Consider the following 57,671-nt stretch of genomic DNA (forward strand, 5'->3'; position numbering starts at 1 on the left):
TCGACGACGACCTCAACCTGCTCGCCTCCTTCAGCGTCGGCCTGCTGGTAAGGCTCCTGGCGATCCGCTTCAGTTGGTCGCTGCCGATGTTTTCCTACGCGCCGGGGCGGTGGGAGCATTGAGGCTCCACCCTCTCTCAGGTCACTCCCGCGAGATGAAATCGAAGCGCGCGCCGGAGGATCTGACCAGACCGGCCATTTCAGCTCCTAGCGGCACGGCCGGCGAGGCTGGGAAGACGCTGATCCCTGGACACAGCCTCAGCACTCGATACCGATCATCCACTGGGTCTTGTCGGCGTTGGCGCGATCGAGGTCAGCACGACGAACGAGCGGGTCGGTGCAACCACGCGGCTTGATGTACCGCTCCGCGACGCGGGCCGCCTCGTCGACGCCCATTCCCTGACGGTCGTCCCGCGTCACGGTGATGTAGAAAGGCTTCTGGAACATCACTATGTAGGCATCCAGCATGTAGCGATGGCCGCCGATATCGAGGTTGGCGTGGTATTCGTCGAAGCGTGTGAAGTGGCGGGTGTCGATGTCACGAGACGAGGCACATCCCTGAGCCAGCAATACGAAGCCCGTCAGGTAAGCCAACGAAGTCATTTTCACGTGTCTCTCCTGATAGAGGCTCCATTCGGACGCGGAGCCCTCCAGTAAAAAGCGCCGGATTGCTCCCGCGGGGGCCCGCTCAGTTACTAGTCGGAAATCAGGCCTTGGCGCGCTCATAGCGCTTCCGGTAGTTCTCGTTCAGCATTTTCTTGCGCAGGCGGATGGACTTCGGAGCCACTTTCACTTGCTCGTCGTCAGCGATGAATTCCAGCACCCGCTTCAGTGTGAAGCGGACCGGCGGAACCAGGGCGGTGAGCCCGAAGCGTGCTGTTGTCGAGCTTGCCCATCACCAGGTCGTTATCACAGCTGTTGAGCCGGCCAACTGACCTTCGTAGATCTCGTCACCTGGGCCAAGGAACAGCTTGCCTGTCGAACTAGCAAACGCTTCAATTGTTCCATCCCTAGGATCTTATATTTTGCGCCAACTAAACTCTCATCTCACGCAGCGAAATCTTAGCATCTGAAAACTGAACAACATCCTCCACAACTGATAGGCAATCATCAGACTCAATTACACTAAGCCCAGAATCCCCAAAATCCAAATACACTCCGACACAACCTTCATCGGCATCACTAATCCTGTACTCATATACCGTCAAAATCTTTGATCCCAGATATTTATCCAACCCAGCCAAGGAATTAATCGGGTACGCGAACTCATCATCAATCTCACACAAACCCACCAATTCTGGATCTGAACCAAGCATTAAAAAATTTGACACACCCTCGCTAATTGTTAGCGACACCCACCCAGAATCAGATAATTTAAAAAACAATACCAAAAATTCACAAACCAGATTTCCGCTCATAAAAAATGAGCGAAATCTGACATCACGCAGCACTTCATTGATCAACACAGCCTCTCGCCCTCCACATTAAAACTTAGAAGATTTTTCTGGAGCCAATGTATCAAACTCGTACTTGCCATCTGACAATACTCGCAGACTTACGGTGTTATCAGTCTTGGAGCTATACACATGAATGAGGTCATAATCCCCCCGCACAGTTGAGCTTGAAATCAGTGGACGCCACAGACGTAATGCGCTTCTGCTCTTCGCTCAGGTGCAATGTGAAGCACGACCACTGAGAGATATTTGCTACGAATAAAACTCAGAGGCAAACAGATAAGCTGATCACTTTTGATTAGCTGTCCCGCGTCAAAGTCAGCAGCGACTGAAAACAACCGGAGCGCGGGGCTATCTCACAGCAGCCTAACAGCCCTTAACAACATGCTTACTTAAACAGTCTCTCACCTCCCAATCCCCTTCACCTACAATAGCCAACAACCCACCAGATCTAGCATCTGGAATACTGGTGCCATATATGAAATAACTAACCACATCATCAACAGGCTCATCATCATGATATGTTGTAGTAATTTTTAATGCTTCCTCAACATGAGAGCATTCACAACACTCATAGAGAATTTCATCAATTTCATCATGCAAGACTTCTGAATAATAACCAACACAAACAAAATTCTTAGCGCCCTTTTCCAGCAACATGTTCACCAATATAGACAGTCCACCATCTTCGGCCGAAACTCTACTCCAAGCGGTGATTAACACCACGTATGGCGTCCACCCAGCCTCTAATTTCTCACCTAAGGACTCGACATCTACCACGAGTAGAGTACGCCCATTCATGCATTTTTCCATTACGAATCAATCTCGCCTCGTTTTATTTTCTCGATATTATTTTTAAATGTATTTATCTCTGTCTCCAGATGCTGAACTCTTCTCTGTTGCTGCATTTTAATTGCCTCTTTGGGCATATTTTCCATACCCGGCCTAACAGTTAGATTATCTTTAAATTCTTGGATTTTCTTCTCATGCTTGGCAATTTGCTTTTCAAGAGATCGTATGGACTTTTGCTGCTGAACAGTTAATTCCCTTATACCTTTTTCAGCTTTTTCTGCTGCTTCCTTAGCTAGGGAATCGCCAAATTTCTTCTCAAGAGCCTCTGCTGCTTCCTTTCCAACTTTATCAGTGACCTTAGCTGCCACCTTCGCTTTGCCAGAGGCATCGGGGAAGCCCAAATCAATAATTAGTGGCAGATTATCAATCACATTTTCTTTAAGATTTTCCGGCAAGAATATTTTATAGCGTAATTCTTGGTCCCTGCGCAGCATATACCCGGCGAACGCAACGGCATCTTTATCTAGAGCCTGCGCAGCTGCTATGTCTTTTCTCCCGATGACCCTCAGTGCCTGAAGCGCTATTTCTGAATCGACAGCCTTAGGGCAAAGTGGATCTTTCTTACAGCGTTCCTTGGCCTCTTCAATCGCCTCACGAGTATTTTCTTCATGAAGTATATAATTGTACTGAGTCGCATTTTTTGCCACCCAGGACCCCGTCTGTAGATCCTTCTCGTCTCCCCCTTGGGCAACAGCTGCCAGCACCCCAACAACCTGTGAGTTCATCACCAGCAGGCTCTGCTTCTGCTCTGAGCCCATCTGCCCATACCAATCCGACAAATGATCGACTAGCGTTTCGTTAACTCCGGCAGCCAAAGCTCCAGTTTTGAAGTCTCCACCAGCCGCCTCGGCAGCCAGGCCACCCATCACAGCATGCAAACCGATCTTTGCGAGGCTCCCATCCTTCAGGTCCCATTTTTCTGGGCTAGTCTGGTCACCAATCCAATTGAATCCTGCAGCAGCAAAGGCGTTAGCAAGACTGCTACGCATGACATCGCTGAGTGAATTATCTCCCCCAAGCGCCCGATCAAGGATGGTTGATGCGCCACCTTGCAGTATCTGGTTTCCAGCAAAACGACCGATACCCTCCAAACTAGAAAGGTCAACAGTGACTTTGCCCGTGAGTGGGTCTGTCTTGGTTTGGAGCACCCCGTCAAATATCCCAGCCGTCAGGCCAGCAGTAACGCCACCGACCACATAGCCGCGAACAGCATCCTTTGATGTAACGTCATTAAAAATTGCGCCAAAATTGCCACGATTGTTAATCGTGCTAGTCGCAGCCTGTGATGCAACAGAACTAACAACCGTATTTGCAGCAGCAGCTTGCCAAGTACCTTGGGCGACACCCACTAAACCTGAGCCTGCGCCCCATGTTAGATAGGTAACAATAATGGCAATTATCATCGCGGCTCCGCCGCCCAAACCCGAATGGCTGTATTTGAAGGAGTCGTGCAACTCCTTCACACGTTGCCAATCAACATCTCCACGCAGCTCCATCTCCTTCAGCCATGCCAGATCGGGATCAGCCTTGACCATCGCATCGATAGCCTGGCTAACCGATTGCTCGCTTACCTCCTTGACGTCGATTTCCAAACCATTCACGGCTTGAATCACGAGGTCGCCCTTGGCTATCAGTTGGCTCTGCTGGACGGCTTCGTCCGTCCGGCCTTTGCCCTCGGCAGAAGTCCAGGCCCAACTGTTCTTGCTCTTCTCGTGGCTCTCCTGGTGCAGGTCCTTCACTGCTTCGAAGGCAATGGCACCGCCACTGTCCAGAGTCAGGTCGCCGCCGCTTTCCAGGCGTGCACGCTGGTAGAGCTGGTCACCGTCACTGACCAGGACGAGGTCGCCACCGGTGACGATGTCGCTGCCAACGTTGCGTACGTCGGTGACTTCATCGCGCTTGCTTTTCTTGCTGCCGAAGCTGCCCTTTTTCTTCTTGTCGTACAGGCTGTAGTCGCTGTCTTCAGCCGCCAGCAGGCTCAGGTCATTACCGGCGTAGAGATAAGCCTCGTTGCTTGCCTCAAGGCGGCTGGCCGTCAGGCTCAGGTCGTGGCCAGCCGTTAGCTTGAGGTCACCTCCCGAAACGATCTCGCTCCCCTGCTGCCGGACGCTGTCGCGCTCGATATCCAGTTGCTTGCGCTTGCGTTTGCTGTGGGATTCGTAATGGCTCTCGTTGGCTGCCGAGGCGATTTCGAGGTCGCGCCCTGCGGCCATGGCGATGTCGCCACCCGCTTCGACGCGGCTGGCGATCACCGTCAGGTCTCGGCCTGCTTCGACCTTGAGTTGACCTCCCACCTGCAAGTCACTGCCGTGTTGGGTGATGGTGGCTTCGCTCCAGCGGGATTTCTTGCCACGGCCTTCGGCACTGTCCACTTCGGTGGCTGAGCCAATGAGCAGGTCACGAGCCGCACTCAGGCTGGCACCGCCCCCAGCACTGATGACACTGCCGATATTGGCCAGGTCGCGACCAGCGGACAGGCTCAGGTTGTTGGCTGCCTCGATGCGGGCAGCGCTGTTCATGACAGTGTCTTGGCGTGCAGATGTGCCGCTCTGGGTCGTCAGGGTGGCCTGGCTGCGCTCGTTGATGATGTCGCCCTTGAGGGCGATGGCACTGACGTCGCGACCCGCGATGACGCCGCCCTGGGCGTTGCGGATGCTGTCGGTCGCCAGCAGGTCGAGGCGGCTTGCCGCTTCCATCAGACCGCTATTGACGATACTGCCAGCGGTGACGGCCAGGTCGTTGTTGGCCCGCAAGGTTCCCTGGTTGACGAGCTCGCCACCGGAAATCAGCGCAACGTCCCGGCCCTGGATCAACGCGCCATTGGGCGCAAGACGCCCCTTGGCCTGGGCCAGGTAAAGCACGGGCACCAGCACCTTCTCGCCATTCACTTCATGCTCTTCAAGCCAGACGATGTCATGGGTCAGTGCCGCCACCTGGGCATCAGTCAAGCCGATACCCAGAGAGAGGTTGAGGGACTGCTTGCTGGCGATGGCGTTGTCCATCAGGTAGCGGAACATCGCTTCATCACTGCCCAGGCCTGCGAGGTAGCGCTGGCCGGTGCGGGCAGTGATGGCTTCACGAACCAGACGCTGTTCGTAGAGGCCGTCCCCCAGTCGCTTCTGGGCTCGGTCGGGGTCATAGCCAAGCAGGCCGAGCAGGTAGTCGGAGCTGAGGAACTGCTTGAGGTTGGTGAGTTCCGGGTTGGTTTCGATCAGGTAGCGGTGCGGCCTGGACTGGGCATCCGCAGTCGGAAGGCCCCGCACACGATCGATCACCTGCTTCTGGGGATCACTGGTGTCGCCTGACGCGCTCGCGATGGCACCGCCCTGGGAGGGACCTCCACTCACGTCGTTGCGCTCGGGGACCACGGCGCCAGGAAACGCACCACTGGCTTCCACGTGGATCGGGTCGGCCTTGGTGCCGTCGACAGCCTGGCGACTACCCGCTTCCAGCTGATCGGTACCTGTCGGCCCGCGCTGAGCGAGTTGCACCTGGCGTGCCTGGGTGTCGGACAGGTCGCGCTCACGCTGGGCGAGGTCGATGCTGCCGCCCGCCATGCTCCAGCTCGGCGGGCCCTGATCAGCCCGGGTCGCATCGGCGTCGCTGGCAGCAGTGCTGCTCAGGCGGAACAGGCCATTCGGCCCGGTGGGAATGCTGAAGCCGGGCAGTGAAAGCGGGTTGACCTGCTTTTGCGCGAGATCAGGCGGGAGTTGCGCGTTGATCAGTACCACATTGCCGCCGGTACTGGCGGCGACCGACGTATCGGAGACCTTGCTGGCACCACCGGAGTAGGCGACGTTACTAAGGCTGAGGCCGTTGCCCAGACTACTGGAGGCCTTGATGGTGACGTTGCCACCGGCCTGGATGATGGCATTGGCCACTACCTTGCCAGAGGTTGGGATCCAGTAGTCCGAGACATGGAACAGGCCGCTCGGGACTGATGCCAACACTTGATCCAGCGTTATTGCACCGGGCTGATACTCCTCATAGGCAGGGTTGTTGTATTGGTTGAAAAGCCCCTGGTTAGTGATGAAGGCGCCGTAGTATGGTCGATGTCGCGTGTACCCTCCCGCCGAGTAGCGGCGCTGCTCACCACCGCCAGCACCGACGTTATTGAAGTCGGCGGTTTCGATATTGATATTGCCCGCTGCAGAAACACTGCTGTGGCGATTGCTGAACATAGAACCCGAGTGGTTGAGATCTCCCCCGGCATTGATGAACGCACTGGCCGAAGACTCACCGGCGACAACAAAATCTTCGTAGTTCTCTACCGCACTGAAGTACCACTCGCACCCCTTGCCCTTGCAGAAATCATCACCAGTAATGGTGATGCTCCCGGAGACCAATCGGCGCTCCACCTTGAACTGATCACGGCGATTCTCGAGAGTATCGACATGCAAGTTCATATCTTTCGAGCTCTCGAGCGTCGCAGAGATGTTCTCCAGCATCGCACTGCGCGCGCCTGCATCATCGGCCGCGATGCTCAATGAACCCAGGCTGTAGATATCGGCAAAGCGGTTCTTCAGGTTGCTGACACGCAACACCATGTCATCACCGCTGAAGATCAGGCCGTGCTCGTTCAACAGGGTCGGTGTCGTCAGCCGCAGTTTCTCTCCACTGCCGAGGGTGCCGAAGTTCTCCAGTTGGCCCGCATTGAGCATCAGCTCACCGGCGGAGGTCAGTACGCCATGATTGGCAAACAAACTCCCGATCTTGACGTTGGCATTGCCACCACTGGTGATGCGACCGGCCGTGGGCAGGGTCAGCTGGGCGACGCCCAGGTCGAGGTCGCCCAAGCTGGTCACACGCCCATTGCCGTCATAGGTCCCGCTGAGCTGGAGGCTGAGCACGCCGTCGCTGGCGATCAAGCCGTCGTTGCTCCAATCGGCACCGGAGCCGGTGAATGAGCTGCTGGCCAGCAACTGGCCGATGGCAGTCTGCTGGAACTGGCCAACATTCACCGTCAGGCGCCCCGCCTGGATGATGCTGCTGTTGATCCAGCTGTCTGCCTCAAGGGTCAGGCCGCCCCGGGTGACGATGCTGCCACCGGCGTTGGCTACGTTGGCCAAGGCGATATCGAATGCGCCGCTGCCAACATGGAGCAGCGCGCCCCCGGCATTCTGGAAGCTGCCCGCCGTCAGGCCGAAGTCGGTATTGGCGGCTTCCAGGGTGCCATTACGGTTGTCCAGGAAGCCTTGCACGCTCAGCTGACTGCGACCCGTGGTCCCCAGGCTGCGGAGCTGCCCACCACGGTTGTCCAGCGAGGCGGCGGCGATGGCCAGGATGCTGTCGCTTTCGATGATGCCCTGCTGGTTGTCCAGGGCACCGGCGAGGCTGAAGTCGACACGCTGGGCGGCGATCTGCCCGGCGTTGCTCAGGTTGTTGCCGGTGACCTTGAGCAGGCCTCGGGCGTAGAGGCCGCCCTGGCTGTTATCGAGGTTTCCGCTGCTGGCGAGTAGTGCATCACCGCCCAGGGCCGAGATGTGCCCGCCCTGGTTGAGGAAGGACGTCGCGCCCAGCTCCAGGGAGCGGCCCTGGATCACGCCAGCCTTGCCGGCGCTGGCCCTGTTGTTGAGCCAGCCGCCAAGGCGGGCCTTCACCCAGCCCTGCACACTGGCGAGGGTGCCGCCACGGTTGTCGAGGTTGCCGGCGCTGATGGCCAGGTTGCCCGCCTGGCTGAGGGTGCGGCCCCCCAGGTTGGCGAAAGTGCCGGTGTCGATGGCCAGGTCGCCCTGGGACTGGATGACACCCAGGCTGTTGCCCAGCTTGGCGGACTTGATCCGGATGCCGGCATCACGGCTGTAGATCAGGCCGTCGTTGTCGTTCTGCAGCGCGCCGCTGGCGGTAAGCAGCAGTGCGCCATTGGCGGCGAGGGTGCCGCGATTGCGGTTGTCCAGGTTACCGGCCAGCAGGGTCAGGAGGCCCTGGCTGGCGATCTGGCCACCTTGGTTGTCGATCCGGGTCGCGCCGTGCACCAGCAGCGGCCCGGCGCTGGCCAGCTTGCCGTTGGCGTTGGTGAAGGAGCCCAGGAGGCTCAGGTCGATGGCGCCATCGCTGGCGATGCTGCCATCGCCGTTGTCGACGTCAATGACACGCAGATCCAGCAGTTGCTGGGCCTGCAGCGAGCCAGCAGCGTTGCTTAGGCTGGCAGTCTGGAGGCTGAGTGCAGCGCCGCTGTCGATCTGCCCACCGGCGCTGTTGTTCAGCTCATTGGCGATGTCCAGCTGCTGGTCGCCGCCACTGGAGAGAATGCCCTTGTCGCTGTTGTCCAGGCGGGTGGCCTTCACGTCCAGCCGCCTCTGGCTGACGAGGGCGCCTTCAGCGCTGTTGAGCAGCTCGCCCGTGAGGCTGACGGCGAGGTCGCCATTGCGACTGGAGAGGGTACCGAGGTTGCGGTTGTCCAGGCTCAGTGCACTGATGCCAAGCCCCTGCCAGCCAGAGAGCAGGCCGCCCTGGTTGTTCAGCCCGGTGCCTGCCAGAGCGAGCTGGCCGCTGCTTATCAGCTTGCCGCCTCGGTTGTCGAGGTTGCGCAGAACCAGGTTGAAGCCCTGGCTGCTGCTGATCTCACCGGCCTGGTTGGCCAGGTCGCGCAGCCGCGAGATGTGCAGCGGCCCCTGGGTGAGAATCAGGCCACCCTGATTGTCCAGGTCGCCGCCATTGAGGTCCAAGCGCAGGCCCACGGCACCGATCAGGCGGCCCTGGCGCTGGATGAGCCGGTCGAGGGCCAGAAGCATCGAGCCCCTGGCGGAGACCTCGCCGTCGTCGCTGGAGTCAAGCGTGCCGGCCTGCAGGTCGAGCGTGCCCTGGCTGTTGATCAGGCCCCGGTCGCGGTTGTCGATGCCCTGGGCCTGGAGTTCGAGGGCAGTGCCGGCCAGCAGGCTGCCGCCGCGGTTGTCGAGATGGCCGGCGTTCAGCGTGAGACGCTGGGCAGCGTTGATCAGGCCCTGGTCGTCATTGACGAGGGCGCCCGTGGTGTCGACGCGGGTATCGCCACGGCTGGTGAGGGTGCCACCGCTGTTGGCCAGGCCGGTGGCCTGGGCATCGAGCCGGGCGCCGGCGACCAGCCCCTTGAAGTTGGCCAGCGCCTGCTCGATGCGCAGGGTCAGGGCCTGGGCACTGAGCAGCTTGCCGCTGGTGTTGTCGAGGCTACGGGCGGCCAGGGTGAAGGCCTCTTGGCTGGATACCTCGCCGCCCTGGTTGTCGAGGTGGCCAAGGTTGTTCAGCAGCAGTTGGCCGGGGGCGTTGATCAGGCCCCGGCGGTTGTCGAGGTCACCACCATTGAGGTCGAGGCGCAGATCGGTGTCGCTGAAGAGCTGGCCGCCCTGTTGTTCCAGGCGACTGACGCTCACGTTGAGCGCCATGTGGCTGCCGATGGCGCCAGCGTTGTTCACCAGCTCCGCCGTGGTCAGGTCCTGCGTTTCGGCGCTGTTCAATTGCCCCTGGCTGTTGTCCAGCCGACCGCTGGCGATCTGCGCCCTGCCCTTGGCGGACAGCATGCCCTGATGGTTGCCAAGGCTGGTACTGGACAGCCACAGGCTGTCATCGGTGAGCAACTGACCCTTGTCGTTGACCACCGCACCACGGCTGTCGATGACCATGGCGCCCGCGCTGGAAAGGCTGCCGCCGCTGTTATCCAGGCTGCCAACCGCGAGGTCCAGACGGCCGTCGCTGTCGATCAGGCCTGCGCTGTTGCTCAACGCATCCCGCAGGACGATGTCGAGGGTTTGCAGGCTGAGCAGGCGACCACCGCTGTTATCCAGGCTGGCACCCGCGAGCACTACCCCGGCATTGCCGGAAATCAGGCCCTTGGTGCGGTTGATCAGGTGCTCGATGGCGAGGACCAGGCCGCTGCCAGCCAACAAGCGGCCGCTGTCGCTGTTGTCGAGGTGGCTGCCGCTGAGCTGGACAGTGCCCTGGCCGGAAATCTCACCACCACGGTTGTCGACCTCGCCCGCCGCGAGGAGCAGGTCCGCGTCAGCGCTGATCAGGCCATTGGCACTGTTGTCGAGTTGGCTGACCTTCAGCTCCAGGTTGCCCCCGGCGAGCAACAACCCGCCACGCTGATCTAGGGTGCCGAGATCAGCCCGGAGACTTTCCCTGCTCGTGATCTCCCCGGCGCGGTTGTCCAGGCTGCCGGCACTCAGGTCCAGCCGCCTGGCGACGATCGCTCCCTTGGCGTTGTCCAGGGCCTGGGCGATACGCAGCAACAGGGTCTGGTTGCTGAGCAGCTGGCCGCCGCCGTTGTCGAGTTGCTGGGCGGCCAGGATGAAGCCTTGATGGCTGGATATCTCGCCGCCGCGGTTGATCACCTGCCCGAGGTTGCGCAGCAGCAATTGCCCGGGGCCGTTGACCAAGCCACCGTCGCTGTTGTCCAGCAGGCCGTGGCGCAAGTCGAGGCTGAGGTCGCTCCGGCTGAAGAGTTCACCGCCGCCCCGCTGGTCCAGCCCGGAGACCCGAGCGGTCAGACGCTGGCCGCTGGCGATGCGACCCTGGTCGCGGTTACTCACCTGGCCGGCGTTCAGTTCCAGGACACCGGAGGCGGTCAACCTTCCGCCCTGGCGGTTGTTCAAAGCGCCCGTTGCCACCTGTGCATCGCCCTTGGCACTGACGGTTCCCGCCGCGCTGTTATCGAGGCTGGCACTGGCCAGGTCCAGGCCGGCGTCGGTGACGATGGAGCCACCCTGGTTGGCCAGTTGGCCGGCACTCGCCAGGCTCAGGTCGCCGGCACTGGAAAGGGCACCGTGTTGATTGTCGATGCGACCGGCCTGGAGCGTCAGGGTGCCGTCGCTGCTGATCAGGCCCTGACGGTTGAGCAGTTCGCCTTGCGCCCCGCCGACCTTGGGCGCGAGGGATATGACCAGTCCCCCAGTGCTGGCCAAGGTGCCATCGCTGTTGTCCAGGCTGCTGCCGCCGAGGGTGACCGCCTCACGGCCGAAGACCAGTCCCTTGGCCTGATTGATCACTCGCTCCACGGCAAGCATCAGGCCGGCACCGGCCAGCAATTTGCCGCCGCTGTTGTCCAGCCACTGACCGGCCAGCTTGACGCCGCTCTGGCTGGACAGCTCGCCGCCCCGGTTGTCGAGGTTGCCGATTTCGAGTTCCAGCGCTTTTGTGCTGCCCACCAGGCCACCCTGGCGATTGTCAAGGGTGCGGGCCTGCAGCCGCAGGTTGCCCTGGCTGACCAGCTCGCCGCCCTGCTGCGCGAGGCTGCCGAGCACTGCGCTCAAGTCGCCCTGGCTGGCAATGCGGCCCCGGGCGTTGTGCACCGCCTCGGCCTCCATCGACAGCGCCCCGCTGGCGGTGATCCGGCCTTGCTGGCTGTTGTCCAGCTGACCCAGCTTGAGCATCAGGGGGCCAGTGGCCGAGAGCGCGCCGGCGCGGTTGTCCAGGTGATTGCCATCGAGCCTGACGCGATCCTGGCCGCTGATTTCACCCCCACGGTTATCCAGGCGGCCGGTCAGGATGGCGAGGCTGCCTTTGGCGAGCAGGCTGCCCTGGCCCTGGTTGTCGAGCAGGTCGCTGACGCGTGCGTTTAGCCCACCGTCCGCCACCAGGGTGCCCCGGCGGTTGTCCAGGCTGGCGGCTTGCAGGTCGAGGTCACGCCGGCTACCGAGGGTTCCGCCCTGGTTGTCCAGCGCCCCCTTCAGGGACAGGGCCAACCCGATGTCCGCCAGCAGGTCGCCACCCTGGTTGTCCAGGCTGGATGCACTGAACCGGGTCGCTCCGCCGCTGGATATCTCGCCGTCACGATTGCTGGCGTGACCGGCGACATGGAGTAGCAGGTCACCGGCGCTGGTAACCAGGCCGTCGTCGTTGCCCAGGGACGCGCTGTGCGCCTCCAGGGCGGCGGCGGAGATCAGCCCCTTGAGATTGTTCAGCGCCTGGTCGACGCGCACGTTCAGGGCCTGGGCGCTGAGTAGCTTGCCGCCGCTGTTGTCGAGGTTGCGGGCGGCCAGGGTGAAGGCCTGGCGGCTGGAGATTTCACCGCCAAGGTTGCTGACGTCGCCCAGGTTGGTCAGCAGCAGTTGGCCCGGCGCGTTGAGCAAGCCGCCGCTGTTGTTCAGGTGGCCGCCACCGAGGTCCAGGCTGAGGTCGCTGTTGCTGAAGAGCCTGCCGCCGCTGCGCTGGTCCAGCGCAGTGACGCTACCCGACAGCTTGCCTTCGCTGGCAATGCGGCCGGCGTCGCGGTTATCCACCGCGCCGGCCTGCAGGTCGAGGGTCGCACCGCTGGTGAGCTGACCACCTCGATTGTCCAAGGCGCCGGATTTCAGTTGCAGCTGCCGGCCAGCACCGAGGCTGCCGCTCTGGTTGTTCACCGCGGCGCTGGCATCCAGTCTCAGCGCCTGTTGGCCGATGATCCTGCCGCTGCGGTTGTCGACGCTGGCGACCTTAAGGTCGGCACGGGTCTGGCTGGACAGTTCACCGCCACGGTTATCCAAATGACCGAGCTTGGCCTCCAGCTTGCCGGCACTGCTCACCAGTCCGGCCTGGCTGTTCCGCAGTTCGTTGGCGGCGAGTGCCAGCCCGCCCTCCGCTAGCACCCGCCCCTGACGGTTGTCCAGCGTGGCGGCAGTCACCCGGGCATTGCCCCGTGCGCTCAGGGTTCCACTCTGGTTATCCAGGGTTTTCTCGGCTTGCAGTCCAAGGCTGCGGCCGGCCACCAGGCTGCCGGTGTTGCGCACGTCGCGTGCTCGCACCGTTACATCGCCGCCCCCTGGGCGCCGGCCGTCGGGGCTGACACCCGCCTCGATGACACCCTGGTTGACGGTGGTTCCACCACTGGCCAACTGGACAGCGTCCTTCGCCGCCAGGCTCTGGCGAACCACCAGATCGCCCTGCGTCTCGAGTGCGGCACTGCCACCCGCATAAGCGGTCGCTGTCAGTTCTGCGCTCTGTGCCTTGACCTGCAGATCACCCTTGGCCGCCGACTGCGCCAGGGTCAGCTTGCCGGCGGTGTCGATGCGGATATCCCCTGCACTCGCGGCCATGTCACCGGCCAGCTTTACGCCAACACCAGCCTCGGTGCCCACCAGGCGGATAGCCCCGGCGTACATCCCTCCGAGTGCGGAGCTGTCGATGGCTAGGCTCGGGCGAGCGCCGTCATCCCCACCACGCGAAGTGGCTGCCAGGTCGTCTGCGCGGACGTCATTGCGACCGGCCACGATCTCCAGACGCTGGGCATGCAGCTCGGCGTTGATCCGGGCGCTGCGGGTGATGAGGTCGAACTGGCCGACATTCGTGGCGTCGAGGCCGGCACCCTCGATGGCAATGTCGCCGCCATCCACACGGAAGCCTTGCAGCCGGTCATTCTCGAACAGCGGCTTGCCAGTGCTGAGGGTGGCGCGCGGCGTGTTGATGAAGCCGCACCCGTCACAGGTGATGCCATGGGGGTTGGCCACTATCACCCGCGCCGAATGCCCCGCTACCTCGGTATACCCCTTCAGTTGGCTGCGATTGGTGCCGGTCACCTCGTTGAGAATGGTGCCCGCCGCACGCCCCTGCAGGTTGGGGTTGCCTACGACTATGCCGCCCAATTGAGTGGCCTGGGTCCTGTCCGTGACGTTGTTGAGGATCAGGCCCTGGGCGCCGACGTTGTAGTCAGTGAACCGGTTATGGGAGAGCCCGCTGCCATCTGGGGTGGCGATGTTCACCAGCGGCACGCCATTGCCGGCCTGGTGAAGGGTGGTGTTGCCCCCCGCCGCCCGATCCACGGCGAGATCGGCCGCGACACTGACGATGGGGTTGAGGAACATCACGCCGATCAGCGCAGTGGCGAGGTTCTGGAAGAAGGGGGTGCGGATATCCATATCGGGCTCCTTGGCGAACGCTTCAGAAGAAGAGATCGAGACGGAAATAGGCCGGACGCTCACGACGCTCGATGGCGTGCGGCCGCTCCAGGGAGTGAGCCAGGGTCAGCGAAGCGGCGAGGTGCGGCCCGCGGGCGCTGAACTCGAAGGCATGGGAAGAAAGGCGGCCGTGCTGGCCGGCGTTGTGCGCATCGCCATGGGCGACCCCCAGGTCGTAGGCGATGGCCAGACCGTACTCCTGCACGAAGGGCCGTATCGGCTCCCACCTTGCCGGCAGCCGCCAACGCAGCTGGTTGCGCCAGTAGGCGCCGGTATCGGCATACAGCGACTGCTCCTTGTAGCCACGCACGGCGCTCAAGCCGCCCAGGCCAAGGCGCTGCGAACTGAAAAGCACATCCTCGCTGCGCTGCCCATGGACGAGGCTGTCGAAGCTGAGGGTCTGCTCTCCGAGAGTGAATGGCTGCAGGTAGCTGGCGGTGAGGCTGTACTTGTTGAAACGGGCGACGGGGTCGTCCTTCCTTGGGCGCCCAGCGCGCTGTGCATCCAGCGCACCGATTCCCCGCTGCCAGCCCGCATCAAGGTTGAAGAAGCCGGTCCCTAGCCTGCGCCCATGGCTGAGGCCGAACTGGAAGTCGCTCAAGCGGTTGCTGGACTCACGGATCAGGCTGTCTTCGACGTAGTTGCGGGTACGCAGGTGGCCCAGGCCGAAGCTGACTCCGGTCCGGCTCAGGCTGTCACGATGGAGGACCCGCTCTGCGCGAAACTGATGGCTCTTGCTCTCGCCATCCAGCGCGAAGGCGAAGCCCAGCCCCTCGTTGCGGGTGCGGTAGTAGCTCTGGCTGTAGCTGTAGGCAAAGGTCCACCAGCCGTAGGGAAGGCTGTAGGAGAGCCCTTGATTGGCCGAATGGCGCCAGTGGTCACTGACGGCGTCTCCGCCCCCACGAAGGCTCAACTGATCGGCCAGCCCCAAGGGGCTGTCCCATTCCAGGCTGCCGCCCCATTGCTGCTCCCCTGTGCTGGCCTGACCATCGTTATGGCGATTCAGGCCAGCACGCCACGGGCTGCCCCGTACACCCGTCAGCAGAACCTTGCTTCCCCCCACGGCCTCACCTGGCAGCAGCTCCAGTTCAGCAGAGCGGGAAGGCAGGCGACCCAACTGGTCAACCGTCTGCTCCAGCTCGCGGAGATTCAGCAGGCCCCCTTCAACGGCTGGCGACACCATGGCCAACTCGCGGGCACTGGCGATGCCTGAACCCTCGAGAGCCTCCAGGCGCCCTTCCACTATCACCACGAGCAGCTCGCCACCGGATAGGTCCTGCTGCGGCAGGTAGGCACGAGAGGTGACATAACCACGATCAAGATAGAAACCGGTGATGGACTGGAGCACGCGGTTCAGGCCCGCATCGCCAAGGCACTGCCCGAGATAGGACGACAGCAGCTCCCCACGCTGTTTCTCGTCAATCAGCTCGGCGCCCTGTAGACGAATCCTGCTGACGTTCACGCAATGCGCATCCTCGTCCTGTCCGGGCTCCAGCTGTTTAGGCTGGAGAGGCAGCTGCTGCAGCTCCTCCAGGCGTTTGCGCTGCTCCTCGATAAGGTGCTGCTGCCGCTCGCGGATCAGATCCCTGTCCCCCGGGAGCGGCGCGGCAGATGCTGCCCCAAGGGGTAGAAGCACCAGTATCAGCAGGGTCAACGAGAACGAACGACACACGGCGAGCAGTCCTTGCAGGGGCCAGATGAACAGGCGCCTATGAGAACAACTCGCCAATGGCAAACCTATCGGCCGGCGCCCAATGAGTGCTGGCGAAACGTCTTAAGCGGCAGGCGAAACAGGGCCAGCTCTGTAGGGACGGCAAGCCAGGAGCGTCACGGAAGAGTGGCCCTGCCCGATCGCAATCGGCTTCAGCCCGCCGCCGGTTTACGCGCCCCCAGCAACGGCAGCAGCAACACAACGGACAACAGCGTGGTGGCCGACAGCGCCAGGAAGAAGCCGTCCCAGCCCCAGGTGTCGGTCACCCTGGCCAGCGGGTAGCCGGACAGCGCGGCGCCCAGATAGCCGAATACACCGACGAAGCCGGTGGCAGCGCCGGCGGACTCCTTGTGCGCGGCCTCGGCCGCCGCCATGCCGATGAGCATCTGCGGGCCGAAGATGAAGAAGCCGATGAAGAAGAAGCAGCCGGCGATCAGCGGGTAGTGATCGATGCGCAACGCCCAGAGCATGCCCACCGAGAGCAGGATGCCCAGGGTGAAGATGATGTTCATCGGCACCCGGTTGCCCTTGAAGAAGCGGTCCGAGCCCCAGCCGGCGACCAGGGTGCCGATGAAGCCGCCGATCTCCAGCCAGAAGATCGCCGAGTTCGCGGTGAGCAGTTCGTAGCCGTGCTGCTCCTGCAGGTAGCGGTTGCCCCAGTCGTTGATGCCGATGCGCACCACATAGACGAACAGGTAGGACGCGGCGAGCAGCCAGATGAAGCGGTTGCTGAACACGTAGCGCTGCAGGATCTGCCACATCGGCAACCGCGCACTGTGCTTTTCCTGCTCCAGTTCCAGCTCGTCCCGCCGCCAGGCACCGATGGTCGGCAGGCCCATCGACACCGGGCGGTCGCGCAGGCGCACACAGAGGAACAGGCCGACCGCGATGCCGATGATGCCCGGCACTATCATCCCGTAGCGCCAGCCGTAGCCCATCGCCAGGGCCCCGGCCAGCAGCGGTATCAGTGCGCCGCCGACGTTGTGCGAGGTGTTGCAGATGGCCCACCAGAAGCCGCGCTCGTTGCGCGAGTACCAGGCCGTCATCAGCTTGGCGCAGGGTGGCCAGCCCCAACCCTGGAAGAAGGCGTTCAGCGTCCACAGCGCGGTGAACGCCAGCAGGCTGCTGCTGAAGCCGAAGAGGATGTTGATGATGCCGGTGATGATCAGCCCCAGGCCCATGAAGTAGCGCGGGTTGGCGAAGTCGCTGAGCATCCCGGAGATGAAGCGCGAGGCGCCGTAGACGATGTAGAACATCGAGAGGATGGCGCCACCGGCGGCCCGCTCCCAGCCCAGGTCGTCGAGCATCGCCGGCATGATCGAGTTGAAGCTGCGGCGGGTGAAATAGAACACGGCATAGCCGGCGTACAGGCCGAGCATGATGTGCATGCGCCAATACCGGTAGGCGGCGTCGATTTCCTCCTGGCTGCGATCTACAGACACTTCCGGCATGGCGCGGAACCAGCCCAGCCACTTGCTCAAGACCATCTCTGCTCTCCCCTTCTGGCGCCGTCGTGGCGCTCTTGTTCTGCTTGCCGGCCGGCCCTTGCCCTCAGGCCAGCCGCTGGATCAGTTCGAGGGCCTCGCGGTGGCGGGCCGGGTCGCCCGCCGCCAGCACCCGGTTGCCACTGGCCAGGGTGATCGGCCGCCCCTCCCAATCGCTGATCACGCCCCCGGCGCCTTCGATGATGGGGCGCATGGCCGCGTAGTCGTAGAGCTGGAGGCCGGCGTCCAGGGCCAGGTCCGTGCGCCCGCAGGCGAGCAGGCCATAGCTGCGGCAGGCACCGCCGTAGACACGCCAGCCGCTGCGCTGGCGAAAGCCCTGCAATACCGGCAGCTCGTCCGGCTGGAAGAAGTCGGGGCTGCTGACCGAGACAAAGGCCTGCGCCAGGTCGGCGCAGGCGCGGGTGCGGCATTCGTGGCGGCCCTGGCGGTTGAACAGCAGGGTGGGCAGGCCCGGGCGCCCGACCCAGTATTCGTCGGTGGCCGGCTGGTCGATCACCCCGAGCACCGGCACGCCCTGATGCAGGAGCGCGATCAGCGTGCCGTACACCGGCATGCCGGCCATGAGGGAAGCCGTGCCATCTATAGGGTCCAGCACCCACAGCCATTCGGCATCCCGCTCGCGGGCACCGAACTCCTCACCCAGCACGCCATGGCCCGGGTAGCGTTGCTGGATGCACTCGCCAAGACGCTGCTCGATCTCCAGGTCCAGCTCGGTCACCAGGGTGCGATCCGGTTTGAACTGCGAGGCCCAGTCATTGCGGGATGCGAGCAGCGCCCGGCTCTCGGCTACCAGGCCCTGCGCGAATACCAGCCACTCATCCAACTGCCCCGGGGAATACACAGCCATCGTCGGCCTCCGTCAGCCCATGCTCGGCAGCCATGAGAGCAGCTCGCCGCAGGAGGGCCTATCGGGCGCGGCCTGGTAAGTGCCGGGGAAACGTCTAAAGCGAGGACGGAAGCGGGCGCAGCCCTGCAAGGCGGTCTGGGTCAGGCAAAGTCAGCGCCCATGAAAAAGCCCCCGCCGGATCACTCCGACGGGGGCTTTTCAGATACTGATCGAAGATCAGACCTTGGCGCGCTCGTAGCGCTTGCGGTCGTTCTCGTTCAGCATTTTCTTGCGCAGGCGGATGGACTTCGGAGTCACTTCCACCAGCTCGTCGTCGGCGATGAATTCCAGCGCCTGCTCCAGGGTGAAGCGGATCGGCGGAACCAGGGCGATGACTTCGTCTTTGCCCGATGCGCGCATGTTGTCCAGCTTCTTGCCCTTGGTGGGGTTGATCACCAGGTCGTTGTCACGGCTGTTGATGCCGGCCAGCTGGCCTTCGTAGATCTCGTCGCCTGGGCCGAGGAACAGCTTGCCGCGGCTTTGCAGGGTTTCCAGCGAGTAGGTCAGGGCGGTGCCGGTGGCCATGGAGACCAGTACGCCGTTCTGACGGTTGCTGACTTCGCCGGCCTTGATCGGGCCGTAGTGGCTGAAGGTCGAGGTCAGGATGCCGGTACCCGAGGTCAGGGTCAGGAAGTTGTTACGGAAGCCGATCAGGCCACGCGCCGGGATGGTGTATTCCAGGCGTACACGGCCCTTGCCGTCGGGGATCATGTTGGTCAGATCGCCCTTGCGCAGGCCCATCTGCTCCATCACCGAGCCCTGGTGCTGCTCTTCGATGTCGATGGTGACGTTCTCGTAGGGCTCCTGCTTGTCGCCGTCCTTCTCGATGATGACCACTTCCGGACGGCCTACGGCCATCTCGAAGCCTTCGCGGCGCATGGTTTCGATCAGTACGGAGAGGTGCAGTTCACCACGGCCGGAGACCTTGAACTTCTCGGCGGATTCGCCCGCTTCGACGCGCAGGGCGACGTTGTGCAGCAGTTCTTTTTCCAGACGGTCCTTGATGTTGCGGCTGGTGACGAACTTGCCTTCTTTACCAGCGAAGGGCGAGTCGTTGACCTGGAAGGTCATGCTCACGGTCGGCTGGTCGACGGTCAGGGGCGGACGGGCTTCGACGTTCTGCGGGTCGCACAGGGTGTCGGAGATGAACAGCTCTTCCATGCCGCTGACGCAGACGATGTCGCCGGCTTCGGCTTCAGCGACTTCGACGCGCTGCAGGCCGGAGTGACCCATGATCTTCAGGACGCGGCCGTTGCGCTTGGTGCCATCGTCGCTGATGGCGACCACCGGGGTGTTGGACTTGATCTTGCCGCGGGCGATACGGCCAATGCCGATCACGCCGAGGAAGCTGTTGTAGTCCAGCTGGGAGATCTGCATCTGGAACGGGCCGTCGACGTCGACGTCCGGAACCGGAACGTGGTCGATGATCGCCTGGAACAGCGCGTCCATGTTGTCGTCCATCTTCTCGTGGTCGAGGCCGGCGATGCCGTTCAGGGCGCTGGCGTAGACGATCGGGAAGTCGAGTTGCTCGTCGGTGGCACCGAGGTTGTCGAACAGGTCGAAGATCTGGTCGATGACCCAATCAGGGCGCGCGCCCGGACGGTCGATCTTGTTGACCACGACGATCGGACGCAGGCCGGCCTTGAACGCCTTCTGGGTCACGAAGCGGGTCTGCGGCATGGGGCCGTCCTGGGCGTCGACCACCAGCAGCACGGAGTCGACCATCGACATCACGCGCTCGACCTCACCGCCGAAGTCGGCGTGGCCGGGGGTGTCGACGATGTTGATGTTGTAGCCGTTCCATTTGATGGCGGTGTTCTTCGCCAGAATGGTAATGCCGCGCTCTTTTTCCTGGTCGTTGGAGTCCATCACGCGCTCGCTTTCCGCTTCTTTGCGGTCGAGGGTGCCGGACAGCTTCAGGAGCTTGTCGACGAGGGTGGTTTTGCCATGGTCGACGTGGGCGATGATGGCGATGTTGCGTAGTTTTTCGATCACTTGTGCATCTCGATCAGAGGATTCGGTTCGCCGCTGAGTCTAGGCGGCCTGTATGAAAAACGTTCGATTCAGCCCGCCCGCTGGTCGGGGGGGCGGTGGCGGATGCTGCCGCCGTACAGCCCGGGCTGTTTAGGCCGGGCGATAAACGCGCACATTGGCATGCCCCTCACTGAGCAGATGGTGAGCATGCAGGCGGCTCATGACGCCTTTATCGCAATAGAGGAGGTACTGGCGATTTTCATCCAGTTCCTTGAAGCGGCTGTTGATCGCGTAGAACGGCATGGCCTGGACTTCGATGCCCGCCAGCTCCAGCGGTTCATCTTCCTGGGCGTCGGGGTGGCGGATGTCGATGACGATCTGCCCCGGCAGGGCCTCGCTCACCTCTTCCACCTTCAGGTCCTGGCCCAGCTCGTCGATCACCCGGTCGATGGGGATCAGGCGCGCGCGCTCGATGGCGCGCTCCAGCACGGCCATGTCGAACTGCGTCTCTTCGTACTCGATGCGGCTCTTCTTGGCGCGGGTGGTCGGGTTCACCGAGATCACGCCGCAGTATTCGGGCATGTGCTTGGCGAACTCGGCGGTGCCGATCTGGTTGGCGGTGTCGATGATGTCCTGCTTGTGGCTGGCGATCAGCGGGCGCAGCACCAGCATGTCGGTGACCGAGTCGATCACCGAGAGGTTCGGCAGAGTCTGGCTGGACACCTGGGAGATGGCCTCACCGGTGACCAGCGCCTCGATGCGCAGCTGCTCGGCCATGCGCGTGGAGACCCGCAGCATCATGCGCTTGAGGATCACGCCCATCTGGCTGTTGTCGACCTTACCGAGGATCTCGGCCACCACTTCCTCGAAGGGCACGCTGATGAACAGCACGCGCTGGGAACGGCCGAACTTCTCCCACAGGTAGTGAGCCACTTCCATCACGCCCAGCTCGTGGGCACGGCCGCCAAGGTTGAAGAAACAGAAGTGCGCCATCAGGCCGCGACGCATCATCTGGTAGGCGGCGACGGTGGAGTCGAAACCGCCGGACATCAGCACCAGGGTCTGCTCCAGCGAGCCCAGCGGGTAACCGCCCAGGCCGTCGTGCTGGTGGTGGATGACGAACAGGCGCTGGTCGCGCACCTCGATGCGCACTTCCACTTCCGGGTTCTTCAGCGAGATACCGGCGGCGTTGCACTCACGGCGCAGGCGGCTGCCGACATGGCTCTCCAGCTCCATCGAGGTGAACGAGTGCTTGCCGGCACGCTTGCAGCGCACGGAGAAGATCTTGCCGGGAATCTGGTCGGCGTAATGCAGCTTGCACTTTTCCAGCACGTCGTCGAAGTCGCCGAGCGGGTACTCGTTGACCTCCAGGAAGTGGGTGATGCCGGGCGTGCAGGTGAGGCGCTCGACCATCTCCGCAAGGAGCTTGGGATCGGTCTGCGTCGTGACCAGTTCCAGGTTGTCCCAGATGCCGCTCACCTCGACTTCCGGGTCGAGATCACGCAAGACCACGCGAATGTTCTTCGCGAGCTGGCGGATGAAATGCTTGCGCACCGGCCGGCTCTTGATGGTGATTTCGGGGAAGACCTTGATGATGAGTTTCATGAAAACAGCACTGGCTGGGACGCTGAAAAAAGAGGGGCGCGGATTATAGCGGAAATTGTTCAAGCTTTGACCAAAATCAATCACACCTCTTCGCGACGCACCAAACGGGTGCAATCTCGACGCACGGAGCACGGAATTGGTGCGCAAAACTGTACACAATCAATCGGCAGCCCCCGGCCCGCGTGAGTTCTAGGGCCTTTGCCCATTCCAGGGCACTGGCACGCAATTTGCTCCCTTGTGAGGCAGGTTGCCCTGGCGGACTATGCCGCCCCGGCTTCACCTTTTTATTGGGGGCTTGCACGACAGCCACCCCCGACCACCTGGAGGACACCATGTCGAAGTCGCTTCAACTGATTAAAGACCATGACGTGAAGTGGGTTGATCTGCGCTTCACCGATACCAAAGGCAAGCAGCACCACGTGACCATGCCGGCACGCGACGCGCTGGACGACGAGTTCTTCGAAGTCGGCAAGATGTTCGACGGCTCGTCCATCCACGGCTGGAAAGGCATCGAAGCCTCCGACATGATCCTGCTGCCGGTCGACAGCACCGCCGTGCTGGACCCCTTCACCGAAGAGCCGACCCTGATCCTGGTCTGCGACATCATCGAGCCGAGCACCATGCAAGGCTACGATCGCGACCCGCGCTCCATCGCCAAGCGCGCCGAGGAATACCTGAAGACCACCGGTATCGGTGACACCGTCTTCGTCGGCCCGGAACCCGAGTTCTTCATCTTCGACGAAGTGAAGTTCAAGTCCGACATCTCCGGCTCCATGTTCAAGATCATCTCCGAGCAAGGCTCGTGGATGACCGACCAGGACGTCGAAGGCGGCAACAAGGGCCACCGCCCGGCCGTCAAAGGCGGTTACTTCCCGGTTCCGCCGTGCGACCACGACCACGAAATCCGTACTGCCATGTGTAACGCCATGGAAGAAATGGGCCTGGTCATCGAAGTTCACCACCACGAAGTGGCGACTGCCGGTCAGAACGAAATCGGCGTGAAGTTCAACACCCTGGTCGCCAAGGCTGACGAAGTTCAGACCCTGAAGTACTGCGTGCACAACGTCGCCGATGCCTACGGCAAGACCGCGACCTTCATGCCGAAGCCCCTGTACGGCGACAACGGCTCGGGCATGCACGTGCACCTGTCGATCGGCAAAGACGGCAAGAACACTTTCGCAGGTGAAGGCTATGCCGGCCTGTCCGATACCGCCCTGTACTTCATCGGCGGCATCATCAAGCACGGTAAGGCCCTGAACGGCTTCACCAACCCGGCCACCAACTCCTACAAGCGTCTGGTTCCCGGCTTCGAAGCCCCGGTAATGCTGGCCTACTCCGCCCGCAACCGTTCCGCCTCGATCCGTATCCCGTACGTGTCCAGCCCGAAAGCCCGCCGCATCGAAGCGCGCTTCCCGGACCCGGCTGCCAACCCCTACCTGGCCTTCGCAGCTCTGCTGATGGCCGGTCTGGACGGTATCCAGAACAAGATCCACCCCGGCGATGCCGCCGACAAGAACCTGTACGACCTGCCGCCGGAAGAGGCGAAAGAGATCCCGCAGGTTTGCGGCAGCCTCAAAGAGGCGCTGGAAGAGCTGGACAAGGGCCGTGCGTTCCTGACCAAGGGCGGCGTGTTCACCGACGACTTCATCGATGCCTACATCGAGCTGAAGAGCGAAGAAGAAATCAAGGTGCGCACCTTCGTGCACCCGCTGGAATACGACCTGTACTACAGCGTCTGATCCAGCTAGCTGCCTGCATAGGCAACGTGCCGCGCAAGCGGCACGAACTGAGAGGCCTCCTTCGGGAGGCCTCTTTTTTTGTGGCATGAATTGCGTGCAACGACGCCCTTGAACCGAGCGATTTTCCGGCTGCGCCGCACAGCCGCATCAGGCCGAACTTGCCAGCTTGGCGCGCGGGTGCAAGGCTTAGCGGCATCATCCAGAGGAGACCGGCCCATGCGCCTCCTGCTCGCCTGCCTGCTGTTGTCGCTGACGCTCCCCGCCACGGCACAGATCTACAAGTACACCGACGCCAACGGCAATACCGTCTTCACCAACCAGCCGCCGGACGGCACCAGGACCGAAGAGGTCAGCCTGCCCACCACCAATACCGTGGAAGCGCAGAAGCCCTCGGCGCCGGCCACCGCTCCGAAAGACCAGGCGGCGGAAGCGGCGTACAAGGAAATCCGCCTGACCGACGTGCCCACCGACGAAGCCCTGCGCGCCAACAACGGCACCTTCTCCGTCGGCGTGCACCTGGTCCCGCGCCTGCGCCAGGGCCATCAGCTGCAGCTGCTGCTGGACGGCAAGCCCGAGGGCCAGAAGGTCAACGTGCCACGCCTGCAGGTGGTCAACGCCGACCGTGGCGAGCACAGCCTCTCGGTCCAGGTGCTCGCCGGTAACCAGGTCGTGCAACAGAGCGAGACCGTCACCTTCACCGTGCAGCGGGTCAACACCAGCAGCCCCGCACTGCGCCCGCCACCTCCGAAACCCACCCCGAAACCCACTCCGAAGCCAGCCAACTGACCCATGCGCACCATCCTGCTCTGCCTGTTGTTCGCCTGCCTGCCGGCGATGGCTCAGGTCTATACCTACATCGACGAGGAAGGTAACCGCGTCTTCACTGATCGGCCCAAACCGGGCAATGCCGAGCGCATCGAACTGGCGCCTTCCAACGGCATGACCGCCCAGCCTGCGGCACCGGCCGTACTGCCGCCGGCCGCCATCCCGCGCGCCATGGGCTACCAGGTACTGCGCATCCTGGTGCCCGAGCCAGACGCCACGGTGCGTGACATGGAGGGCAACCTCATCGTCACCGCCATGAGCGAACCGGGCCTGCGCGATGGCCACAGCTACCGCCTGGTGCTGGACGGCAAGACCCAGGGCGAGCCCGGCCGCAGCCCGGTATTCCCCATCACCAACCTGGATCGCGGCACGCACCAACTGGCGGTGGAGATAGTCGACGGCAAGGGCCGCGTAGTAGAACGCACGCCGAACCAGCCGGTGCACATCCTGCGTACGACCCTGGCGCAGAAGCGCCAGGCCCGTCCCTGCCAGAAGAAGGACTACGGCGTGCGCCCCGAATGCCCGCTCAAGGACAAGCCCAAGGAGCCGGACAAAGGCATCATCGGCATCCTTCCGTTCTTCTGATCCAATGACGCACCGCAATGGTGCGTCACGCTGCACCGATTTCTATACTCTCCCCATTTTGGTTCGCCCGCGCACCGCCGCGCTGCGCTGAAAAGCAGCCGCAAGCGGCTGGCTGCCTGTTTCAGCGCGTCTTTTAAGGGCTTGGTTTGCTTCTTGCATTTCTTGCCCATCGCCGAGATGCCCGACCTATGACCATCAACGACGCCCTGCACCGACTGCTGCTCGACAACCTGACCACCGCGGTGATCCTGCTCAATGCCGACCTGCGGCTGGAGTACATGAACCCGGCGGCGGAAATGCTCCTGGCCGTCAGCGGTCAGCGCAGCCATGGCCAGTTCATCAGCGAGCTGTTCACCGAATCCCCCGAGGCGCTGACCTCGCTGCGCCAGGCAGTGGAAGAGGCGCACCCCTTCACCAAGCGCGAGGCCATGCTCACCTCCCTCGCCGGGCAGACCCTGACGGTGGACTACGCGGTGACGCCCATCCTCAACAAGGGCGCCACCCTGCTGCTGCTGGAAGTGCACCCGCGCGACCGGCTGCTGCGCATCACCAAGGAAGAGGCGCAACTGTCCAAGCAGGAAACCACCAAGCTGCTGGTGCGCGGCCTCGCCCACGAGATCAAGAACCCCCTGGGTGGCATTCGCGGTGCCGCCCAACTGCTGTCCCGGGAATTGCCGGAAGAGCACCTGAAGGACTACACCAACGTCATCATCGAAGAGGCGGACCGCCTGCGGAACCTGGTGGACCGCATGCTCGGCTCCAACAAGCTGCCGTCCCTGGCGATGACCAACGTCCACGAAGTGCTGGAGCGCGTCTGCAGCCTGGTGGAAGCCGAGAGCCAGGGCGGCATCACTCTGGTGCGTGACTATGACCCGAGCATCCCGGATGTGCTCATCGACCGCGAGCAGATGATCCAGGCCGTGCTCAATATCGTGCGCAACGCCATGCAGGCCATCTCCGCCAACAACGACCTGCGCCTCGGGCGCATCACCCTGCGTTCGCGCACCCTGCGCCAGTTCACCATCGGCCACACCCGGCATCGCCTGGTGACCAAGGTCGAGATCATCGACAACGGCCCGGGCATTCCGCCCGAACTGCAGGAAACCATCTTCTATCCAATGGTCAGCGGGCGCCCCGACGGTACCGGGCTCGGGCTGGCCATCGCCCAGAACATCATCAGCCAGCACCAGGGCCTGATCGAGTGTGAGAGCCACCCCGGCCACACCGTCTTCTCGATCTTCCTGCCGCTGGAACAAGGAGCCGCATCCTCATGACTCGTAGTGAAACCGTCTGGATCGTCGATGACGACCGCTCCATCCGCTGGGTCCTGGAAAAAGCTCTGCAACAGGAAGGCATGACCACCCAGAGCTTCGAAAGCGCCGACAGCGTGCTCACCCGCCTGGGTCGCCAGCAGCCCGACGTGATCATCTCCGACATCCGCATGCCCGGCTCCAGCGGCCTGGACCTGCTGGCACGCATCCGCGAGCTGCACCCGCGCCTGCCGGTGATCATCATGACCGCCCATTCCGACCTGGATAGCGCGGTGGCCTCCTACCAGGGCGGTGCCTTCGAGTACCTGCCCAAGCCCTTCGACGTCGACGAGGCGGTGTCCCTGGTCAAGCGCGCCAACCAGCACGCCCAGGAGCAGCAGAGCCTGGAGGCCCCGGTCAGCCAGCCGCCCACCCCCGAGATCATCGGCGAGGCGCCGGCGATGCAGGAGGTGTTCCGCGCCATTGGCCGCCTCAGCCACTCCAATATCACCGTGCTGATCAACGGCGAATCCGGCACCGGCAAGGAGCTGGTGGCCCATGCGCTGCATCGCCACAGCCCCCGCGCCAGCTCGCCCTTCATCGCCCTGAACATGGCGGCGATCCCCAAGGACCTGATGGAATCCGAGCTGTTCGGCCACGAGAAAGGCGCCTTCACCGGCGCGGCCAACCAGCGTCGCGGCCGCTTCGAGCAGGCCGATGGCGGCACCCTGTTCCTCGACGAGATCGGCGACATGCCCGCCGACACCCAGACCCGCCTGCTGCGCGTGCTGGCTGACGGCGAGTTCTACCGCGTGGGCGGCCACACCCCGGTGAAGGTCGACGTGCGCATCATCGCCGCCACCCACCAGAACCTGGAAAACCTGGTACAGGCCGGCAAGTTCCGCGAGGACCTGTTCCACCGTCTCAACGTCATTCGCATTCATATCCCGCGCATGTCGGACCGCCGCGAAGACATCCCCGCGCTGGCCCGCCACTTCCTCGCCCGCGCGGCCCAGGAGCTGGCCGTCGAGCCCAAGCTGCTGAAGAACGAGACCGAGGATTACCTGAAGAACCTGCCCTGGCCGGGCAACGTGCGCCAGCTGGAGAACACCTGCCGCTGGATCACCGTCATGGCCTCGGGCCGTGAAGTCCACGTGGACGACCTGCCGCCGGAGCTGCTGACCCAGCCCCAGGACGCCGCCCCGGTCACCAACTGGGAGCAGGCCCTGCGCCAGTGGGCCGACCAGGCCCTGGCCCGTGGCCAGTCCAGCCTGCTGGACAGCGCAGTGCCCTCCTTCGAGCGGATCATGATCGAGACCGCCCTCAAGCACACCGCCGGCCGCCGTCGCGATGCCGCCGTGCTGCTGGGCTGGGGTCGCAACACCCTGACCCGCAAGATCAAGGAGCTGGGCATGAAGGTGGACGGCGGCGACGAGGACGACGGCGACGACGCCTGATTCTCCCCGCCCCACCCCTTCCCTCTTCCATACGCGGGCCTGCTGGCCCGCGTGACGCATCCGGCGGCACCCCGCCCTCCGCGTTGTAGGAGCGAGTCCGTTCGCGACGGATCGCAGGTCAATCCCAAAGCCCCTCGGAAAGGCCCACCGCGAATGGATTCGCTCCTGCTCCCTCCCTTCCTTCCCCCGCCCTGAACTCCCCGTAGAGCAGCCATCCAGAGGCCTGCGCGCCCTGCACCAGGGCGGGCTGCAGTCGCTAAAAACGATCCCCGCTGGTGCCGCGCACCGCTTCGGCGCATCAAAAACGTGCTCAGAAAATGGCCAGGAATCCGCGAGAAACGGTCTGCAGGCGGACATGTCGAGCAACAACGGAAAAGCGCACGAAACGCTGCAGGCCAGGAATTACGGGAGTTTCAGAGCTGAAGATCGATACGAAGCGAGCCTGAACAGGCATCACGAATAAAAACTGGCACACCCCCTGCATTGGTAGAGACAACCAGTTTCGGGGACCTTGGTACAGGCAGGCCGGGGATCCCTCTTTTATGCAACCCCCTTCGCTGCCAGCATCACCGCGTCGAGCCAGGCTCCGCGAGCGGGCCGCGAAGGGGAACGGTTTTGGGGGCCTTGGTACAGGCAGGCCGGGGAACCCCCTTTCTTACACCGCCGCGCTGTAACGACAGCCAGAGGCCCGGACAGCGAAGCGACAACCCTTTTGGGGACCCAGGTACAGGCAGGCCGGGGATTCCCCTTTCTTCTCCCGCCACGGGCGCTGCGACAACGGCGCCGGGCACGATGCGACGACCCGTTTCGGGGACCTTGGTACAGGCAGGCCGGGGAATCCCCTTTCTTATCCCTCCCGCAGGCTGATCTGCAGCCGCCACTTGCCATCCACCTCGGCACCGCTCCATTCCCCATGCAGGGGGCGGGTGGCCACGAAGTGCAGCAACAGCCCGTTCCGACTCATCTGCAATCGCCAGCTCAACGCCTTGTCCCCCAGCAGCAGGTGGCCTTGCTGCGGCTCGGCGCTGGCATCGAAGAGAAAGGCCAGTGCACCGTCCATATGTTCCGCGTGCTGGCGGGGTTCGTCGTTGAACCACAGCGCCAGGCCGCCCGGCACCTCCTCCACCCGTTCCAGGTGGATCGGCCCTGGTGCGGTCAGGCGGCCGATCATCATGCCCACCAGCAGTCCGAAAATCGCCAATGAGCCCAAAAAGCGCGGCCACATGCGCCGCCTCGGGTCCTCATCGGGAGTAGAATGCCGCCGGTTTTGGCGCTGGGGGCCACGCATGTTTCACGTCATCCTTTTTCAACCGGAAATTCCGCCGAACACCGGCAACATTATCAGGCTGTGCGCCAACTCGGGCTGCCACCTGCACCTGATCGAGCCCCTGGGTTTCGAGCTCGACGACAAGCGCCTGCGCCGCGCCGGGCTGGACTACCACGAGTACGCCACCCTACAGCGCCACACCGACCTGGAAAGCTGCCTGGCGAGCCTGGGGCACCCCCGCGTGTTCGCCTTCACCACCAAGGGCACGCAGCTGTTCCATGAGGTCGCCTTCGAGAAGGGCGACGCCTTCCTCTTCGGCCCTGAAAGCCGCGGCCTACCGGAGGAGGTGCGCAACGCCCTGCCGCCCGAGCAGCGCCTGCTCCTGCCCATGCGCCCCGGCTGCCGCAGCCTGAACCTGTCCAATACGGTGGCGGTGGCGGTCTACGAGGCCTGGCGCCAGCACGGTTTCAGCCTGGACTGAGGGCCATCGCCCGCCCACAAAAAAGCGCCCCGAGAGGCGCTTTTTTTCATCCAACGCGGATCAGGCGTTGGCCGGGGCTTCGCCGGCGGCCTGCAGGCGCGCCATTTCCTGCGCGTACAGGGCGTCGAAGTTCACCGGAGCCAGCATCAGCGCCGGGAAGGAGCCACGTACGACGAGGCTGTCCAGGGTTTCGCGGGCGTAGGGGAACAGGATGTTCGGGCAGAAGGCACCCAGGGTGTGGCTCATGGAAGCCGCATCCAGGCCCTTGATCAGGAAGATGCCGGCCTGCTGCACTTCAGCGATGAAGGCAGTCTCTTCGCCGTTCTTCACGGTCACGGAGAGGGTCAGCACCACTTCGTGGAAATCACCGTCCAGCGACTTCTGGCGGGTGTTCAGGTCCAGCGCCACGCTCGGGGTCCACTCCTGACGGAAGATCTCGGGGCTCTTGGGGGCCTCGAAGGACAGGTCACGCACATAGATACGCTGCAGCGAGAATTGCGGGTTCTGGGCTTCCTGGGAAGCGCCGTTGCTTGCTTGTTCAGTCATGGCAGAGCCTTCTTGTTCGTACGTTTCTCGTGGGGTCACGCCTTGAGCAGAGCATCCAGCTTGCCCGCCCGCTCAAGGGCATAAAGGTCGTCACAGCCGCCCACATGGGTCGAACCGATCCATATCTGCGGCACCGAGGTGCGGCCCGCCCTGCGGGTCATCTCGGCGCGGACGTCGGGCTTGCCATCGACACGGATCTCTTCGTACTGGACGCCCTTGTTGCCGAGCAATTGCTTGGCCCGGATACAGTAAGGGCACCAATCGCTGGAATAGATGACGACAGCAGCCATATTCACTTCACCAACGGCAGGTTTTCGCCGCGCCAGCTGCCGATGCCGCCAGACAGCTTGAGGGCGGTGAAACCGGCTTTTTGCAGGTCACGGCAGACAGTGCCAGCGTGCTGGCCCATGGTGTCGACCACTATGATGGTCTTGTCCTTATGCTTATCCAGCTCCGCAAGGCGAGCAGCCAGCTTTTCGTAGGGGATGTTCAGCGAGTCGACGATACGACCGGCGGCGAAATCCTTGTTGCTGCGCACGTCGAGGACGATGCCCTGGCCACCGTTGACCAGCGCGGTGAGCTCGCGGGTGCTGATGCTGCGGCCACCACGACGCAGTTCGTGGGCGATCAGCAGCACCAGCAGGACGACGAAGGATGCGCTCAGCACATAGTGGTTAGTGGCAAATTCAATCAGGTGGGCGAACATCGACGGGTCCCGGGACGGTAAAATGCCGGCCAGTATACACAGCACCACAGGTCCACCAAACCCCGCACGGCGGTGACGTACAAGGAACTTGTACGTAAAATGCCGCTCCCTTTTTGATCTTCTTGTGCCATGCGAGTCGGACTTATGACAGCCACGCCCAAACCCCTGGTTCTGATCATCCTGGACGGCTTCGGTCACAGCGACAGTCCCGAATACAACGCCATCTACGCCGCCACCAAACCGGTGTACGACCGCCTGCTGGCCACCCAGCCCCACGGCTTGATCTCCGGCAGCGGCATGGACGTGGGCCTGCCCGACGGGCAGATGGGCAACTCCGAGGTCGGCCACATGAACCTCGGCGCCGGCCGCGTGGTGTACCAGGACTTCACCCGCGTCACCAAGGCCATCCGCGATGGCGAGTTCTTCACCAACCCGGTGATCGCCGCAGCCGTGGACAAGGCCGTAGCCGCCGGCAAGGCCGTGCACTTCATGGGCCTGCTCTCCGACGGCGGCGTGCACAGCCACCAGGACCACCTGGTCGCCATGGCCGAACTGGCCGCCCAGCGCGGTGCCGAGAAGATCTACCTGCACGCCTTCCTCGACGGCCGCGACACCCCGCCGAAGAGCGCCGAGCCGTCCATCAAGCTGCTCGACGACGCCTTCGCCCGCCTCGGCAAGGGCCGCATCGCCAGCCTGATCGGCCGCTACTTCGCCATGGACCGCGACAACCGCTGGGACCGCGTCGAAGCCGCCTACAACCTCATCACCGAAGGCCGTGCCGAGTTCACCGCCGCCAGCGCCGCCGAAGGCCTGGCCGCCGCCTACGAGCGTGGTGAGAGCGACGAGTTCGTCAAGGCCACCCGCATCGGCGACGCCGCCCCTGTGGAAGATGGCGACGCGGTGATCTTCATGAACTTCCGCGCCGACCGCGCCCGCGAGCTGTCCCGCGCCTTCGTCGAGCCCGGCTTCAAGGAATTCCCGCGCCAGCGCGAGATCGCCCTCGCCGGCTACGTGATGCTCACCCAGTACGCCGCCAGCATCCCCGCGCCCAGCGCCTACAAGCCCGAATCGCTGAACAACGTGCTGGGCGAATACCTGGCCGCCAACGGCAAGACCCAGCTGCGCATCGCCGAGACCGAGAAGTACGCCCACGTGACCTTCTTCTTCTCCGGCGGCCGCGAAGAGCCCTTCGAAGGCGAAGAACGCATCCTCATCCCGTCGCCCAAGGTCGCCACCTACGACCTGCAACCGGAAATGAGCGCCCCCGAGGTCACCGACCGCATCGTCGACGCCATCGAGAACCTGCGCTACGACGTGATCATCGTGAACTACGCCAACGGCGACATGGTCGGCCACACCGGCGTGTTCGAGGCCGCGGTCAAGGCCGTCGAGTGCCTGGACAGCTGCCTCGGCCGCATCACCACGGCCCTCGATAAGGTCGGCGGTGAAGCGCTGATCACCGCCGACCACGGCAACGTCGAGCAGATGGAAGACGAAATGACCGGCCAGGCGCACACCGCGCACACCTGTGAGCCGGTGCCCTTCATCTATTACGGCAAGCGCCAGGTGAGCCTGCGCGAAGGCGGCGTGCTCGCCGACGTGGCGCCGACCCTGCTGACCCTGATGGGCCTGCCGGTGCCGGCCGAGATGACCGGCAAGACCATCGTCGAGCTGAAATGAGCCGCGCGCCGACCACCGGCGCAGCGGTTTCGTGTCGAACGCCCCAAAGCTCAGGCTTCGGGGCGTTTTTTTTGCCGAGCGCGACGGGCATACTAGGCCGGTCCTCCTCCCTGGTGCCGCACCTCCCCATGTTTCGCGTCCTCGCCCTCTTCCTCCTTGCCTGCCTGCTCACCCCGGCCATCGCCGACGAGCGCGCGCAGACCCAGCAGCAGCTGGATCAGGCCGCCAAGGACGTCGCCGAGCTGAAGAAGCTCCTGCAGCAGCTGCAGCAGGAAAAGAGCAGCGTGCAGCAGGATCTGAAGAAGACCGAGTCCGACATGGGCCAGCTGGAAAAACAGGTCAAGGACCTGCAGCAGGAGCTCGACAAGGGCGAAGGCGAGGTCAAGCGCCTGGACCAGGAGAAAAAAAAACTTCAGGGCGCGCGTCTTGAACAGCAACGGCTGATCGGCATCCAGGCCCGCGCGGCCTACCAGAGCGGCCAGCAGGAATACCTCAAGCTGCTGCTCAACCAGCAGCACCCCGAGAAATTCGCCCGCACCCTCACCTACTACGACTACCTCAGCAAGGCGCGCCTGGAACAGCTCGACGCCTTCAACGAGACCCTGCGCCAGCTGGCCAACGTCGAGCGCGACATGGCCACCCAGCAGGCAGCGCTCATCGAGCAGAAAAGCGCCCTGGATGGCCGTCGCGAGCAGCTCGCCGGCCTGCGCAAGGAGCGCCAGCTGGCCTTGGCCAAGCTCAACAAGGACGTAACCGACCGCGACCAGAAGCTCAAGGCACGCCAGCAGGAGCAGGCCGACCTCGGCAAGGTGCTCAAGACCATCGAGGAAACCCTCGCCCGCCAGGCCCGCGAAGCCGAGGAAGCGCACAAGCGCGAGCTGGCCGAACGGCAGCGCCAGGAAGACGAGCTCAAGCGCTCCCCGGCCGCCGCCAAATCCATCTCTGGGCCCCTGGTTTCAAGCACCGGGGGCAACTACGGCGGCCCTTTCGCCAGCGCCCGGGGCAAGCTGCCCTGGCCGGTCGACGGCCGTCTCGTTGCAAGATTTGGAACTCCTCGCGGCGAAGACGCACGAACTAAGTGGGATGGCGTGCTCATCGGCGCCAGCGCAGGCAGCCAGGTGCGTGCCGTACATGGGGGGCGCGTGGTATTCGCCGACTGGTTGCGCGGAGCCGGGTTGCTGGTCATCCTCGACCACGGCAACGGCTTCCTCAGCCTGTACGGACACAACCAGAGCCTGTTGAAAAATGCCGGCGACATCGTCAAGGCGGGGGAATCCATCGCCACCGTCGGCACCAGTGGCGGGCAGGACACGCCCGCGTTGTATTTCGCCATTCGCCAGCAGGGCCGCCCCAGCGACCCCGCGCAATGGTGCCGAGCGCAAGGATAAGCGCCACTTCATCCAGTAGGAGTTGATTCGCATGTCGCATCTGTCCCGCCTTACCTCCCTGGCCATGGCTCTGGCACTGATCGGTGGCGCCTCGTTCGCCAACGCCGCCCAGGAACCAGCGGCAACGGCACCCGCCCAGGCGCCGATGGCGAACGGCAAGGCACCGCTGCCCCTGGACGAGCTGCGCACCTTCGCCGAGGTGCTGGACCGGATCAAATCCGCCTACGTCGAGCCGGTGGACGACAAGACCCTGCTGGAGAACGCCATCAAGGGCATGCTCAGCAACCTCGACCCGCACTCCGCGTACCTGGAGCCCGAGGCCTTCCAGGAGCTGCAGGAAAGCACCAGCGGCGAGTTCGGCGGCCTCGGCATCGAAGTGGGCACCGAAGACGGTTTCATCAAGGTGGTCTCGCCCATCGACGACACCCCCGCTTCCAAGGCCGGCATCCAGCCGGGCGACCTGATCGTCAAGATCGACGGCCAGCCCACCAAGGGCTTGTCGATGATGGAAGCCGTGGACAAGATGCGCGGCAAGGCCGGCAGCCCCATCGTCCTGACCCTGGTACGCGAGGGCGGCCAGCCCTTCGACGTCGAGCTCAAGCGCGCCGTGATCAAGGTCAAGAGCGTGAAGAGCCAGCTGCTGGACAAGAACTACGGCTACATCCGCATTACCCAGTTCCAGGTCAACACCGGCGAGGAAGTGGGCAAGGCGCTGGCCAAGCTGCGCAAGGAAAACAGCGACAAGAAGCTCGCCGGCCTGGTCCTCGACCTGCGCAACAACCCCGGCGGCGTGCTGCAGTCCGCGGTGGAAGTGGCCGACCACTTCCTCACCAAGGGCCTGATCGTCTACACCAAGGGCCGTATCGCCAACTCCGAGCTGCGCTTCTCCGCCGACCCGGCCGACGCCAGCGAAGGCGTACCGCTGGTGGTGCTGATCAACGGCGGCAGCGCCTCGGCGGCCGAGATCGTCGCCGGCGCCCTGCAGGACCACAAGCGTGGCGTGCTGATGGGCACCGACAGCTTCGGCAAGGGCTCGGTGCAAACCGTGCTGCCGCTGAACAACGACCGCGCCCTGAAGCTCACCACCGCGCTGTACTTCACCCCCAACGGCCGCTCCATCCAGGCCCAGGGCATCGTCCCGGACGTGGAAGTGGCCCGCGCCAAGGTCACCCGCGAGCAGGACAGCGAGAACTTCAAGGAAGCCGACCTCGCCGGCCACCTGGGCAACGGCAACGGCGGTGCGGACAAACCCAGTTCCGGCAAGGCCAAGTCCGCACAGGCCCGCCCGCAGGACGACGACTACCAGCTGAGCCAGGCGCTGAACCTGCTCAAGGGCCTGAACGTCACCCGCGGGGATTGAGGTGAGCCGGGGAGCCTGGCTGCTGACGCTGCTGCTTGGCGCGTCGGCAACCCAGGCCCGCGAACCCCTCCCGCCCCTGCCCCGGCTGCCCCTCTTGGCGCCGGAGCAGGCGGCGCCCGCCCAGCCGCAACCCATCCAGCCCGGCCCTATCAGGCTCGGCCCCGAGCAACCGGCCAGCGCCACGCCCAGCGTCACCACTGCCCCGGTGGCAGTCCCGGCACTCCCGCCCGCCAAGGCCGACAAGCCCGCAACGACCGTTTCCCCTGCCCCGGCAACCCCGCTCGATAGCCGCCAGCACCCTCGCCTTAGCCTGGTGATCGACGACCTCGGCCAAACGCCCGAACGCGATCGCCGCGTGCTCGCCCTGCCCGGCCCGGTGGCCCTGTCGATCATCCCCGACGCGCCCCACGCCACCCAGCTGGCCAATACCGCACACGCCGCCGGCAAGACGGTGATGCTGCACCTGCCCATGGACCCGGCCGGCGGCCCCTTCGCCTGGCACCCGGGCATGCCGGTGGACGAGCTGCAGCGCCGCCTGGACGCCGCCTTGCGCGTGGTGCCCCACGCCCAGGGCCTGAACAACCACATGGGCAGCCGCATGACCGCCCAGCCCCAGGCCATGGCCTGGCTGATGCACCGCCTGCAGGGCGACCACCGCTTCTTCGTCGACAGCCGCACCAGTGCCGCCACCGTTGCCGCCGCCGAAGCGCAGAAGATCGGCCTGGCCAGCCTCTCGCGGGACATTTTCCTCGACGACGACATGCACCCCGATGCCGTCGCCGCCCAGTTCGCGGCAGCCCTGAAGCTCGCTCGCAAGCAGGGCTCGGCGGTGATGATCGGCCACCCGCACCCCGTCACCCTGGCGCTGCTCGAACGCGAGCTGCCGCGCCTGAAGGCACAGGGGTTCGAACTGATCGGGGTGCCGCAGATGATCGCCCTACGCAGCAACCGCGCCATGGCCGCCCACGGCAAGGCCGGGGTCTATCGCTGAGCCGGCGTGCGCCAGCGCATGTTCCCCGGCATCGCGCCTGGGCAAGCCGCCGCCGAGTCTTTAGGCTTCAGCGCTTCTCCCGCAAGGATGCCGTGCCATGCCCCGCCGCGAACCCCTGATCAAGGCCCTCGTCATCCTGGCGTTCGTCACCGCCGCGGTGGTGCCCATCGGCTTCATCTGGATCATCGTCAGCGCCAAGCTGGAACTCGGCGGCGCCAGCCCGGGCGAGGAAGTGCTGGGTACAACCAGCCGCATCGAGCAACGGGCCCGGCAGCAATACTGCACCGGCGTACTGGCGACACCGAAGAACACCTGGCTGGTCGGCCGCATGGATCGCGCCGAGAAGACCGCGGACCAGCCCGGCATCGACCTCGATGCACTGATCCGTGGCAGCGCCGCCGAACAGACTGACGACGAGCCCTCGGGCTTCAGCGGCCTCTTCGGTGGCGGCTTCTCCAGCGACCCGCAAACCAGCTACCTGTCGCGCCTGGACGCCAACGGCGAGTTCGTCCAGGTCGCCAGCCTCGGCGACACCGCCTGCCTGGTGGCGACGCCCGATGGCGCCATCCTGTACCTGCTGACCGGCGTCAACCGCCCCCAGGGCGCGCAGCAGACGGACGTCCAGCAGACGGTGATCCTGCGCAGTGACGACCAGGGCGCCAGCTGGGCGCCCCTCGAACAAGGCTTGCTGGCGGACGCCAACAGCCTGGCCTGGGCGCTCGACCCCTACTTCTTCGATAGCCAGCAGGTCTGGGCCTGGGCCAGCCTGCCGCAGAGCAGCAGCACCTATGGCGAGCCCGAAGACCTGCGCGGCGGCCTCTACTACTCGCCCGACCGGGGCACGACCCGCGAGGCGATCATCGCCAGCGACGACCTGCTGCTCCGCCTCGCGGACATCCGCAGCCGGGCGCCGGACGGCGTCAACTGGGGCGACTACAACGGCGAGTACGGCCGCATCACCAGCCACATCCGCCAATTCGACGACCAGCATGCGGCGATCTGGGTCTCCCAGTCCTTCCTTTATGGCGAGCCTGGCGGCAAGTACCTGACCACGCCGGTATTCGTCACCAGCAAAGCCCGTCTGGTACGGGAAGGCGGCCAGTGGCGGAGGGGTCCGCTGGAGCGGGAGTTCGGCCTGCATCTGGACGAGCTGGTGAGCAACGACGAGAAACGCGTGATCGCGGTGATCCAGCGCGAAGGGGACGAGGCCACCCAGGTTGCCGAGCTGGACCCGCAGACCCTTGCCTGGCAGCCCCATGGCAACCTGCCCAGCCCGTTCTGGCCGCTGCCCTCCGGCACCGGCCTGCGCGGCCTGGAAATCGGCAAGGGGGTGTTGGTGGCCAACGTCGACAGCAGCTACCGCGTCCCCCTCTGGCTCTACCCCACCAGCGACGGCGACCCGGCGACCATCTCCGCCAACGCCGTGTTCTATTCCCGGGACTGGGGCCACAGCTGGAGCCGCCTGGCCATCGAGGGCTACCTCGGCGTGCAGGGGCTGGACCCGCGCACCGACCGGGTGTTCTGGGCCGAAGGCGACTGGTACGACGCCAATCCGGACCCGCGCATCCACAGCTACCGCCTGGACTGACGCGCACGACGGAATCCACGGTTCTGGCTGTGCTAGCTGCTGTGGTTTTAAAGCAAGCGCTCAAGCATGGTCCTTTCCGTGCGCCCAAGGGTTTCTGCCACATCCGCCGCATGGGTTTCGCTTCGCTCTACGCCATCCTACGAAAGTCCGTGCGCACCACGTGGTGATGCGTTGGCGAAGAAAGTTGCAGCAGCCGCCAAACGCCCCTTTCAGAAGGCCGAGCGAATCGTCGTGGAGGGGGATGAGCGACATGGATGTCGCGAGAGCCGCGATGGGCCAGGGATGGCCCTTCGCGGCGTGCCCCTGGAACGATGATGGAGCGAGGGAAGTCTGGCGAAGCCAGACCCGTATGCAGGGGCAAGCCCTTTTGGTTCCTTTTAAGTGGTTCGGCATTCCGACGATTGTTAAAAGGGACTCGCCCGGGTGGGCGAAACCAAAAGCATCATCAGAACTCGGCAATCAGCTGGGCTCAATTGCTCTAACGACACTTAACGCAGGCATAGCCAAATCCGCCGATCGGCCTGTGTCGGAACGTTCATTTCGTGGGAAGGCGGCCCGCGCAGATGGCGAGGCCCGGAGCGTAGCGCTAAGCGCACCAGAACGGTGCAAGCGCTACCCACCCAGCGGGGTGGGTAGCGGCAGGCGGGATTACAGGTAGTTCTTGGTCACTTCTTCGACGAAGCCTTCGGCGCGCATCTGGTCGAGGGCCTTCTGCAGGCGCTCGATCACTTCGTCCGGGGTGTCCTTGTTGAAGGCCAGGTACAGCTCGGCATCGTTGAAGCGCAGCACGGTCTGCAGGCCGGTGACGCCTTCCTGCTTGGCCAGGTAGCGGCCGACCGGGTCGGTGGCGGCCCAGAGGTCGATCTGGCCCTTGATCAGCTTCTTCACGTTTTCCTGGTCACGCAGGGCGTTCTGCGGGGACAGACCCTGGCTTTCCAGGTACTGGCTGACAGCATCGTTCTTGTAGGCACCGATGCGGTATTGGCCGGCGCTCTTCAGGTCCTTGAGGCTGATGTTGTTGCCCGGCGCGGCGAGCAGCACCCAGCCGGTCTTGGCGACGGGGCCGACCCACTTGAACAGCGGCTGGCGTTCGGGAGTGAAGGTGGTGGAGAACAGGCCGTAGTTGGGCTTGTCCAGGGTCAGGCGGTAGAGCCGGTCCCAGGGGAAGCGCAGGGTCAGGGTGTACTGGATGCCCGCACGCTTGAACATCTCGCGGACGATATCGGTGCTGATGCCGTCGATGCCGTCGTCGCGGGCGAAGTTCTTATCGTCCACCGCCATGTTGAAGGGCGGGAAGTTCTCGGTCAGCAGCACGACCTTGTAGTCGGCCGGGAGCTCGGCGCGGGCCCCGAAGGCCAGGAACATCAGGCCCAGGGTCAGGGCGCTTCTCATCAGTTTATGCATTGTCATCCGCTCGCTTGAATTTGTGGTTATGGCTAGCGACTTCCCTGCATGGGCAAGCAAGCCCACGGACGTACGGCACCACTCGTCCTGCCTTCCAATGGCAAGCGACCGGCTCTTGGCCGGTCGCTGGGTGTCACAGGTAGCTGTTGAGGATCTGGTCGACCACGCCCTCGGCGCGCATCTTGTCCAGTGCGTCCTGCAGACGCTTGACCACCTCGTCGGGGGTCTCCTTGTTCAGCGCCAGGAACAGCTCGGCCTTGTTGAAGCGCAGCACGGTCTTCAGGCCGGAAACGCCTTCCTGCTTGGCCAGGTAGCGGCCAGCGGGGTCACCGGTGGCCCAGAGGTCGATCTGGCCCTTCTCCAGCTTCTTGGCGTTTTCCTGGTCGCGCAGGGAGGTAGAAGCCTCGATGCCCTTCTCGGCCAGGGCCTGGGAGATGGCGTCGCCCTTGTAGGCGCCGACCTTGTACTGCTTGGCCTGCTCCAGGCTGGAGAGGCTGATGGTGCTGTCGCCACGGGCGAGCAGGACCCAGTCGTCCGGGCCGATGGGGCCGACCCACTTGAAGGACTGTTCACGCTCGGGCAGGCGGGCGGTGACGAAGATGCCGTAGTCGGGCTTCTCCATCGCCAGCTTGTAGATGCGGTCCCAGGGGAAGCGCAGGGTCAGGTTGTACTTGATGCCCGCGCGCTTGAACATTTCCTTGACCACGTCCACGGCGATGCCGTCGACGTTGTCTTCCTGAGCGAAGTTCTTTCCATTGATCGCCATGTTGTAGGGCGGGAAATTCTCCGTCAGCAGCACCACCGAGTAATTCTCATCCACGTCGGCGCGGGCGAATCCGGCCAGCACCATGAGAGTGCCCGCCAAAGCGAGCAGGAGGCGTTTCGACATATACAACTACCTTGTAAGGAGGGATGGGAAAAACCGCTGAGTCGGTCCCCGTGGGTACAGGGTAACGACGTCAGCCGCCCAGGCTGCGAACCGGATCACGGTTGCAGCCGAAGCTCAATTAAAGGCAAGAATCGTGCTCAGCGCACGACAATGCCGCGACTGGCGAGATAAGCCTTGGCTTCCGGGACGGTGAACTCGCCGAAATGGAAGATGCTCGCCGCCAGCACCGCGTCGGCCTTGCCTTCGAGGATGCCGGCCGCCAGGTGCTCCAGATTGCCCACGCCACCGGAGGCGATCACCGGAATGCCCACGGTTTCGCTGATTGCACGGGTGACGCCGAGGTCATAGCCGCTCTTCACGCCGTCCTGGTCCATGCTGGTGAGCAGAATCTCGCCAGCGCCCAGGTCTTCCATTTTCTTCGACCAGGCCACGGCATCCAGGCCGGTGGGCTTGCGCCCGCCGTGGGTGAAAATTTCCCAGCGCGGCGTTTCCCCAGGCGCGGAAACCTTCTTCGCGTCGATGGCGACCACGATGCACTGGGAGCCGAAGCGCGCGGCGGCTTCGCCGACGAACTCCGGGTTGAACACCGCGGCGGTGTTGATCGAAACCTTGTCCGCACCGGCATTGAGCAGGTTGCGGATGTCCTGCACGGTGCGCACGCCACCGCCCACGGTCAGGGGGATGAACACCTGGCTGGCCATGCGTTCCACCGTGTGCAGGGTGGTGTCACGGCCATCGACGCTGGCGGTGATGTCGAGGAAGGTGATCTCGTCCGCGCCCTGCTCGTCGTAGCGACGGGCAATCTCCACCGGGTCACCGGCGTCGCGGATGTTCTCGAACTTCACGCCCTTCACCACGCGGCCGTTGTCCACGTCGAGGCAGGGGATGATGCGTTTAGCCAGGGCCATGCTTTTTCTCCGAAAAACAGCTGCAGGCTGCAAGCGGCAAGCGGCAAGCTTCAGGAGCGAGCCAGTGCCAGCAGCGCCGTTACTTGTCGCTTATGGCTTGCCGCTTGCCACTGCATCGCAGAAGGCCTGGGCCTCGGCGACGTCCAGGGTGCCTTCGTAGATGGCACGGCCGGTGATGGCGCCGATGATGCCGGGGGCCTTGGCCGCCAGCAGCTTCTCGATGTCACCCAGGTTGTGGATGCCGCCGGAGGCGATCACCGGAATGCGGCTGGCGGCGGCCAGGGCCGCGGTGGCCTCGACGTTGCAGCCCTGCATCATCCCGTCCTTGGCGATGTCGGTGTAGACGATGGCGGAAACGCCGTCGGCTTCGAAGCGACGGGCCAGGTCCACGGCCTGCACGGTGCTGACTTCAGCCCAGCCGTCGGTGGCGACGAAACCGTCCTTGGCGTCCAGGCCGACGATGACCTTGCCCGGGAAGGCCTTGCACGCCTCGGTGACGAACTCCGGCTGCTTCACCGCCTTGGTGCCGATGATCACGTAGCTGACGCCGGCCTTGACGTAGTGCTCGATGGTTTCCAGGGAGCGGATGCCGCCACCGATCTGGATCGGCAGGCCCGGGTAGCGCTTGGCGATGGCGGTGACCACCTCGCCGTTCACCGGCTGGCCTTCGAAGGCGCCATTGAGGTCCACCAGGTGCAGGCGGCGGCAACCGCCGTCCACCCACTTGGCGGCCATGCTCACCGGGTCGTCGGAGAACACCGTGGAATCTTCCATGCGGCCCTGGCGCAGGCGCACGCAGGCGCCGTCCTTCAGATCGATAGCGGGGATAATCAACATGTCTTTTTTCCTAACGTCAAAAAGAGCGACAAGTTGCGAGCCTCAAGCTGCAAGCAGGCGCATTCGTGTCTCTTGCAGCTTGGCTGCCTGTCGCTTTCAGCTACCTTTTTCGAGCGCCCACAAATCGCTCTCGATGCTTTCGAACCTGTCTTTCAGGTGCGCCTGCACATCGAAGATCGCCTTGTTGTAGAAACTCGGGGCGAATTCCCGGGCGAAGAAATCCAGCACTTCCTCGGCCTCGAAAGAACCCAGCTCCAGCTCGAAGCGTTCAGCCATGAACTGCTTGATCGCCAGCACGGCGTCCTGCGTCTGGGCGGCATCGAGTTGCAGCACGGGGGCCTTCTTGGCGCGGCTCATGGCTTACCAGCGCCCATCCCAGGCGGCGAAGTTCTGCAGCAGCTGCAGGCCATTGGTGTGGCTCTTCTCCGGGTGGAACTGCACGGCGAAGCGCGAGCCATCGGCCAGCGCGGCGGCGAAATCCTTGCCGTAGTGGCCGCGACCGGCGACCTGGCGCGGGTTGCCCGCCTCGATGTAATAGCTGTGCACGAAGTAGAAGCGGCCCTGGTCGGGGATGTTGTGCCAGAGCGGGTGGTCGAGGGTGCGGGCCACCTCGTTCCAGCCCATGTGCGGCACCTTCAGCAGCTCGCCGTCTTCCACCATGCCCTTGCCGAAGAAACGCACCTTGCCGGGGAACAGACCGATGCAGTCGACACCGCCGTTCTCCTCGCTGTGCTCCAGCAGCGCCTGCATGCCGACGCAGATGCCGAGGAACGGGCGGTCCTTGCTCACTTCACGCACCAGCTCGTCGAAGCCCAGGCGGCGGATCTCGGCCATGCAGTCACGGATGGCGCCGACACCGGGGAAGACCACGCGGTCGGCCTCACGGATGACGTCGGCGTCGCTGGTAACCATTACCCGGCCGGCGCCGACGTGTTCCAGCGCCTTGGCGACCGAGTGCAGGTTGCCCATGCCGTAATCGATGACAGCAACGGTCTGCATCAGAGCACGCCCTTGGTGGAGGGCATCTGGCCGGCCATGCGCGGGTCGAGCTCAACGGCCATGCGCAGCGCGCGGCCGAAGGCCTTGAACACGGTCTCGATCTGGTGGTGGGTGTTGTGGCCACGCAGGTTATCGATGTGCATGGACACCAGGGCGTGGTTGACGAAGCCCTGGAAGAACTCCTGGAACAGGTCGACGTCGAAGCCACCGACCGTGGCACGGGTGAAGGGCACGTGCATCTGCAGGCCGGGGCGGCCGGAGAAGTCGATCACCACGCGCGACAGCGCTTCGTCCAGCGGCACATAGGAGTGGCCGTAGCGGACGATGCCTTTCTTGTCGCCAATGGCCTGGGTGAAGGCCTGGCCGAGGGTGATACCGACGTCTTCGACGGTGTGGTGGTCGTCGATATGCAGATCACCCTTGCACTCGATGTCCAGGTCGATCAGCCCATGGCGGGCGATCTGGTCGAGCATGTGCTCGAGGAAGGGCACGCCGATATCGAAGCGCGCCTTGCCAGTGCCATCCAGGTTGATCGAGACCTTGATCTGGGTCTCCAGGGTGTTGCGTTCGACGGATGCCTTACGTTCGGCCATCACCAGCTCCGCAAAATCATTGGGCAAAAGGGGCGACATTATAGGCCGAGAATGCGACGGGCTTGAAGCCGATCGGCGGGAGGACTACAGGGGGCCGAAACGCACGGGGCCGACATGAAGTCGGCCCCGGCGATTCACAGGTGTGGCACTCAGCTGAACAGCGCGGCTGTCTTCTGCAGGGTGATCCACACGCCCCAGGCCAGCGGCAGGCCCACGGCCAGCCAGGCCGCGATGACCAGCGGCTTGCTGGACGGGTCGGCCGACCATTCCAGGTCCGCAGCTTCCTTGGCAGCGTCATGGCCGATGGCACGCTCGGCGGCCAGTTCGGCGTCGGTCATGAAGTACTTCGGATCCACCGGGCGCACCAGCATGTTGCAGATGAAGCCCAGCACCAGCAGGCCGGCGAGGATGTACAGGGTGATGTCGTACGCCGCAGCGCGTTCGACGCCGATGCTCAGCTGGTACTCGCGGATGTAGTTCACCAGCACCGGGCCGAGGATGCCGGCGAAAGCCCAGGCGGTCAGCAGGCGACCGTGGATGGCACCGACCATCTGAGTGCCGAACAGGTCTGCCAGGTAGGCCGGCACGGTGGCGAAGCCGCCGCCGTACATGGACAGGATCAGGCAGAAGCAGAACACGAAGAACGCGACGCTGCCCAGGTGGCCGGTCCAGGGCACCAGTGCGTAGAGCACGAAGCCGAGGGCGAAGAACACGAAGTAGGTCGCCTTGCGGCCGATCAGGTCGGAGAAGGACGCCCAGAAGAAGCGGCCACCGATGTTGAACAGGCTCAGCAGGCCGGTGAAGCCCGCCGCGATGGCGGCGATCTGCGCCAGTTGCGCGGCATCCAGCTGGTTGAAGCTCAGGTGGTTGCCGATCAGCTTGCCGGCGAAGACTTCCTGCAGCAGCGGGGACGCCATGCCGATGATGCCGATGCCGGCGGACACGTTGAGGCAGAGCACGGCCCAGACCAGCCAGAACTGCGGGGTCTTCCACGCGGTGTTCACATGGACGTGGCCCTTGGTGATCATCGCGTTGTTGGCTTTCTTCACCGGCGCGGTCCAGCCCTTGGGCTTCCAGCCGGTCGGCGGCACGCGGTAGGCCAGGGCGCCACCGACCATGAAGACGAAGTAGATCGCCGCCATGACCACGAAGCTCTGCCAGACGCCGACGCTATCGGCGGAGGCGAAGTGGCTCATCAGTTCGGCAGCCAGGGGCGCGCCGACCATGGCGCCACCGCCGAAGCCCATGATCGCCATGCCGGTAGCCATGCCGCGCTTGTCCGGGAACCACTTGATCAGGGTCGAGACCGGCGAGATGTAGCCGAGGCCGAGCCCGATACCCCCGATCACGCCCAGGCCCACCCACATCAGCCAGATCTGGTGGATGTAGACGCCGAAGGCGGAAATCAGCAGGCCACCGCACCAGCAGAAGGCCGAAACCAGGCCCGCCTTGCGCGGCCCCGCGTGCTCCAGCCAGCCACCCCAGATGGCGGCCGAGCAGCCGAGGAAGATGAAGAACAGGGTGTAGATCCAGCCGAGCATCGAGATCTGCCAATCGCAATCGCTGGCGAAGACCTGGGCGAAGAAGCCCAGCTCGGGGGCGCAGGCGACCGGCGCGGTGACGCCGATGGCCTTGGACAGGGGCAGCCAGAACACGGAGAAACCGTAGGCCATGCCGATGCACAGGTGGATGGCGAGGGCCGCCGGCGGAACCAGCCAGCGGTTGAAGCCCTGTCGGGCCACCGTCCGTTCCTTCGACAGGAACGCCGGCCGGGCGGCGTTGCCGTCCAGACTCAAGGTACTGCTCATTGATTATTTATCCTTTATAGGTGCACGCAGGTGGGCGGCCCGTACAAAACTGGTTGCTCCCCAAGCACGGGCCACACGCAAAACCGCAAGTCCCACGAGACTGCGGCATTGCGTCGCGTATTATCCCGCCGTCACCGCCCGCGCCTCAATAAGGACACGCATGCCCGTCATCGTCGAAACACCCGACCGAATCAGCGACCAGGACAGGAATGACCTCGCCCGCATCTACGCCGACGCCCCGGAATGGCTGTTCGCACCTTTTGCCGGGACTGAGGACCTGGTCACATCCGCGCTCGCCGAAGGCAGCCTGGTGACCGGCCGCTTCAACGATCGCCTGCTGGGCGCAGCCCTGCTGCAGCGGGGCGAAGGCCACTGGCAGCTGTCCCACCTTTGCGTGCGCGCCATCACCCGCCAGCGCGGCGTAGCCCGCCGCCTGCTCGACGAAACCCAGCGCCTGGCACGCGAAGCCGGCTGCGAACTGCGCCTGGCCGCACCCGCCGGGCACCTGGAAAGCCAGGCCCTGGCCGCCCGCACCCACCTACCGCTCGTCAGTTTCTGAGCCTCAGGCCGTCGCGGCGCCCTGCGCCGTGCGGCCCAGCAGCATCAGCCAGGCCAGGCTGCCCAGGCACAATCCCGCCAGCACCAGCCCCAGCCACCAGAGCCCCGGCGCCAGCCAGGCGCTCCAGCCCAGCGCCAGGCCGGCCATGGCCACCAGGCGCACCGCTTCGACGCGCCAAAGGCTGCCGCGCCCCTCGAACAGCAGCCCCAGGCTGAGGCAGCCGGAAAGGATCGCCACCACCAGCAGCCACGGCTCCCACACCGCCGCGCGACGTACGCAGGCGAGAAAGCCCAGCGCCAGCAGGTTGATCAACAGGAACTGCACGAAGGCATAGGCCACCAGCTGCCGGGGGTAGGCACTCTCGAAACGCTCGTCGGTCATCTTCGGCCAGGGCCGCTCGCGCACATCCGCCGGGCGCCAGCCGGTGGGCATCCACCACAGGCGCAGCTTGTCCCACCAGGAGCGGGTCGCCCGGGCGTCATCCCAGAGCAGCCGCCACCAGCTGAACTGCAGGCGGATCGGGTCGAAGGTGCGCACCGGCGTGGTCACCCCGTAGATCACCGGCTCGCGCTCCTCGGTGAAGGTGCCGAAGAGCTTGTCCCAGATGATGAACACACCGCCGTGGTTGCGATCGATGTAGCAATCGTTCTGGCCGTGATGCACGCGGTGCAGCGAAGGGGTCACCAGCACCTTCTCCAGCCAGCCGAGCTGCCCCACGTGCTGGCTGTGGATCCAGAACTGGTAGGTCAGTTGCACGCCCAGCAGCACCAGGAACAGCGGCAGGGGCAAGCCGAGCAACGCCAACGGCAGGTAGAAGGGCCAGTCGAAGGCGGTCTGGAAGGCGCCCTTGCGCAGCGCGGTGGACAGGTTGAAGTCCTCGCTGGAGTGGTGCGGCTGGTGCGCGCCCCACAGCAGGTTGTAGCGGTGCAGGGTGCGATGGGCCCAGTAGAAGCAGAAATCCACCGCGATGAAGCCACCCAGCCAGACCCAGGGCGAGGCCGCGTCCAGCTCCAGCAGCCGCCCGTGCTCGTAGAGCCAGGCGTACGGCAGCACCAGCAGCAGGCGCAGCGGCCCTTCCAGCAGCACCCGCAGCACGGCGGTGTTGATGCTGGTGGCGGCGTCCGCCAGGCGATAGGTGGAACGGCCGGAATGCCGCTCGTAGGCGAGCTCCAGCAGCATCAGCAGGATGTAGAGCGGGAAGGCCAGCACCGCCACGTTCATGGGCACCTCGTCATTGTCATTGTCGTACCTGTGCCGGCCAGACTAGATCAGCGCCCCACCGCCCTTCCCGACCGCTCGCGCCAAATGCCGGTGCAGCGCGCGCCAGCTTCGCTGGGGCAGGCGGTGAACCGCCGGGCGATTTCATCATCCAAACAGCTGACCTCGCTGGCGCTATACTCGGCGCCCTCACTCCACATGCACCCACCACAAGGACTCGTCCATGAAATCCATCGGCAAAATCCTGGGCCTCCTCCTCCTCGGACTGTTGCTGATCATCGTGGCGCTGGGCTTCGCCCTGACCCACCTGTTCGATCCTAACGACTACAAGGACGAGATCCGCCAGATCGCCCGCGACAAGGCCAACCTGGAGCTCGACCTCAAGGGCGACATCGGCTGGAGCCTGTTCCCCTGGCTGGGCCTGGAGCTGCACGACACCACCCTGGCCAGCGCCGCCACCCCCGACAAGCCCTTCGCCGACCTGCAGATGCTCGGCCTCTCCGTGCGCGTGCTGCCGCTGCTGCGCAAGGAAGTGCAGATGAGCGACATCCGCGTCGAAGGCCTCAACCTCACCCTGGTGCGGGACGAAAAGGGCCACGGCAACTGGGAAGACATCGGCCGCCCGGCACAGACCGCCCAAGCCGCGCCTGCCGACGCCGCCAAGCCCGGCACCCCGGGCGAAACCCCGGCGCAGCAGCCCGACAATGCCCCGGCGCGCCCCATCAAGCTGGATATCGACAGCCTCACGGTGAACAACGCCCGCGTCGACTACACCGACGCCAAGACCGGCAAGCAATACAGCGCCGAAAGCATCGAGCTGACCACCGGCGCCATCCGTGAAGCCGCCAGCATCCCCTTCAAGCTCACCGCCTTCTTCGGCAGCAACCAGCCGCTGATGCGCGCCAAGACCGAGCTGGCCGCCAGCCTGCGCTTCGACCGCGCCCTCAAGCGCTACCAGCTCGAAGACGCCAAGCTCAGCGGCGAAGCCTCGGGCGAGCCGCTCAAGGGCAAGACCCTCACCTTCAACGCCCAGGGCCAGCTGCTGGCCGACCTCGCCGCCAACGTCGCCGAGTGGAACGGCCTGAAGCTCTCCGCCAACCAGTTGCGCGCCCTGGGTGAGCTCAAGGTGCATGACCTGGACAAGACCCCGCGCCTGGAGGGCGGCCTGTCCATCGCCCAGCTCGACCTGCGTGAATTCCTCACCGGGCTCGGCGTCGAACTGCCCGCCATGCAGGACGCCGGCACCCTGAAGAAATTCGAAATGGCCGCCAAGCTGGCCGGCACGCCCACCAGCCTCGCCCTGGAACAGCTCAACCTGAAGCTGGACGACAGCACCTTCAGCGGCCGCATGGCTGTCGCCGACCTCAATAAGCAGGCCCTGCGCGTGCAGCTCAAGGGCGACAAGCTCGACCTCGACCGCTACCTGCCGCCGAAGAAGAAGGACAAGGACACCAGCGCCCGCCAGGCCGAAGTGCAAGGCGCCGTCGCCGCTGCCGGTCAGGCCGGCACCACGCCACTGCCCGACAAACCCAGCCAGCACGCCTGGAGCGAGGAGCCGGTACTGCCCCTGGAGCCCCTGCGCAAACTCGACCTGGAAGCCGACCTCGCCTTCGGCCAGTTGACCGTCGACAAGCTGCCCCTGGGCGACGCCCGCCTCAAGGCCCGTGGCAAAGGCGGCCTGATCGAGCTAGAGCAGATGCGTGGCGCCCTCTACGGCGGCGACTTCGAAGCCAAGGCCAGCCTCGACGTGCGCCCACCGGTGCCGCTGCTGGCCGCGCAGAAGCGCATCAACCACATCCCCGTGGAGAAGATCCTCACCGCCCTGGAGCAGAAGCCCCCGGTTCGCGGCGCCCTGGACCTGAGCGCCGACATCACCACCAGTGGCAACAGCCAGAAAGCCTGGGTCGACGGCCTCAACGGCACCGCCAGCTTCGTCCTCAACGACGGGGCGCTGCTCGACGCCAACCTCGAACAGCAGCTGTGCCAGGGCATCGCCACCCTCAACCGCAAGGCCCTCAGCACCACCTACAACGGCAAGGAAACCCCCTTCGAGCAGCTGCAGGGCAGCCTCGTGTTCAACCGTGGCGTCGCCAGCAACCCCGACCTTAAGGCGCGCATTCCCGGCCTGTCCCTGACCGGCAACGGTGATGTGGACCTGCGCGTGCTCGGCCTCGACTACCGCGTCGGCATCATCATCGAAGGCGACAAGGGCGAAATGCCCGACCCGGCCTGCCAGGTGAACAAGCGCTATGTCGGCATCGAATGGCCGCTGCACTGCCGTGGCCCGCTGGAGATCGGCGCCAAGGCCTGCCGCCTGGACAAGGACGGCATGGGCAAGATCGCCGCCAAGCTGGCCGGCGACAAGATCAGCGAGAAGCTCGAAGAGAAGCTGGGCGACAAGGTCAGCCCGGAACTCAAGGACGCGCTCAAGGGGCTGTTCAAGCGATGAGCCCCGAGCAGTTCTCCAGCGCCGTTCTCGACTGGTACGACCGCCACGGCCGCCACGACCTGCCCTGGCAGCTGGGCATCACCCCGTACCGCGTCTGGGTCTCTGAAATCATGCTGCAGCAGACCCAGGTCAGCACCGTGCTCGGCTACTTCGACCGCTTCATGGCCGCCCTGCCCACCGTGCGCGACCTGGCCGAAGCCCCCGAGGACGAGGTGCTGCACCTGTGGACCGGCCTGGGCTACTACACCCGCGCACGCAACCTGCAGAAGACCGCGAAGATCGTCATGGAGCAGCACGGCGGCGAGTTTCCCCGCGATGTCGAACAGCTCGCCGAGCTGCCCGGCATCGGCCGCTCCACCGCCGGCGCCATCGCCAGCCTGTCCATGGGACTGCGCGCTCCGATCCTCGACGGCAACGTCAAGCGCGTGCTGGCCCGCTACGTCGCCCAGGAAGGCTACCCGGGCGAGCCCAAGGTGGCCAAGCAGCTGTGGGCGGTGGCCGAGCGCTTCCTGCCCCAGGAGCGGGTGAACAACTACACCCAGGCGATGATGGACCTGGGCGCTACCCTCTGCACCCGCAGCAAGCCCAGCTGCCTGCTGTGCCCGCTGCAGAGCGGCTGCCAGGCGCACATGCTGGGGCTGGAGATCCGCTACCCGATCCCCAAGCCGCGCAAGGAGCTGCCGCAGAAGCGCACGCTGATGCCCATCCTGGCCAACCGCGAAGGCGCCATCCTGCTCTACCGCCGCCCCTCCACCGGGCTCTGGGGCGGGCTCTGGAGCCTGCCAGAGCTGGACGACCTGGCCGCCCTCGACCCCATCGCCAGCCAGCACGCCCTGCGCCTGGGCGAGCGCGAGCCGCTGCCGGAGCTGACCCACACCTTCAGCCACTTCCAGCTGGCCATCGAACCCTGGCTGGTGCACGTGGAAGGCGACCAAGGCGTCGTGGCCGATGCCGACTGGCTCTGGTATAACCTCGCCACCCCGCCGCGCCTGGGCCTCGCCGCCCCGGTGAAGAAGCTGCTCAAGCGCGCGGCCGATGTATTGAATGCAGGAGAAAAGCCATGACCCGCACCGTCAAGTGCCGCAAGTACAACGAAGAACTGCCCGGCCTCGACCGCCCGCCCTACCCCGGCGCCAAGGGCGAAGACATCTTCAACAACGTCTCGAAGAAAGCCTGGGACGAATGGCAGAAGCACCAGACCCTGCTGATCAACGAACGTCGCCTGAACATGATGAACGCCGAAGACCGCAAGTTCCTCCAGGCCGAGATGGACAAGTTCTTCTCCGGTGAGGAATACGCCCAGGCGGACGGCTATGTACCCCCGAGCGCGTAAGCGCCCGTAAAGGCTGAAAAAATTTTTCGAAACACGCTTGACGACCCCCTCTGAAATCCGTTTAATAGCGCCCCGTTGCCCAGGTAGCTCAGTTGGTAGAGCAGGGGATTGAAAATCCCCGTGTCGGCGGTTCGATTCCGTCCCTGGGCACCACCTTCAAGCTTTCAGGTGGTGCTGGCATCAGCTGGAAGCAAACAGAAAACCCGCCTAGTGCGGGTTTTTTGTTGCCTGCGATTTAGCATCGGCAGACGCCAATCCGGGTTTCTGATTGAACGCCCTCATGCCGGTCAGGCTCGAAACAGCATGACCCGAGGAGGTGCGACATGACTGGAAAAGACGACCTGCCGGTGGACAGCGACCCGCAGAGCCCCGGCCGCGACCCCGAACCCGTGGACCCGGATCGCGATGACGGCGAGCAGCCCCGCGACCCGGACGAGTCGCAGGTGAAGTGAAAGGCGTCAGCCCAGGGGCAGCACCAGGCTGAAGGTGGCGCCTTCGCCCTTCTCGCTGGTGACGTCGATACGCCCACCGTGGGCGGTGACGATCTGTTCGGAGATGTAGAGGCCGAGCCCGAGGCCGGCGATCTTCTCCGAGCCGCTGACCCGCTCGAACTGCTGGAAGATGCGGCGCTGATCGGCAGGCGAGATGCCGACGCCATTGTCGCTGACCTCCACCCGCGCCTCGTTGCCCTCGCCCTGCACGCGGACCCGCACCGGCTTGCCCGGCCCGTAGCGCAGGGCGTTGCTCAGCAGGTTGCTGACCACCTGCTCGATGCGGAAGGCATCCCACACGCCGTGCAGTTCGCCGTCGATCTCCAGGCTCAGCTCGCAGCCAACGCCCTGCATCTGCTGTTCGAAGTTTTCGGTGACATTGCGCACCAGGCGCCCGAGCTCGGTGCGCTCGGGGCGGATCGACAGCTTGCCGGTGCGGATGCGGGACACATCGAGCATGTCTTCGATCAGGCGGATGAGACTTCTGATCTGCCGCTCATCACGGTCGAACATGGCCTTGAGCTTGTCCTCGCTGAACACCGCGGCATTGCCCTTGGCCATGTACATCTGGCGCAGCTGGGTATCGAGAATCAGTCCGTTGAGCGGCGTGCGCAGCTCGTGGGAGACGATGGACATGAAGTCGTCACGCATCTGCACCGCGCGCTGCAGCTCGGCCTGGGTGGCGCGCAGCTCGGCGAGCAGGGCGTCCTGCTCGCGGCGGCCCTGTTCCAGGGCGTCCAGCTGGCAGGCCATCAGCTTGCGCTGGCGGTACAGCTCGACGAACACCGCCACCTTGCTGCGCACGGCGTGGTGGTCCAGGGGCTTGTAGAGGAAGTCCACCGCGCCGCTCTCATAGCCCTTGAAGGCGTAGTTGAGCTCGCGCCCGGCGGCGCTGACGAAGACGATGGGGATGTGCTTGGTCTTTTCCGTGCCGCGCATCAGCTCGGCCAGCTCGAAGCCGTTCATGCCAGGCATCTGCACATCGAGAATGGCCAGGGCGAACTCGTGCTCCAGCAGCAGCGCCAGCGCCTCGTCGGCCGAGCCGGCCTGGAACACCTGGCGCCCCTCGCCCTTGATCAACGCCTCCAGCGCCAGGAGATTCTCCGGCAGGTCATCGACGATCAGCAGCTTGCTCGTTTGGCTAGTCGGCATGGGCGGGGTCCAGTTGGGCCAGGAGTGCGCGAATGCCGCGCAACGGAAGGATATGGTCGGGCACGTGGCTCGCCAGGGCGGCCTCGGGCATGGTCGGCACCTGCGCTTCGAGCGGGTCCTGGACGACGGTCAGGCCGCCGCCCTGCTTGATTGCCGCCAGGCCCGCCGCGCCGTCCTGGTTGGCGCCGGTGAGCAATACGCCCACCAGGCGTTCCTGGAAGCAGTCGGCGGCCGATTCGAAAAGCACGTCGATGGATGGCCGCGAGTAGTGCAGCGGCTCTTCGCGGCTGAAAGACAGGCTGCGGTCGCGCTCGATGGAAAGGTGGTAGCCGGGCGCGGCGAAATACAGGGTGCCGGGTCGCAGGCTTTCCTTGTCCTCGGCTTCCTTCACCCGCAGGGCCAGGCGCCGGGCGAAAAGATCGGCCAGCAGGCTGTCGCGGGACTCCGGCAGGTGCAGCACGCAGACCAGCGGCAGCGCGTAGTCGGCGGGCAGGCCGCTGAACACCGTCAGCAGCGCTTCCACGCCACCGGCGGATGCCCCGACCACCACTGCGTCCCACTGCTGCGTGCTCATAGTTTGCGAAACACCCTTTCCTGGCGGTTGAGCGCCTCGAAGCGGTTGGCGTAGGCGGAGAAGTCCAGGCTCTCCTTGCTGCCCAGGCCGAGGAAGCCGCGGTGGCACAGGGACTCGTGGAAGAGCCCGAGGGCGCGGTCCTGCAACTGCTTGTTGAAATAGATCAGGACGTTGCGGCAGGAGATCAGCTGGGTCTCGGAGAACACCGCGTCGGTCGCCAGGCTGTGGTCGGCGAAGGTGACGTTCTCCCGCAGCGCCTTGTCGAACAGCGCGCCGTCGTATGCCGCAGTGTAGTAGTCCGACAGCGAGCCCCGCCCCCCGGCCTTGCGATAGTTCTCGCTGTACTGGCGCATGTCGTCGAGGGAGTAGATGCCGCGCCGGGCCTTTTCCAGGGACTGCGGGTTGATGTCGGTGGCGTAGATCAGCGTGCGCTCCAGCAAACCTTCCTCATGCAGGAGGATGGCCATCGAGTGCACTTCCTCACCGGTGCTGCAGCCGGCGATCCATACCTTGATCGAGGGGTAGGTGCGCAGGATGGGCACCACTTCCTGGCGCAGGGCGAGGAAGTAGCTGGGGTCGCGGAACATCTCGCTGACCGGGATGGTGAGGTACTGCAGCAGCTCGTGGAACGCCTGGGCGTCGTGGATGATGCGTTCCTGCAGGGCCGAGATGGTGGCGCACTCGAACTGGTTCAGGGCATACAGCACCCGGCGCTTGAGGGAGGAGCCCGAGTAGTCACGGAAGTCGTAGCTGTACTTCAGGTAGATCGCCTCGATCAGCAGGCGCAGCTCGATTTCCTGGGTGCGTTCGGGCATATCAGATGCGCTCCAGCTTCGGCAGCCACACGCGGATCAGCGAGAACAGTCGATCCAGGTCGATGGGCTTGGCCAGGTAATCGTTGGCGCCCGCGCGCATGCACAGGTCCTGATCGTCCTTCATCGCCTTGGCAGTCACCGCGATGATCGGCAGCTTGGCCCAGCGCGCTTCCTGGCGGATCAGGCGGGTGGCTTCGTAGCCGTCCATCTCCGGCATCATCACGTCCATCAGCACCAGGTCGATCTCCGGCACCGCATTGAGCTTGTCGATGGCCTCGCGGCCGTTGCGGGCGATCTCCACCCGCGCGCCCTTCTGCTCCAGGGCGCTGGTGAGGGCGAAGATGTTGCGCACATCGTCGTCCACCAGGAGGATGCGCCGCTCCTCGAACACCTTGTCGCGGCTGCGGGCGGTCTTGAGCATCTTCTGCCGCTCGCTGGAGAGCTCCGACTCGACCTTGTGCAGGAACAGCGTGACCTCGTCCAGCAACCGCTCGGGGGAGCGCGCACCCTTGATGATGATGGAGCGCGAGTACTTCATCAGCTCGGCCTCCTCGTCGCGGGTCAGGTTGCGCCCGGTGTAGACGATGACCGGCGGGAAGGAGCAGATGTCCTCGCTGCCCATGCGCTTGAGCAGGTCGTTGCCCTGCATGTCGGGCAGCTTGAGGTCGATGATCATGCAGTCGAACAGGGTGGAGCGCAGCAGCTCCAGGGCCTGTTCGCCGAACTCGACGGCAGTGATTTCGATGTCGTCGTCGCCGATCAGGCGGGCGATGCTGTCGCGCTGCAGGGCATCGTCTTCCACCAGCAGCACGCGCTTGACCTTCTGGGTGAGCTTGGCCTCGAGCTTGCCGAACACATCCTTGAGCTGGTCGCGGGTGGTGGGCTTCACCGCATAACCGATGGCGCCCAGGTGCATGGCGGCCTCGCTGAGGTCCTCCACCGAAATGACGTGCACGGGGATGTGACGGGTGTGCGGGTTGCCCTTGAGGCGCTGCAGCACCGAGAGGCCGGACTCGTCCGGGAGGCGCATGTCCAGGAGGATGGCGTCGGGCGAATGGCCGTCGGCCAGCTGGTAACCCTCGTCGGCTCCATGGGCCACCAGGCAGCGGTAGCCAAGCTCGTGGGCCAGGTCATAGAGGATCTGCGCGAACTTGGGCTCATCCTCGATCACCAGCACGCAGCGCCCGCCCAGGTCGGCCTGGCCACGGTCATCCGGGAAGCTGGGAATGGGCTCGGCGCGCGGAGCATCCGGAGTCGGCGGAGGAGCTACGCGCTGCAACGGCCGGCTCTCCACCACCGCCAGGGGCGCGGCCTCGACCTCGCCACGGGGCTGGTAGGTTTCCGGCAGCAGCAGGGTGAACAGGCTGCCCTTGCCCGGATCGCTGGAAACCAGGATGGAGCCGCCGAGCAGCTCGGCCAGGTCACGGGAGATGGACAGGCCCAGCCCGGTGCCGCCAAAGCGGCGGTTGGTGGTGCCATCGGCCTGGTGGAAGGCATCGAAGATGGGCCCGAGCTGGTCGCCGCGGATGCCGATGCCGGTGTCGCTGACGGCGAAGGCGATACCGCCCCGTGCACGGCTGACGCGCAGGCCGACTTCGCCCTTGTCGGTGAACTTGAGGGCGTTGGACAGCAGGTTCTTGAGAATCTGCTCGACACGCTGGCGGTCGGTGTAGAGCACCTCCGGCGCATCCGCATCGATATCGAGGTGGAAGGCCAGGCGCTTTTCGTCGGCCAGGGGCTGAAATACACCCCGCAGCCCTTCGACCAGGCGCTGGACATTGGTGTTCTCGGCGCGCACGTCGAGCTTGCCGGCCTCGACCTTGGAGATGTCGAGAATGTCGTTGATCAGGTTCAGCAGGTCGTTGCCGGCGGAGTAGATGGACTCGGCGAACTTGATCTGCTCGTCGTTGAGGTTGCCGGCCTGGTTGTCCGCCAGCAGCTTGGCCAGGATCAGCGAGCTGTTCAGCGGCGTGCGCAGCTCGTGGGACATGTTGGCAAGGAACTCGGACTTGTAGCGGCTGGCCCGCTGCAACTCCTCGGCGCGCGCTTCCAGTTCCACCTGGGCCTTGTTCAGCGCGCTGTTCTTGTCGTCCAGATCGTCGCGCTGGGCCGCCATTTCCTGGGCCTGCTCGCCAAGGCGCTCGTTGGTCTGCTCCAGCTCCGCCTGCTGGGTCTCCAGGTGAGCCTGGGACTCGCGCAGCACGCGGGACTGTTCCTCCAGTTCCTCGTTGGCGGTCTTCAGCTCTTCCTGCTGCACCTGCAGCTCTTCGTTCAGTTGCTGGGTCTCCTCCAGCACCACCTGCAGGCGCTGGCGGTAGCGCGCCGCTTCCAGGGCCGTACCCAGGTTGCCGGCGATCATCTCCAGCAGCGCCGAATCACGGGGCTCCAGACGGCGCAGGAAGCCCAGCTCGATCACGCCATTGACCTCGCCATCACTGAAGGTCGGCACCAGCAGCACCGCCTGCGGCTCCACATCGCCCAGGCCGGAGCTGACCTTGATATAGCCGGCCGGCAGGGCGTCGAGCGCACGGATGCGCTTCTCCATCGCCACCTGGCCCACCAGGGTCTCGGCGCTGGCGAAGTTCTGCTCGCGGCTCTCCAGCTCGCGAGAGAAGCCGTAGGAAGCGACACGCTGCAGGCTGCCGTGCTCGTCACGGCCATAGAGAGCACCCACGGCCATGTCCAGGTAGCCGGAGAGGAACTCCAGCATGTTGCGCCCCAGTACCGGCGGGGTTTGCTGGCCGATGATGCGATCGGAGAGCAGCGCCTGGCCGTCACGCAGCCAGGCCTGGCGTTGCAGGTGCTCGCTGTGGGCCTGCTGCTGGGCGAGGGATTCGCTGTAGGTGGTGGAGAGGGACAGCAGCTCGCGGCGCCCGAAGAACGCCAGCAGGCCGCTGAAACTCAGGCTGAAGGCCAGGTACAGGCCGATGGTGAGGATCGCCGTATCACTGGCCTTTTCATTGCGCTCGTGGCGCAGCTGGCGCTCCAGGTTGATGAAGATGCGGTACTGCTCGCGAACGGCATCCACCAGTTGCTTGCCCCGGCCCTCGCTGACGGCATCGGCGACATTCAGGCCATCGCGCTTGCGCTCGATCATTTCCCGGGCGAAACGGTCCCACTCTTCCTGCAGCGCCTCGATGGTGCGTACGCGCTCCACCTGGGGCGGGTTGTCCTTGACCATCTCGCGCAGGCCGGACATGGCCGCCTTGATGCGCGGCCGCGCCTGCTCATAGGGCTGCAGGAAGGTGGCGTTGCCGGAAATCAGGTAGCCGCGCAAGCCGGACTCCTGGTCCACGGACAGGCGCAGGCCGTCGTTGGCGTTGCTGATCACGATATCGGTGTGCTCGACCCAGCTCAGCACATAAAGCAGGTAGGAGATCAGCGCGACGAAAAGCATGGCGCCAAGCACGCCGACGCCCAGTGGCAGGGCGACGTTGCGCGCGAGGATGCGCCGAAAGCTCTTCTCGTCGGTGGAGTTCATGGTGGTCATCTGTGTTCCCTGGCCTGGTGCCTAAAATCACCGATCTGTTGGGGATATCGGAGGGTTCCGCATGTTAATGCGCTGACCTTCTTTAACCAATCACCCTCTTCACATGGCACATCGACACCAAGGGCAGAGGTTCCGCTTGGAACACCGGGAGGGGGAAAAAGGTTCATTAAAAAATACGGAATCTTTCCAGGCCGGAAACTTCTAAGACGATCAGCCCCGAAAAGCGCACGAGCGCCGCAGAAGAACCGATGGACGCGAGCTCAAACGATCACGCCTTCCCCGCCCCGCAACCCACCGCTGCCGCAGCAGGGGACTTCCTCAACAGCGTAGGGGAAATGGCACCGCTGATCCGCGCCCACGACTGGGGCGTCACCCCGCTGGGTGCCCTGCAGGACTGGGCCGCTCCGCTGAAGTCCATCCTCGGCGTAGGGCTCAATTCGCGCTTCCCGGTATGCAT

44 protein-coding genes, 1 tRNA gene and 1 pseudogene (2 of these 46 running past the window's edge) are annotated in these 57,671 nt (G+C 64.3%); 19 read left to right on the forward strand and 27 right to left on the reverse strand.

Annotated elements, in window-relative coordinates; all coding sequences use genetic code 11:
- A protein-coding gene (locus OEJ36_RS07355; RefSeq protein ID WP_263400942.1) for a trimeric intracellular cation channel family protein crosses the window boundary here: on the forward strand, positions 1-122 show its final stretch. 499 nt of this gene lie to the left of the window's left edge; the window shows 122 of its 621 coding nt (coding positions 500-621); the start codon falls outside the window, past its left edge; it ends in the stop codon at positions 120-122.
- 135 nt (positions 123-257) lie between these two features.
- Here OEJ36_RS07355 and OEJ36_RS07360 read toward each other — a convergent pair whose 3' ends face one another.
- From OEJ36_RS07360 to thiI, 10 genes and pseudogenes are all read right to left on the reverse strand, one after another.
- A complete protein-coding gene (locus tag OEJ36_RS07360) occupies positions 258-602 on the reverse strand; it encodes a hypothetical protein (protein WP_263400943.1) in 345 nt (114 codons plus the stop codon).
- Positions 603-705: 103 nt separating this feature from the next.
- Positions 706-981: pseudogene (locus OEJ36_RS07365) on the reverse strand (translational GTPase TypA); the annotation flags it as partial.
- A 52-nt stretch (positions 982-1,033) separates the two neighbouring features.
- The gene (locus OEJ36_RS07370; protein WP_263400944.1) at positions 1,034-1,462 is read right to left on the reverse strand and encodes a hypothetical protein; all 429 of its coding nucleotides are present in this window, start codon (positions 1,460-1,462) and stop codon (positions 1,034-1,036) included.
- 357 nt (positions 1,463-1,819) lie between these two features.
- Complete coding sequence (locus tag OEJ36_RS07375) at positions 1,820-2,254, reverse strand: hypothetical protein (protein WP_263400945.1); 435 nt, start codon at positions 2,252-2,254, stop codon at positions 1,820-1,822.
- An 11-nt stretch (positions 2,255-2,265) separates the two neighbouring features.
- Positions 2,266-14,112 carry a DUF637 domain-containing protein gene (locus OEJ36_RS30440; protein WP_317891567.1) on the reverse strand — a complete coding sequence of 3,949 codons (11,847 nt, stop codon included), beginning with the start codon at positions 14,110-14,112 and terminating at the stop codon, positions 2,266-2,268.
- A 22-nt stretch (positions 14,113-14,134) separates the two neighbouring features.
- Positions 14,135-15,823: a ShlB/FhaC/HecB family hemolysin secretion/activation protein gene (locus tag OEJ36_RS07390; RefSeq protein ID WP_263400946.1), complete on the reverse strand. Its 1,689-nt coding sequence runs from the start codon at positions 15,821-15,823 to the stop codon at positions 14,135-14,137.
- 191 nt (positions 15,824-16,014) lie between these two features.
- The gene (gene uhpC / locus OEJ36_RS07395) at positions 16,015-17,349 is read right to left on the reverse strand and encodes an MFS transporter family glucose-6-phosphate receptor UhpC (RefSeq protein ID WP_317891568.1); all 1,335 of its coding nucleotides are present in this window, start codon (positions 17,347-17,349) and stop codon (positions 16,015-16,017) included.
- A 64-nt stretch (positions 17,350-17,413) separates the two neighbouring features.
- Entirely contained in the window at positions 17,414-18,214 is an 801-nt protein-coding gene (locus OEJ36_RS07400) for an inositol monophosphatase family protein (RefSeq protein WP_263400947.1), read from the reverse strand.
- Between the two features lie 216 nt (positions 18,215-18,430).
- Positions 18,431-20,248 carry a translational GTPase TypA gene (typA, locus tag OEJ36_RS07405; protein WP_021222131.1) on the reverse strand — a complete coding sequence of 606 codons (1,818 nt, stop codon included), beginning with the start codon at positions 20,246-20,248 and terminating at the stop codon, positions 18,431-18,433.
- A 129-nt stretch (positions 20,249-20,377) separates the two neighbouring features.
- The gene (thiI, locus tag OEJ36_RS07410) at positions 20,378-21,832 is read right to left on the reverse strand and encodes a tRNA uracil 4-sulfurtransferase ThiI (protein WP_263400948.1); all 1,455 of its coding nucleotides are present in this window, start codon (positions 21,830-21,832) and stop codon (positions 20,378-20,380) included.
- A gap of 332 nt (positions 21,833-22,164) precedes the next feature.
- On the opposite strand from thiI, the gene glnA reads away from it, so the two are divergent.
- From glnA to ntrC, 5 genes are all read left to right on the forward strand, one after another.
- Positions 22,165-23,571 (forward strand): glutamate--ammonia ligase, encoded by a 1,407-nt coding sequence (glnA, locus tag OEJ36_RS07415; protein WP_263400949.1) that lies wholly within the window; start codon positions 22,165-22,167, stop codon positions 23,569-23,571.
- A gap of 216 nt (positions 23,572-23,787) precedes the next feature.
- Complete coding sequence (locus OEJ36_RS07420; RefSeq protein ID WP_263400950.1) at positions 23,788-24,357, forward strand: DUF4124 domain-containing protein; 570 nt, start codon at positions 23,788-23,790, stop codon at positions 24,355-24,357.
- 3 nt (positions 24,358-24,360) lie between these two features.
- Positions 24,361-24,981 carry a DUF4124 domain-containing protein gene (locus tag OEJ36_RS07425; protein ID WP_263400951.1) on the forward strand — a complete coding sequence of 207 codons (621 nt, stop codon included), beginning with the start codon at positions 24,361-24,363 and terminating at the stop codon, positions 24,979-24,981.
- Positions 24,982-25,169: 188 nt separating this feature from the next.
- Positions 25,170-26,255: a nitrogen regulation protein NR(II) gene (glnL, locus tag OEJ36_RS07430; protein WP_263400952.1), complete on the forward strand. Its 1,086-nt coding sequence runs from the start codon at positions 25,170-25,172 to the stop codon at positions 26,253-26,255.
- Positions 26,252-27,688: a nitrogen regulation protein NR(I) gene (gene ntrC, locus OEJ36_RS07435; RefSeq protein ID WP_263400953.1), complete on the forward strand. Its 1,437-nt coding sequence runs from the start codon at positions 26,252-26,254 to the stop codon at positions 27,686-27,688. Before glnL ends, ntrC begins: the two co-directional genes overlap by 4 nt.
- 847 nt (positions 27,689-28,535) lie before the next feature.
- Here the strand turns inward: ntrC and OEJ36_RS07440 are convergent.
- Complete coding sequence (locus tag OEJ36_RS07440) at positions 28,536-28,976, reverse strand: hypothetical protein (protein WP_263400954.1); 441 nt, start codon at positions 28,974-28,976, stop codon at positions 28,536-28,538.
- Here OEJ36_RS07440 and OEJ36_RS07445 point away from each other — a divergent pair.
- Positions 28,975-29,436, forward strand: a complete 462-nt coding sequence (locus OEJ36_RS07445; RefSeq protein ID WP_263400955.1) for a tRNA (cytidine(34)-2'-O)-methyltransferase — start codon at positions 28,975-28,977, stop codon at positions 29,434-29,436. The two genes, OEJ36_RS07440 and OEJ36_RS07445, sit on opposite strands and share 2 nt — an antisense overlap.
- A 60-nt stretch (positions 29,437-29,496) precedes the next feature.
- Here OEJ36_RS07445 and secB read toward each other — a convergent pair whose 3' ends face one another.
- Genes secB through OEJ36_RS07460 form a run of 3 tightly spaced genes read right to left on the reverse strand, consistent with a single transcriptional unit; the run spans position 29,497 to position 30,688 of the window.
- Complete coding sequence (gene secB / locus OEJ36_RS07450; RefSeq protein ID WP_021218677.1) at positions 29,497-29,982, reverse strand: protein-export chaperone SecB; 486 nt, start codon at positions 29,980-29,982, stop codon at positions 29,497-29,499.
- A 35-nt stretch (positions 29,983-30,017) separates the two neighbouring features.
- Positions 30,018-30,272: a glutaredoxin 3 gene (grxC, locus tag OEJ36_RS07455; RefSeq protein WP_263400956.1), complete on the reverse strand. Its 255-nt coding sequence runs from the start codon at positions 30,270-30,272 to the stop codon at positions 30,018-30,020.
- A 2-nt stretch (positions 30,273-30,274) separates the two neighbouring features.
- A complete protein-coding gene (locus tag OEJ36_RS07460) occupies positions 30,275-30,688 on the reverse strand; it encodes a rhodanese-like domain-containing protein (RefSeq protein ID WP_021218675.1) in 414 nt (137 codons plus the stop codon).
- A gap of 144 nt (positions 30,689-30,832) precedes the next feature.
- Here OEJ36_RS07460 and gpmI point away from each other — a divergent pair, with 144 nt between their 5' ends.
- The 5 genes from gpmI to OEJ36_RS07485 all read left to right on the forward strand — a co-directional run bounded on the left by gpmI (position 30,833) and on the right by OEJ36_RS07485 (position 37,695).
- Positions 30,833-32,368 carry a 2,3-bisphosphoglycerate-independent phosphoglycerate mutase gene (gene gpmI / locus OEJ36_RS07465; RefSeq protein ID WP_263400957.1) on the forward strand — a complete coding sequence of 512 codons (1,536 nt, stop codon included), beginning with the start codon at positions 30,833-30,835 and terminating at the stop codon, positions 32,366-32,368.
- Between the two features lie 128 nt (positions 32,369-32,496).
- Entirely contained in the window at positions 32,497-33,756 is a 1,260-nt protein-coding gene (locus OEJ36_RS07470) for a murein hydrolase activator EnvC family protein (protein ID WP_263400958.1), read from the forward strand.
- Between the two features lie 31 nt (positions 33,757-33,787).
- Positions 33,788-35,116 carry a S41 family peptidase gene (locus OEJ36_RS07475; RefSeq protein WP_263400959.1) on the forward strand — a complete coding sequence of 443 codons (1,329 nt, stop codon included), beginning with the start codon at positions 33,788-33,790 and terminating at the stop codon, positions 35,114-35,116.
- Between the two features lie 310 nt (positions 35,117-35,426).
- Positions 35,427-36,107 carry a divergent polysaccharide deacetylase family protein gene (locus OEJ36_RS07480; protein WP_263401058.1) on the forward strand — a complete coding sequence of 227 codons (681 nt, stop codon included), beginning with the start codon at positions 35,427-35,429 and terminating at the stop codon, positions 36,105-36,107.
- 97 nt (positions 36,108-36,204) lie between these two features.
- Entirely contained in the window at positions 36,205-37,695 is a 1,491-nt protein-coding gene (locus OEJ36_RS07485; RefSeq protein WP_263400960.1) for a hypothetical protein, read from the forward strand.
- A 648-nt stretch (positions 37,696-38,343) separates the two neighbouring features.
- Here OEJ36_RS07485 and OEJ36_RS07490 read toward each other — a convergent pair.
- The 8 genes from OEJ36_RS07490 to OEJ36_RS07525 form a co-directional block, all read right to left on the reverse strand.
- The gene (locus OEJ36_RS07490) at positions 38,344-39,099 is read right to left on the reverse strand and encodes a substrate-binding periplasmic protein (protein ID WP_031287441.1); all 756 of its coding nucleotides are present in this window, start codon (positions 39,097-39,099) and stop codon (positions 38,344-38,346) included.
- A gap of 133 nt (positions 39,100-39,232) precedes the next feature.
- Positions 39,233-39,988: a substrate-binding periplasmic protein gene (locus OEJ36_RS07495; protein ID WP_021218668.1), complete on the reverse strand. Its 756-nt coding sequence runs from the start codon at positions 39,986-39,988 to the stop codon at positions 39,233-39,235.
- A 137-nt stretch (positions 39,989-40,125) separates the two neighbouring features.
- Complete coding sequence (gene hisF, locus OEJ36_RS07500; RefSeq protein WP_021218667.1) at positions 40,126-40,896, reverse strand: imidazole glycerol phosphate synthase subunit HisF; 771 nt, start codon at positions 40,894-40,896, stop codon at positions 40,126-40,128.
- A gap of 90 nt (positions 40,897-40,986) precedes the next feature.
- A complete protein-coding gene (gene hisA / locus OEJ36_RS07505) occupies positions 40,987-41,733 on the reverse strand; it encodes a 1-(5-phosphoribosyl)-5-[(5-phosphoribosylamino)methylideneamino]imidazole-4-carboxamide isomerase (protein WP_021218666.1) in 747 nt (248 codons plus the stop codon).
- 96 nt (positions 41,734-41,829) lie between these two features.
- On the reverse strand, positions 41,830-42,090 hold the full coding sequence (locus tag OEJ36_RS07510; protein ID WP_043240538.1) for a DUF2164 domain-containing protein: 261 nt from the start codon (positions 42,088-42,090) through the stop codon (positions 41,830-41,832).
- 3 nt (positions 42,091-42,093) lie between these two features.
- The gene (hisH, locus tag OEJ36_RS07515) at positions 42,094-42,732 is read right to left on the reverse strand and encodes an imidazole glycerol phosphate synthase subunit HisH (protein WP_184489738.1); all 639 of its coding nucleotides are present in this window, start codon (positions 42,730-42,732) and stop codon (positions 42,094-42,096) included.
- Positions 42,732-43,325: an imidazoleglycerol-phosphate dehydratase HisB gene (gene hisB / locus OEJ36_RS07520; RefSeq protein WP_021218663.1), complete on the reverse strand. Its 594-nt coding sequence runs from the start codon at positions 43,323-43,325 to the stop codon at positions 42,732-42,734. The genes hisH and hisB overlap by 1 nt, the downstream gene beginning before the upstream one ends.
- A gap of 149 nt (positions 43,326-43,474) precedes the next feature.
- Positions 43,475-45,133, reverse strand: coding sequence for an OFA family MFS transporter (locus OEJ36_RS07525; RefSeq protein WP_263400961.1), 1,659 nt, complete (start codon positions 45,131-45,133; stop codon positions 43,475-43,477).
- A gap of 160 nt (positions 45,134-45,293) precedes the next feature.
- Here OEJ36_RS07525 and OEJ36_RS07530 point away from each other — a divergent pair, with 160 nt between their 5' ends.
- Complete coding sequence (locus OEJ36_RS07530; RefSeq protein WP_263400962.1) at positions 45,294-45,692, forward strand: PanM family protein; 399 nt, start codon at positions 45,294-45,296, stop codon at positions 45,690-45,692.
- A 3-nt stretch (positions 45,693-45,695) separates the two neighbouring features.
- On the opposite strand, the gene OEJ36_RS07535 is transcribed toward OEJ36_RS07530, so the two are convergent.
- Positions 45,696-46,913 (reverse strand): sterol desaturase family protein, encoded by a 1,218-nt coding sequence (locus tag OEJ36_RS07535; RefSeq protein WP_263400963.1) that lies wholly within the window; start codon positions 46,911-46,913, stop codon positions 45,696-45,698.
- 220 nt (positions 46,914-47,133) lie between these two features.
- Between OEJ36_RS07535 and OEJ36_RS07540 the strand changes: the two genes are divergently transcribed.
- From OEJ36_RS07540 to OEJ36_RS07560, 5 genes are all read left to right on the forward strand, one after another.
- Positions 47,134-49,359, forward strand: coding sequence for an AsmA family protein (locus OEJ36_RS07540; RefSeq protein WP_263400964.1), 2,226 nt, complete (start codon positions 47,134-47,136; stop codon positions 49,357-49,359).
- Entirely contained in the window at positions 49,356-50,423 is a 1,068-nt protein-coding gene (gene mutY, locus OEJ36_RS07545; RefSeq protein WP_263400965.1) for an A/G-specific adenine glycosylase, read from the forward strand. The genes OEJ36_RS07540 and mutY overlap by 4 nt, the downstream gene beginning before the upstream one ends.
- Entirely contained in the window at positions 50,420-50,692 is a 273-nt protein-coding gene (locus OEJ36_RS07550; RefSeq protein WP_021218657.1) for an oxidative damage protection protein, read from the forward strand. Before mutY ends, OEJ36_RS07550 begins: the two co-directional genes overlap by 4 nt.
- A 77-nt stretch (positions 50,693-50,769) precedes the next feature.
- Positions 50,770-50,845 (forward strand) — tRNA-Phe (locus OEJ36_RS07555).
- A 170-nt stretch (positions 50,846-51,015) separates the two neighbouring features.
- Complete coding sequence (locus OEJ36_RS07560) at positions 51,016-51,144, forward strand: hypothetical protein (RefSeq protein ID WP_263400966.1); 129 nt, start codon at positions 51,016-51,018, stop codon at positions 51,142-51,144.
- A gap of 6 nt (positions 51,145-51,150) precedes the next feature.
- On the opposite strand, the gene OEJ36_RS07565 is transcribed toward OEJ36_RS07560, so the two are convergent.
- The 4 genes from OEJ36_RS07565 to OEJ36_RS07580 are packed head-to-tail and all read right to left on the reverse strand — an operon-like array spanning position 51,151 to position 57,214.
- Positions 51,151-52,335 carry a hybrid sensor histidine kinase/response regulator gene (locus OEJ36_RS07565; protein WP_263400967.1) on the reverse strand — a complete coding sequence of 395 codons (1,185 nt, stop codon included), beginning with the start codon at positions 52,333-52,335 and terminating at the stop codon, positions 51,151-51,153.
- Positions 52,325-52,909, reverse strand: a complete 585-nt coding sequence (locus tag OEJ36_RS07570; RefSeq protein ID WP_263400968.1) for a chemotaxis protein CheB — start codon at positions 52,907-52,909, stop codon at positions 52,325-52,327. The genes OEJ36_RS07565 and OEJ36_RS07570 overlap by 11 nt, the downstream gene beginning before the upstream one ends.
- Complete coding sequence (locus OEJ36_RS07575; RefSeq protein WP_263400969.1) at positions 52,906-53,724, reverse strand: CheR family methyltransferase; 819 nt, start codon at positions 53,722-53,724, stop codon at positions 52,906-52,908. The genes OEJ36_RS07570 and OEJ36_RS07575 overlap by 4 nt, the downstream gene beginning before the upstream one ends.
- Before the next feature lies 1 nt (position 53,725).
- Complete coding sequence (locus OEJ36_RS07580) at positions 53,726-57,214, reverse strand: response regulator (RefSeq protein WP_263400970.1); 3,489 nt, start codon at positions 57,212-57,214, stop codon at positions 53,726-53,728.
- A gap of 248 nt (positions 57,215-57,462) precedes the next feature.
- Here OEJ36_RS07580 and OEJ36_RS07585 point away from each other — a divergent pair, with 248 nt between their 5' ends.
- A protein-coding gene (locus tag OEJ36_RS07585; RefSeq protein ID WP_263400971.1) for a PAS domain-containing sensor histidine kinase crosses the window boundary here: on the forward strand, positions 57,463-57,671 show its 5' portion. The gene runs 2,329 nt beyond the window's last position; only the first 209 of its 2,538 coding nucleotides appear in the window; it begins with the start codon at positions 57,463-57,465; the stop codon falls past the right edge of the window.

Origin of the sequence: Pseudomonas sp. PDM13 (assembly GCF_025685765.1) — a bacterium.
GTDB classification, from domain to species: Bacteria; Pseudomonadota; Gammaproteobacteria; order Pseudomonadales; family Pseudomonadaceae; genus Metapseudomonas; species Metapseudomonas solani.

Excerpts from the sequence above, each read along its gene's own strand:
- OEJ36_RS07375 (WP_263400945.1), bottom strand. The coding sequence starts at position 2,254 with ATGAATGGGCGTACTCTACTCGTGGTAGATGTCGAGTCCTTAGGTGAG.
- OEJ36_RS07575 (WP_263400969.1), bottom strand. The coding sequence starts at position 53,724 with ATGCCCGAACGCACCCAGGAAATCGAGCTGCGCCTGCTGATCGAGGCG.
- ntrC (WP_263400953.1), top strand. The coding sequence starts at position 26,252 with ATGACTCGTAGTGAAACCGTCTGGATCGTCGATGACGACCGCTCCATC.
- secB (WP_021218677.1), bottom strand. The coding sequence starts at position 29,982 with ATGACTGAACAAGCAAGCAACGGCGCTTCCCAGGAAGCCCAGAACCCG.
- OEJ36_RS07440 (WP_263400954.1), bottom strand. The coding sequence starts at position 28,976 with ATGCGTGGCCCCCAGCGCCAAAACCGGCGGCATTCTACTCCCGATGAG.
- OEJ36_RS07420 (WP_263400950.1), top strand. The coding sequence starts at position 23,788 with ATGCGCCTCCTGCTCGCCTGCCTGCTGTTGTCGCTGACGCTCCCCGCC.
- OEJ36_RS07565 (WP_263400967.1), bottom strand. The coding sequence starts at position 52,335 with ATGCCGACTAGCCAAACGAGCAAGCTGCTGATCGTCGATGACCTGCCG.
- uhpC (WP_317891568.1), bottom strand. The coding sequence starts at position 17,349 with ATGGTCTTGAGCAAGTGGCTGGGCTGGTTCCGCGCCATGCCGGAAGTG.
- OEJ36_RS07475 (WP_263400959.1), top strand. The coding sequence starts at position 33,788 with ATGTCGCATCTGTCCCGCCTTACCTCCCTGGCCATGGCTCTGGCACTG.
- hisH (WP_184489738.1), bottom strand. The coding sequence starts at position 42,732 with ATGCAGACCGTTGCTGTCATCGATTACGGCATGGGCAACCTGCACTCG.
- hisF (WP_021218667.1), bottom strand. The coding sequence starts at position 40,896 with ATGGCCCTGGCTAAACGCATCATCCCCTGCCTCGACGTGGACAACGGC.
- OEJ36_RS07550 (WP_021218657.1), top strand. The coding sequence starts at position 50,420 with ATGACCCGCACCGTCAAGTGCCGCAAGTACAACGAAGAACTGCCCGGC.
- glnA (WP_263400949.1), top strand. The coding sequence starts at position 22,165 with ATGTCGAAGTCGCTTCAACTGATTAAAGACCATGACGTGAAGTGGGTT.
- glnL (WP_263400952.1), top strand. The coding sequence starts at position 25,170 with ATGACCATCAACGACGCCCTGCACCGACTGCTGCTCGACAACCTGACC.
- grxC (WP_263400956.1), bottom strand. The coding sequence starts at position 30,272 with ATGGCTGCTGTCGTCATCTATTCCAGCGATTGGTGCCCTTACTGTATC.
- OEJ36_RS07400 (WP_263400947.1), bottom strand. The coding sequence starts at position 18,214 with ATGGCTGTGTATTCCCCGGGGCAGTTGGATGAGTGGCTGGTATTCGCG.
- OEJ36_RS07525 (WP_263400961.1), bottom strand. The coding sequence starts at position 45,133 with ATGAGCAGTACCTTGAGTCTGGACGGCAACGCCGCCCGGCCGGCGTTC.
- mutY (WP_263400965.1), top strand. The coding sequence starts at position 49,356 with ATGAGCCCCGAGCAGTTCTCCAGCGCCGTTCTCGACTGGTACGACCGC.
- thiI (WP_263400948.1), bottom strand. The coding sequence starts at position 21,832 with ATGAAACTCATCATCAAGGTCTTCCCCGAAATCACCATCAAGAGCCGG.
- OEJ36_RS07510 (WP_043240538.1), bottom strand. The coding sequence starts at position 42,090 with ATGAGCCGCGCCAAGAAGGCCCCCGTGCTGCAACTCGATGCCGCCCAG.
- OEJ36_RS07495 (WP_021218668.1), bottom strand. The coding sequence starts at position 39,988 with ATGTCGAAACGCCTCCTGCTCGCTTTGGCGGGCACTCTCATGGTGCTG.
- OEJ36_RS07580 (WP_263400970.1), bottom strand. The coding sequence starts at position 57,214 with ATGACCACCATGAACTCCACCGACGAGAAGAGCTTTCGGCGCATCCTC.
- gpmI (WP_263400957.1), top strand. The coding sequence starts at position 30,833 with ATGACAGCCACGCCCAAACCCCTGGTTCTGATCATCCTGGACGGCTTC.
- OEJ36_RS07540 (WP_263400964.1), top strand. The coding sequence starts at position 47,134 with ATGAAATCCATCGGCAAAATCCTGGGCCTCCTCCTCCTCGGACTGTTG.
- OEJ36_RS07445 (WP_263400955.1), top strand. The coding sequence starts at position 28,975 with ATGTTTCACGTCATCCTTTTTCAACCGGAAATTCCGCCGAACACCGGC.
- OEJ36_RS07460 (WP_021218675.1), bottom strand. The coding sequence starts at position 30,688 with ATGTTCGCCCACCTGATTGAATTTGCCACTAACCACTATGTGCTGAGC.
- OEJ36_RS07530 (WP_263400962.1), top strand. The coding sequence starts at position 45,294 with ATGCCCGTCATCGTCGAAACACCCGACCGAATCAGCGACCAGGACAGG.
- OEJ36_RS07570 (WP_263400968.1), bottom strand. The coding sequence starts at position 52,909 with ATGAGCACGCAGCAGTGGGACGCAGTGGTGGTCGGGGCATCCGCCGGT.
- hisB (WP_021218663.1), bottom strand. The coding sequence starts at position 43,325 with ATGGCCGAACGTAAGGCATCCGTCGAACGCAACACCCTGGAGACCCAG.
- OEJ36_RS07535 (WP_263400963.1), bottom strand. The coding sequence starts at position 46,913 with ATGAACGTGGCGGTGCTGGCCTTCCCGCTCTACATCCTGCTGATGCTG.
- OEJ36_RS07485 (WP_263400960.1), top strand. The coding sequence starts at position 36,205 with ATGCCCCGCCGCGAACCCCTGATCAAGGCCCTCGTCATCCTGGCGTTC.
- hisA (WP_021218666.1), bottom strand. The coding sequence starts at position 41,733 with ATGTTGATTATCCCCGCTATCGATCTGAAGGACGGCGCCTGCGTGCGC.
- OEJ36_RS30440 (WP_317891567.1), bottom strand. The coding sequence starts at position 14,112 with ATGGATATCCGCACCCCCTTCTTCCAGAACCTCGCCACTGCGCTGATC.
- OEJ36_RS07425 (WP_263400951.1), top strand. The coding sequence starts at position 24,361 with ATGCGCACCATCCTGCTCTGCCTGTTGTTCGCCTGCCTGCCGGCGATG.
- OEJ36_RS07360 (WP_263400943.1), bottom strand. The coding sequence starts at position 602 with ATGACTTCGTTGGCTTACCTGACGGGCTTCGTATTGCTGGCTCAGGGA.
- OEJ36_RS07470 (WP_263400958.1), top strand. The coding sequence starts at position 32,497 with ATGTTTCGCGTCCTCGCCCTCTTCCTCCTTGCCTGCCTGCTCACCCCG.
- OEJ36_RS07560 (WP_263400966.1), top strand. The coding sequence starts at position 51,016 with ATGACTGGAAAAGACGACCTGCCGGTGGACAGCGACCCGCAGAGCCCC.
- OEJ36_RS07490 (WP_031287441.1), bottom strand. The coding sequence starts at position 39,099 with ATGCATAAACTGATGAGAAGCGCCCTGACCCTGGGCCTGATGTTCCTG.